A 57,671-nucleotide genomic window follows, 5' to 3' on the forward strand; every position below is an offset into this window, starting at 1 on the left:
AACTTCCGCCCCATCACAACACCCTCCAACAATCAGGCGTTGCAACAATCCCCTGAATCTGCCCACCCGATCCGGGACGAGATCCTCCCCACCCCGGCGACAACCAACAGAACTCGGCCAACGTCCCGGGACGCGTAGGAGGCGAACAAACCACCCCCACGGATACGTCAGACGAGCCGGATATCCCATGACCTTGTCCCTTCTCCCGTGAAGATTCGGCGGGAGAAGGGACAATTCGGCGGGAGAACCCGTCAAATGGCGCCGGTGGGCGGGGAGCAGCCGGTGGTGGTGGCGGGTGTGGCTACGGCTGGGAGTGCGCGGGGGTGGCTGCGGTTGGGGTTGCGCAGGCCGGCTGGGAGTGCGCGGGGGTGGCTGCGGTTGGGGTTGCGCAGGCCGGCCGGGGTTGCGTGGGGCGGCTACGGTTGGGGTTTCGCGGGGGCGGGGCCGTAGGGGAAGAGCTTCTGCGGATCGTAGGTCGCGCGGATCTCGGCGAGGCGGGTGAACGTGTCGGCCGGCCAGGACGCCTGGTAGGAACCAGGTACGGCGAAGGCGCCGGCGAAGTTGACCGTGGCCTCGGCGGAGATCCAGGGACCCAGCTTGGTCAGGACGCCGTCGGCCGTTGCCGGCAGCACCTGTTCGAACAGGCCTGGATCGGGTACGCCGATCATCGTCAGTGTGCCGGCCCCACCACGGCCGCCGACCGCGCTGCTGTCCGGCACGTCGCGCTGCGTCGCTCCACCGAGATGCCGGAGCTCGATCGCGACCAGGGGCAGCTGCCGGTCCGGACCGGCAGCGTCGAGGAACGCCTCGACGAAGCCCGAGCCGAACTCGGTCAGCATCACACCGCGATCCCACGACGCGGTCGGGTCCTTCGGGTCGTTGTGGATGAGTGCGATGTCACTGGCCGGCATCTCGCCGACGGCGTCGATCAGCGTCGTACCGGCGTCCCGGATCGGCTGGAACAGTCGCTTGCCCTCGGCAACATCACCGACGAAGGCGAAGCGGACACTGAGAACGGTCTTGCCGCGGAGCGGTTCGGGGATGAAGTCGAGCGGAGGCAGCCGGAGGACCACCACGGACGAATTCGCTGCCTCGGGCAACGTCTTGGTCCAGTCGGCCCACGCGGTCAGTACTGGAGCGATGTGCTCGGCATCGAAGAACACCGATCCGCCGTACAGCGTGGTCAGCTCGACCAGACCGAAGTCCATCGACGTGACGATGCCGAATCCGCCCTTGCCGCCGCGCAGTGCCCAGAACAGGTCGGGATGCTCGGTCGCCGTTGCCGTCACGACCTCGCCCGACGCGGTGACCACGCGGAAGCCGCGGGCCCAGTCGGACGAGAAGCCGTAGGTCCGCGCCAGCGGGCCGAGGCCACCGCCGAGCGTGTAGCCGATGCAGCCGACCACGTCGGACGCGCCGGTGATCGGGGCGAGTCCGTGCTCGGCAGCGGCCGTGACGACATCGGCCCAGACACAGCCCGCGTTGATCTGCGCCACCTTCTCGTCCGGGTCGACAGTCACGCCGGCCAGCCGGGACGTGGTCACCAGGATGCCGTCGGTGACGGGAATCGGTACCCCGTGCCCGGTCGCCAGTACGCGGACCGGCGTACCGGTCTCGGCTGCGGCCCGAACCACTGCGACGGCGTCGGCCTCACTGGTGATGCCGACCGCTACGTCCGGACCGTGCACCACCGCCGTGTTGAACCCGGCCAGTTCCTCGGTGAAGCCTTCATCCCCCGGCTCCAGAACCGGTCCGGTTACCTCGGCCCGAAGCCGCTCGGCCAATCCACCCATGATGTCCTCCCCAAAGTCGCCCACCGGCGTCAGTTTTCCTGCCGCGAGGGTCATCAGGGGGGACCCGACTCGACGGTAATGCCTCCGGACTGAAAACCTGTGCCAGCGGTTGGCGATCCCAACCGTACAAGGCAGGGTGAGACACGGAGGCGGTCGATGTTCAAGCGTATCGCAGTAGTGAACCGGGGCGAGGCCGCGATGCGGCTGATCAACGCGGTTCGTGAGGTGAACGCCGAAGGTAGGGAGCAGATCGAGACCGTTGCCCTGTTCACGGATGGTGAGCGGACGGCGACGTTCGTCCGCGAGGCCGACCTGACCTACCCGCTCGGCCCGGCGTCCGCGCGTCCGTACCTCGACCTGGCCGTGCTGGAGCGTGCGCTGCGGGAGACCAAGGCCGATGCGGCCTGGGTCGGCTGGGGGTTCGTGGCCGAGGACCCGGCGTTCGCGGAGCTGTGTGAGCGGATCGGCGTCACGTTCATCGGGCCGTCGCCGGAGGCGATGCGCAAGCTGGGCGACAAGATCGGGTCCAAGCTGATCGCCGAGGAGGTCGGCGTACCGGTCGCGCCATGGAGCCGTGGGCCGGTCGAGTCGCTGGAGGCGGCCTTGCAGGCGGCCGGGACGATCGGCTACCCATTGATGCTCAAGGCAACGGCCGGCGGCGGTGGCCGCGGCATCCGGGTGGTCCGGTCCGCGGACGAGCTGACCGACGCGTACGCGCGGACCAGTGACGAGGCCGCCCGTGCCTTCGGCAGCGGCGTGGTCTTCCTGGAGCGTCTCGTCACCGGAGCCCGGCACGTCGAGGTGCAGGTCATCGCCGACGGCCAAGGGACCGCGTGGGCGCTTGGCGTCCGGGACTGCTCGGTGCAGCGCCGCAACCAGAAGGTCATCGAGGAGTCCGCTTCCCCGCTGCTGTCGGCGTCGCAGGTCGACGACCTGAAGGCGTCGGCCGAGCGGCTGGCCCTGGCGGTCGGTTACCGCGGCGCGGCGACCGTCGAGTTCCTGTATCACCCAGGTGAGAAGACCTTCGCGTTCCTCGAGGTGAACACCCGGCTCCAGGTCGAGCACCCGATCACTGAGCTGACCACCGGGATGGACCTGGTGAAGGCCCAGCTGCACGTCGCGAACGGCGGCCGGCTGGAGGGCACGAAGCCGGCCGAGAGCGGTCACGCCGTCGAGGCCCGGCTGAACGCCGAGGACCCGGACCGTGACTTCGCGCCGTCGCCGGGGCGGATCGCCGTCCTCGACCTGCCCGCTGGGCCCGGCATCCGGGTGGACACCGGTGTGAGCGCGGGCGACAGCATCCCGGCCGACTTCGACTCGATGATCGCGAAGATCATCGGCTACGGCCGGACCCGCGAGGAGGCGCTGGCGCGGCTGCGCCGGGCGGTCGGCGCGACCACGGTCCTGATCGAGGGCGGCGCGACCAACAAGAGCTTCATCCTCGACCTGCTCGACCAGCCCGAGGTGATCGACGGCAGCGCCGACACCGGCTGGATCGACCGGGTCCGCGGCGAGGGCCGGCTGGTGTCGCACCGCCACTCCGGGGTCGCGCTGGTCGCGGCCGCGATCGAGGGGTACGAGGACGCCGAGCAGGTCGAGCGGACGCGGTTGCTGGAGACCGCGCACGGCGGCCGGCCGCAGGTGCAGCACGAGGTGGGCCGGGCGATCGACCTCAAGCTGCGCGGCGCGAGCTACCGGGTGACCGTGGCGCGGATCGGGCCGGACCGGTTCCGGGTCGGCGTCGGCACCGGCAACGACCACCTCAAGGTCGTCGACGCCGAGCTGGAGCGGCTGGACGACTACACGAGCCGGCTCGTCGTCGGCGGGCAGCGGTTCCGGCTGGTGACCGCGACGCACGGCCCGGTTCACCTGGTCGAGGTGGACGGTGTGACGCATCGCGTCAGCCGGGACGAGGGCGGCGTACTGCGTTCTCCCGCGCCGGCGCTCGTGGTCGCGACGCCGGTGCAGAGCGGTGCCGAGGTCGAGGCCGGTGCGCCGGTGCTCGTGCTGGAGAGCATGAAGATGGAGACGGTGCTGTACGCGCCGTTCAAGGCGACCGTGAAGGAGTTGGTGGTCGCCACCGGCAGCCAGGTGGAGACCGGCGCGCCGCTGCTTCGGCTGGAGCCGGTGGCCGACGACGCCGGTGCCGAGGAGGCCGCTCCGGCGGAGAACGGCGTACAGCTGGACCTGCCGAACGGGACGGGGGAGAAGTCCGCGGCCGAGCGGGTCGAGCGGGGACTGGACGACCTGCGCAGCATGCTGCTCGGGTTCGACATCGACCCGCAGGACGAAGGCGGAACCCTGGCCGGTTACCTGGCCGCGCGGTCGGAGCTTCCGGAGGCGCCGGTCGTCGCCGAGATCGAGCTGCTGAAGGTGTTCGCGGACTTCGCCGAGCTGAGCCGAAACCGGCCGGCCGGGGCGGATACCACGATCGAGAACCGGGTACACAGCCCGCGCGAGCACTTCCACACCTACTTGCAGAGCCTCGACCCCGACCGGGGTGGTCTGCCGGCCGAGTTCCGCGCCCGGCTGACCCGGGTGCTCGGTCACTACGGCGTGAGCGATCTGGAGCGCAGCACCGAGCTGGAAGAGGCGGTGTTCCGGATCTTCCTGGCGCAGCAGCGCTCGAGTCCCGACGTCGTGCTGGTGACATCGGTGCTGCAGCGCTGGATCGCCGAGCCGCGCCCGGAGGCGCCGCTGGACGAGTCGGCGCACGACCTGCTGGACCGGCTGGTGCTGGCGACGCAGCTGCGCTTCCCGGTGGTCGGCGATCTGGCCCGGAGCGTGCGGTTCCGGTGGTTCGACCAGCCGCTGGTCGACGCCGAGCGGGCCTCGATCCTGGCCGGGGTCGGTGACGAGGTCGCGGATCTCACCGCGCACCCGGAGGCGCCGGACCGGCAGGAGCGTGTCGACGCCCTGGCCGCTATCCCCGAGCCGATCGTCCGGTTCCTGGCGCAGCGGCTGGAGCGCGGCTGGGGTGAGCGCGAGCCGATGCTCGAGGTGCTGATCCGCCGGCACTACCGCGAGTACGAACTGCACGACCTGCGCGAGTTCGCCGTCGACGGGCGGCCGTTCGCGACCGCCGACTACACGATCGACGACCGGCCCAGCCACCTGGTCACCACGGTCGGCACGGTGGCCGAGGTCGCCGACCCGGACAGCGGGCTGGCCCGGGCGCTGACCGCCCAGATCGACGCCCGCCCGGCCGGGCACGAGGCCGTGGTCGAGCTCTACCTCTACGGCCCGGACCTGGCGGACTCGCAGCAGGAGGCGTCCGACCGGTTCCGCCGGATCGTCGCCGACCTGCCGATCGCCCAGCGGGTACGCCGGTTCTCGGTCGCGATCGCGCCCGGTCAGGATCGGCCGGTCTCGTATTTCACCTACCGTCCGGCCGGTGGCTCGGTGACCGAGGACGACAACGTCCGCGGCGTCCACCCGATGGTCGGCCGGCGGCTGAACCTGTGGCGGCTGCGCGACTTCCGGATCACCCGGCTGGAAGGGCCCGAGGACGTCCTGCTCTACTACTGCGTCGCGCGCGACAACGAGGCCGACCAGCGCCTGGTCGCGCTGGCCCAGGTGCGCCAGTTCGCCGTGGTCCGCGACGAGGACGGGCAGGTGACCTCGCTGCCGCACGCGGAGCGGGCGATCGCGAACTGCCTGGAGGCGATCCGCCGGGCCCGCACCGATCGGGGCGCGGCCGGGGCGAAGCTCGACATGAACCACGTCTGGGTGCACATCTGGCCGGTGGTCGACGCCCAGGTCGACGAGGTCACCGCCCTGCAGCGCAACATCGCCCCGCTGACCGCGGGGGCCGGGATCGAGGAGGTCCTCGTCCAGGGCCGGGTCGCGGCCCCGGACGGCAGCATCAACCCGGTCGCGGCGCGGTTCTACTACCAGCCCGGTGCAGGTGTCGTCACCTCGGTCGAGCTACCGCCGACCGGACGGCTGATGCCGCTCGACGACTACGCCCAGAAGGTGCAGCGGTCGCGCCGCCGCAACACCATCTACCCGTACGAGGTCAGCGGCATGGTCGCCGGTGCGGGCGGCTCCTTCGTCGAGTACGACCTCGACGACACCGGCGCCCTGGTCCCGGTCGACCGCCCCCGCGGCCTGAACAAGGCCGGCATCATCCTCGGCGTCGTCAGTACGCCGACCTCGCGGCACCCCGAAGGCATCACCCGGGTCGCGCTCAGTGGCGACCCGACGAAGGCGCTCGGCGCGGTCGCGGAGCGGGAGTGTGCCAGGATCATCGCGGCCCTCGACCTGGCCGAGCGGATGCGGGTGCCGGTCGAGTGGTACTCACTGTCCGCCGGCGCCCGGATCTCGATGGACTCCGGCACCGAGAACATGGACTGGGTCGCCAAGGCGCTGAAGCGGATCGTCGAATTCACCCAGGACGGCGGTGAGATCAACGTCGTCGTGGCCGGCATCAACGTCGGCGCGCAGCCGTACTGGAACGCCGAGGCGACGATGCTGATGCACACCAAGGGCATCCTGGTGATGACCCCGGACAGCGCGATGGTCCTGACCGGCAAACAAACGCTGGACTTCGCCGGTGGCGTCTCTGCCGAGGACAACTTCGGCATCGGCGGCTACGACCGGGTGATGGGCCCGAACGGCGAGGCGCAGTACTGGGCGCCCGACCTCAAGGGCGCCCGGGACGTGCTGATGGCGCACTACGACCACTCGTACGTCGTCCCCGGGGAGAGCGGTCCGCGCCGGGCCGAGACGTCGGACCCGGTCGACCGCGATGTCACGACGTACCCGCACAGCGTGCCGGACAGCGACTTCAAGACGGTCGGCGAGATCTTCTCCGCGGCGACGAACCCGGACCGCAAGAAGGCGTTCGACATCCGTACGCTGATGCGGTCCGTCACCGACCTGGACCACCCGGTGCTCGAGCGCTGGGCGGGGATGGCCGACGCGGACACCGCGGTGGTGCAGGACGCGCGGCTCGGCGGGTTCCCGGTCTGCCTGGTCGGGATCGAGTCCAAGACGGTCCCGCGGCGTGGTTTCCCACCGGCCGACGGCCCGGACACCTACACCGCCGGCACGCTGTTCCCGCGGTCGTCGAAGAAGGTGGCGCGCGCGATCAACGCGGCCAGCGGCAACCGCCCGCTCGTCGTACTGGCGAATCTGTCCGGTTTCGACGGCTCGCCCGACTCGATGCGGAACCTGCAGCTCGAGTACGGCGCCGAGATCGGCCGGGCGATCGTGAACTTCGAGGGACCGATCGTTTTCTGCGTCGTGTCGCGCTATCACGGCGGCGCGTTCGTCGTGTTCTCGAAGGCACTGAACCCGTCGATGACCGTGCTCGCGGTGGAGGGTTCGTACGCCTCGGTGATCGGTGGCGCGCCGGCGGCGGCGGTCGTGTTCGCCGGTGAGGTCGACGCCCGGACCGCGGCCGACGTGCGCGTTTCTTCGCTGGCTGAGCGAGTTCGGGACGCGAGCGGCGCCGAGCGGGCCGCGCTCGCGACCGAGCTGGCCGAGGTGCGAACCGCCGTCCGGGCTGAGAAGCTCGGCGAGGTGGCGGCCGGGTTCGATCGGGTGCACGACATCCGGCGTGCGGTCGAGGTCGGGTCGGTGGATGCGGTGATCAGCGCGCGGGAACTGCGGCCAAAGTTGATCGAGGCAATCATCTCCGGGGTATCGGGAGTTTGATCGCTGGCTTAGCCTGGAGGTATGCGTACCGAGAGGGGCGGTCGCAACAAGGCTCGTTCGTTGATCACTTTCATCGGGGTCAGCGTGCTGTCGGGCGCGCTGGCGGCGGGGCTGGCGATTCCGTTCGCCGGCTTCGCCGGGCGTGGCTCCCAAGCGGTGGTCGAGTCCGTGCACAACCTGCCGCGGGAGCTCGACGTCGATCCGGTGGCCATCCGCAGCCGGATCCTGGCCGCGGACGGGACGCTGATCGCCACCCTGTACGAGCAGAACCGCGTGCCGGTGCCGCTGTCCGACATCAGCCCGATCATGCGGACCGCGATCGTGGCGATCGAGGACTCCCGGTTCTACGACCACGGCGCCCTGGACCTGAAGGGCACCCTGCGGGCGATGATCCGCAACCAGACCGAGGGTGAGGTACAGCAGGGCGGCTCGAGCATCACCCAGCAGTACGTGAAGCTCAGCCTGGTCGAGAAGGCCAAGACCGCTGCCGAACGCGCCGACGCGACCGCGGTCACCTACCAGCGCAAGCTGACCGAGCTGCGCTACGCGATCGCGATCGAGGACCAGCTGTCCAAGGACGAGATCCTCGAGCGGTACCTGAACCTGGTGAACTTCGGCGACGGCTCGTACGGCGTCCAGGCTGCCGCCCAGCACTACTTCCGGACCTCAGCCGCCAAGCTCAACCTGCCGCAGGCCGCGCTGCTGGCGGGCCTGGTCAAGAACCCGACCGGCTACGACCCGACCAACGACCTGGCCCGGTCGACGGCCCGGCGGGACGTGGTGATCCGGCGGATGCTCGAGCTCGGCGTGATCTCGCTGCACCAGGCCAACCAGGCGCTGAAGACGCCGGTGATCGACCTGGCCCGGGTCGAACCGGTGCCGAACGGCTGCGCCAACTCGCGCTACCCGTTCTACTGTGACTACGTCGTCTCGAAGCTGCTGGAGAACCCGGCGCTCGGGGCGACCGTGAAGGACCGCGACCACTACCTGAAGACCGGCGGACTGATCATCCGGACCTCGATCGACCCGCGGATCCAGACGGCCGCGCAGGCGTCGATCACCGAGCACAGCAAACGCACCGACACCGCGATCGCGGCGATCACGATGGTCGAGCCGGGCACCGGCGTGGTGAAGGCGATGGTGCAGAGCAAGCCGTACGGCAACGGCCGCAACCACACGAACTACAACTACAACGTCGAGAAGTCCTACGCCGGCGGGTTCGGCGGGTTCCAGAACGGCTCGACGATGAAGGCGTTCACGATCGCGGCAGCCCTGCAGAAGGGCTTCGCGATGGACTACCGGATCAACTCACCGGAGCAGATCGATCTGAGCGGGAAGAAGTTCACGACCTGCACGGGCTGGACCCGGGACCGGGACTACCGGCCGAAGAACTCGACGCACAGCGGTGACCTGACCATGGTCGACGCGGCCCGGTTCTCGACCAACACCTACTTCCTGCAACTGTCCCAGCGGACCGGGCTGTGCCCGATCGCGCGGATCGCGTCCCGGCTCGGGATGTACAACGCGCAGACCGGCGGGCCGCTCGACCAGGTCGTGTCGATGACGCTGGGGGTCGGCTACGTGACGCCGTTGATGCTGTCGAACGCCTACGCGACCTTCGCGGCCCGCGGCAAGTACTGCAAGCCGCTGGTCGTCGTGGCCGTGCGGGACAACGGCGGCCGGCCGATCGACAGTCCGGGCGTCGAGTGCAAGCAAGCCATTCCCCGCGCTGTCGCGGACGGGGTCAACCGGGTGCTCAGTGCCGTGATGATGCCCGGCGGGACCGGTGGCCGGTTGCGGTTCGGCACCCGGGACATGGGCGGCAAGACCGGCACCATCCAGCAGAACCTGGCCGTCTGGTTCTCCGGCTACACCCCGAACCTGGCCGCGGCCGCGGTGGTCGCCGACGCGAGCCTCCCGTACACGAACCTGATGTTCCGGCACACCCTGGACGGCGTGGACATCGCCGATCCGACCGGCTCGGGTACGGCTGGACCGCTGTGGGAGACCGCGATGCAGGGCGCGCTGGACGGCATGCCGGTGAAGCGTTTCGTCGCCCCACCGGCCAAGATGATCCAGGGCCCGGCCTCGGCCAGTTCCGGCCAACCGAACCAGAACCAGAACCAGCCGAACCAGAACCGGGGGAACCAGAACCGGCCGACCCCGAACCAGCCGCGCTGACAGGGTCCATCAATCGCTTCAGTGGCACACCTCGCCATCGGTCTTCATCGTGGGCGCCACGTCGATCGACGGGTTCTGGTCGAAGAAGCCGAACGGCTTGAGCCAGAAGGCGATCGTGTCGACCGGCATCACCGGCCAGTCCTCGACCCGGGTGACGTGGTGGATGCCGAACACGTACCAGAGCACGATGTCGGTGTTCTCCAGCAGTTCGTCGTCCGCGATCCACCGCGTCATCCCGTCGTCGACCGTCGACTGGGTCGGGTAGTCGCCGCACGGCCAGCGCTCCTCGTCGTGCTGCCGGGTCACCCAGACCGTGTGCCCGATCACCGGGGCGCGCAGGTACTGCGGCGTCTCCGGGTCCATCAACGGCGGGATCGACGCGCTCGGGACGAGCTTGTACGCCGGGTTCGTGCCGACGGCGTTGACCCGGTTCGGGTTGACCACCTTCCAGGATCGTTGGGTCGCCCACTTGAAGTCGCGGGCGGCCTCGGACTCGGAGCGGATCGGCGTCGCCTCGGTGACGACCGCGAGTCCGTAGGGGTTCTCGGCCGAGACCGGCAGCGCCCGGGAGTCGACCTCCTGCACGGTGTTCCCGTCACCGTCCACGTCGAGATCGAGCCGCGCGACCAGGAAGTGCTGGTGGAACGGCGCATACGTTTGCTTGTCGACCAAGGTCCCGGTCGGTGGCGGCGTACCGTCCGCCGCGAACGGCGTGGTCACCATCAGCCCGGTCGCGCGGACCTCGCACTCGATGTTCCCGTCCTGGTAGAAACGCCAAGAGATCAGGTATTCGTAGTTCGCCACGGTCGCGTGACACGACACGACCATCCGGCGCATCCGCCGTACCTCGGCGCCGGTCGTGTGGTCGACGTGCTTCCAGAGGACGCCGTTGTCCTCCTCGTGCAGGCAGATCGCGTTCTTGATCGGATACGGCTCGCCGTGCGTGTCATGCAGTACGGCGTCCAGGTACACGATCTCGCCGAGACAGTCGCAGCCGAGCTCGAGCGAGGTCGTCATGAACCCGAGACCCCATTCACCGATGTCGAACGCCGTACGCCGGTAGTGGTCGAACGACGTGTCGCGGTAGGGGACCACCATCTCGGTGAACGACATCCGGTACGCGATGTCGCGGGTCGTGCCGTGGTCGTCGTACGTGACCTGATAGATGACCGGACCCTCGCGGTGGTTGAAGCCGAGGCGCATGGTCCAGTTCTGCCACTTCAGCTCGGTGCCGTCGACGGTGAACGAGACGCCCTCCGGCTGGGTGACCTCGAGCGGTTTGAGGTCGGTGCGCAGCTCGCCCGTCCACGGGCCGGGGGCGTACTCCGCGTTGACGTCCGGCTGACCGTGGTTGTGGTCGTTCTCGAGTTCGAGCAGCTCCAGCGTGTTCATGTCGACGACGACCTTCAGGCCGGACACCGGGTGCGCGTACGGGTTGCCGTCGGGGGTCTCGCGGTACCAGATGTCACACCAGCCGAGCCGCCGGTCGCGGTACTTGTCCGGCATCAACGCCTTGCCGTAGGTCCACACCTCGATCAGTACCAGCGACAGGTCGGTGATGCCACGCTCGGCCAGGGCGGCGATCACGTCGGGGTGAGCGCGCATCGCGTCGTCGACCTCGTGGTACTCGTCGACGGTGAAGTTGGGAGTGACGCCGGCGACCTCGGTCCACGAGACGACGCGGTCGCCGGTCAGATCGACCACACCTTCCCAGGTCTGGTTGTCGGCCCGGTTCCACAGGACGGCGAACGCCGTCCGGGGAATCGGATCACCGGGGCGCCAGGCCTTCACCGCGGCCTTGTCGGGCTCGAGCAGCTCGATCGCGGCGAAGCGCCAGGATCCGCCGAGCTCCTCGTCCCGGCGCAGGATCGCCGTGGTGTGCCGGAACTCGTGCTCGTCCAGCGGATCGAGTGGATGCGTCGCCATGGCCTTCTCCTGGTTGGTGGCTGAGCCTAGATTGAGGGAACGGGCACGGGATCGTCCGCCGCGAGGGGGTTGTCATGCCGGACAAGCAGGTCTTCCACAACGTCATCGGCGGCAAGGTCCAGGCCGCGGCGTCGGGCGCGATGATGGACATCGTCAACCCGTCCACCGGCGAGGTCTACGCGTCTGCGCCGAACTCCGACGAGCACGACGTCGACTTGGCCTGCCAGGCCGCGGCGAGCGCGTTCGAGACCTGGCGCTGGTCGACGCCGAGCGAGCGGCAGCACGCCCTGCTGAAGCTGGCCGACCTGATCGAGGACGGCGCTGAGGAACTGATCGCGATCGAGAGCGAGAACACTGGCAAGCCGGTGGCGCTGACCCGCTCCGAGGAGATCCCGCCGATGGTCGACCAGATCCGGTTCTTCGCCGGTGCGGCGCGGGTGCTGGAGGGCAAGTCGTCCGGTGAGTACATGCGCGGATTCACCTCGTCGATCCGGCGTGAACCGATCGGCCCGGTCGCCCAGGTCGCGCCCTGGAACTACCCGATGATGATGTCGGTCTGGAAGTTCGCCCCGGCATTGGCCGCCGGGAACACGGTCGTCCTGAAGCCATCCGACACCACGCCGGCGTCGTCGTACTGGATGGTCGAGCGGATGCAGGAGATCTTTCCGCCCGGCGTCTGCAACCTGGTCTGCGGCGACCGTGACACCGGCGCCGCGCTGACCAGGCACAAGGTCCCGCGGCTGGTCTCGATCACCGGATCGACGCGGGCCGGCATGGCCGTCGCGATGGCGGCCGCGGCCGATGTGAAACGGGCCCATCTCGAGCTCGGCGGCAAGGCGCCGGTGGTGGTCTTCGACGACGCCGACATCACGGCCGCGATCGAGGGCATCTCGGTGGCCGGCCTGTTCAACGGCGGCCAGGACTGTACGGCGGCCACCCGGGTGCTCGTGCAGCAAGGCATCTACGACGAGTTCGTGCAGGAGCTCACCGACGCGGCCCAGCAGACGCGGACCGGCTACGACCCCACCGACGAGGACATCCTGTACGGGCCGATCAACAACGCCAACCAGCTCGGACATGTGTCCGGCCTGGTCGACCGGGCGCCCGACCATGCCCGGGTGACGACCGGTGGCCATCGGATCGGGGAGACCGGCTACTTCTACGAGCCGACGATCGTCGCGGACCTGCGTCAGGACGACGAGCTGATCCGGACCGAGATCTTCGGCCCGGTCCTGACCGTGCAGAAGTTCGCGGACGAGGACGAAGGGCTCCGGATGGCGAACGACACCGAGTACGGCCTGGCCTCCTCGGTGTGGACCACGAATGTCAACACCGCGGCCCGGATGTCCGCCCGGCTCGACTTCGGCTGCGTCTGGGTGAACACGCACATCCCGCTGATCGCCGAGATGCCCCACGGCGGCTTCAAGCACTCGGGCTACGGCAAGGACCTGTCGATGTACGGACTCGAAGACTACACGCGGATCAAGCACGTCATGCTCCATCACGGCTTCGAGGGTTAGTCCACGTCCCGGGCCATCAGGTCGTCCCAGGTCTCCCGGCGTACGACGAGACGCGCGGCGCCCTGGTCTGCGAACACGACCGGGATCCGGCGGTTGCCGTTGTAGTTGTTCGCCATCGTGTAGCAGTAGGCGCCCGTGGCGGGCACGGCCAGCAGATCACCCACGCGCGGATCGGCCAGCGGTACGCCGTCGACCAGGACGTCGCCGCTCTCGCAGTGCCGACCGACCACGGTCACCATCTCCGCGGGACCGTCGAAACGCCCGACGATGCCCGCCTCGAACCGCTGCTCGAACAACGCGACCTCCAGGTTGTCGCCCATCCCGCCGTCCACCGCGACGAACGTGATCACACCCCGCTTCACCGTCGTGACCTGGTAGATCGTGGTCGCCGCCGTACAGACCATGCTGCGTCCAGGCTCGATGATCAGTTGGGCGGAGGCGGGGAGGTGCTGCTTCGCCGCGCCGGTCAGGGCGTCCAGGTACGCCGCTACCGTGGGCGGCTCGTCGGCCCAGGTGTACCGGGCGCCGAGCCCACCGCCCAGGTCGTACACCTCGAACTCGCCGAGCCGGGCGACCGGCGCGACCGACTCGGCGAACGGTTCGACGTCAAGGATCTGTGAACCGACATGGACGTGCAGTCCGCGCATCCGCAGCCGTGGGCTGTGCTCGATCCGCCGGATCAGCCGGGCCGCGTCGGCCGGCGACAGACCGAACTTCGAGCCTTCGTGACCGGTCAGCACATGGCTGTGGGTGTCCGCGGTGACGCCCGGAATGATGCGCACCAGCACGTCCTGCGAGCGGCCGGTCGCTTCCAGCCGGTCCACGTCGTCGGCGTTGTCCACCACGACCAGGCCGATACCGTGCTCGACCGCGAGCGCGATCTCCTCGTCGCTCTTCGCGTTGCCGTGCAGCACGATCAGCGCCGGATCGACACCGGCCTTCAACGCGGTGAGGATCTCGCCGCCGCCCGCGACATCCAGGCCGAGTCCTTCCTCGACCATCACCCGCTGGACCGCCGTACACGGGAAGGCCTTGGACGCGAACACGACGCGGGAGTTCGGCCAGCGGGCGGTCAGTTGGTCGCGGTACTCGCGGGCGCGGGCTCGGAGTGCTTCCTCGGCGACGACGAGGACCGGCGTACCGAAGTCGGTGGCGAGGTCGTCCGCGCGGCAGCCGCCGACCACCAGGGTGCCGTCCGCGTCGAGCCGGCTCCCGGCTGGGAAGAGCGAGAGCAGGTCGCTCATGGCCCTGTCCGGGCCAGCACCTCACGAACCACCTCGAGGCTGGTGCCGGGATGGAGGAACGCGAACCGGCCGATCGTCTCGCCCTCCCACTTGCTCGGCGGGATGAACGCGACCTCGTCCTCGTGGAGTTGCCGCGCCCACTTGTCGTAGTCCTCACCCGACCAGCCCAGCCGCCGGAACAGGACGACGCCGAGGTCGGGCTCCCGGATCAGTTCGAGGTGCGGCGTGGCCTTGATCAGCCCGGCCGTCTCCCGGGCCAGGCGTGCGGCGGTCTCGATCGCCTCGCGGTACGCGTCCACGCCGTACACCGCGAGCGAGAACCACAGCGGCAGACCACGGGCCCGGCGGGTCAGGTGGTAGGCGTAGTCGGTCGGATTCCACTCGCCGTCGGACACATGGATGACATCCAGGTACGACGCGTCCTGGGTGTGCGTCGCCCGCGCGAGCTCGGGATCGCGGTAGATCAGGGCGCAGCAGTCGAACGGGGTGAACAGCCACTTGTGCGGGTCGAGGATGAACGAGTCGGCCTGCTCGATCCCGGCGTACTTCGGCCGGAGTGAGCGCGCGAAGATGCCGGAGCCGCCGTACGCGCCGTCGACGTGGAACCACCAGCCGTGCTCGTGGGCGAGCGCGCCGCAGCCGGCCAGGTCGTCGATGATGCCGGCGTTGGTGGTGCCCGACGTACAGACGAGGGCCGCGATGTTCGACGGATCCGGATCGGCGGCGACCGCGGCGCGGACGGTATCGGCGGTCAGCCGGTGGTCGGGCGTGTCGACGACGAGGGCATCCAGCTCCAGCAGACGCAGTGTGTTGACGATCGAGGAGTGGGCGTCGGTGCCGACGACGACACGCAGGCGGCGATCGGTCCCGAGCCGTTTCTTCGCGGTTTCCCGGGCGACCGCCAGCGAGGAGAGATTGCCGGCCGAGCCGCCGGAGACGAAGCAGCCACCCGCGCCCGGCGGCAGCCCGGCTTCGTCGGCGATCAGCCGGAGCACGGTGTTCTCGGCCGCGATCGCGCCGGCGGCCTCCAGCCAGGAGATGCCCTGGATCGACGCGCAGGACACCAGCATGTCGAACAGCAGGCTCGCCTTCGTCGGCGCCGCCGGGATGAACCCGAGGAAGCGCGGACTGTCGGCCGAGATCACGCTCGGCGCGATGACGGACGAGTAGACCCCGAGCACCTCGTCCGGGTGCCGGGGCGCGTCGCGGATCAGCCCGTCGAGCCGTTCGTACAGCTCGTGCGCGGGCAGCGTGTTGCGGTCGAGCGGCACGGGATCCATCCGCAGCCGGTTCTCGGCGTACGCGAGGACGCTGCGCACCATCTGCTCGGTCGTCTGGTCGACTTCGTGCATGGTCAGGCCTCGGTGGCTTGGCCGGCCAGCTCCTCGGCCCGGCTGCGGGGAACGACCAGGACCGGGACGGGGGAGTGCCGGAGGATCTTGGTCGCCCGGGAGCCGAGGAACACCCGCGCGACCGGCCCGAGGTCGCTGGATCCGACCACCAGGACGTCACCGGGATCCCAGCCGACGTCCTCGATCGCCTCGGCCCAGGTCGGGCCGGACCCGATCACCGTCTCGACGGCGCGCGGATGCTCGGGCAGGTGTTTCACCTGCGCGAGCGTGGCGGCCACGGACTTGTCCAGCTCGGCCCGCCACTCGTCCATCACCAGGTCTTCGGAGTCCGTTCCCAGCCTGGTCGTGTACGCCGGCCGGGACCACACGGCGAACGTCGCGATCCGCAGCGATGCGCCCACGTCAGTGCTGATCGTGGCGGCTGCGAGCACCAGGTCCTCGGCGCTTTCGGTGCCGCCGAAGGCTGCGGTCACCCGCGCCACGGTCTGGTCCACCGGACACCGGAATCCCCGCGTTGCCAGGGCGAGCGAGACATGCGAGCTGTGCAGCAGCCGGTCGGTCACACTGCCGAGCGCGATGTGACCGAACACGCCGGCCGACGACGAACCGAGCACGATCAGCCGGGCATCGTGCTCTTCGGCGATCTCGAGCAGACCAGCCGGCGCCGACCGCGCGCTGTGCCGGATGTACGCCGTCGGCACGTCACCCGGCAGAAAGCTCCGGGCCCGCTCGAGGGCCTGGTCCGCGCCCTGCGCGAGGTAGTCCTGGTACTCGGCGTCCACGCGGGCCATCCCTGGCACCCACGGCGCCGGTACGACGCTGCAGACGATCAGATTGTCGTGCGCCGACCGGGCCAGCATCGCCGCCAGGTGCAGGGATGCCTTGCCCCGCTCGTCGGAGCCGTAGCCGACGATCATCGTCATGGCTGCGGCCCGTCCTCGTCGTGGATCAGCCCGACGTGCTCGTGCCGGCCGAGGTGCGAGTGCTTGAAGCCGTAGAAGAAGTAGAAGATCAAGGCGACCGCGAGCCAGATCAGGAACACCTCGATCGTCACGATGCGCAGGTCCTTGATGATCCAGAGGCAGCCCGCGATCGACAGGATCGGGGTGACCGGATACCCCGGCACCTTGAAGCCGCGCGGCAACTCCGGATGGGTACGGCGCAACACCATCACACCGATCGACACCACCAGGAACGCGACCAGCGTGCCGATGCTGGTCATCTCGGCCAGGAAGTTGATCGGGATCAGCCCGGCCAGCAGGGCGATCACCACTGCGACGATGATCGTGTTCGGCACCGGCGTGTGGGTGCGCGGGTTCACCTTGTGGAACAGCTCCGGAATCATCCCGTCGCGAGCCATCGCGAACAGGATCCGGGTCTGGCCGTAGATCACGATCAGCGTGACGCTGAAGATCGAGATCACCGCGCCGGCGGCCAGCACGCTGGCCGGCCAGGTCGACCCGGTCACCTTCTCCAGGATCGCGGACAGACCGGCCTCCTGGTTCTCGAACTCGCCGGACGGCTGGGCGGCGACCGCGACGAGCGTGACCACGATGTAGAGGCCGGTGACCGTGACGAGCGCGATCAGGATCGCCATCGGCATCGTTCGCCGCGGGTTCTTCACTTCCTCACCGGCCGTGGAGACCGCGTCCAGGCCGATGTAGGAGAAGAAGATGATGCCGGCCGCGGAGGTGATTCCGCTGAGCCCGAACGGGGCGAAGTTCGACAGGTTGTCGGAGTTCCAGCCCTGTAGTCCGAGGACGACGAACAGCAGCAGCACGCCGATCTTGATGCAGACCATCACCGCGTTGGTCTTGGCCGACTCACTCGCGCCGCGGATCAGCAGCAGCGTGCAGAGTGTGACCAGGACGACCGCGGGCAGGTTGAACACGCCACCCTGCTCGGGCGCCTGCGACAGGCTGTCGGGAATCTGGAAGCCGAAGATGTTGTCGAACAGCTCGTTCAGGTACTGCGACCAGCCGACCGCGACGGCGGCAGCGGACACGCCGTACTCCAGCAGCAGGCACGCGGCCACTCCGATCGCCGGCAGCTCGCCGAGCGTCGCGTAGGCATACGAGTACGACGAACCCGAGACGGGGACCGCGCTCGCCAGTTCGGCGTAGCAGATCGCGGTCAGCCCGGCCACCGCACCGGCGATCACGAACGACCAGATCACCGCTGGTCCCGCGACCGGCACGGCCTGCGCGAGGACGAAGAAGATTCCGGTACCGATGGTGGCGCCGATGCCGAACATGGTCAGCTGGAACAACCCGATCGAGCGGACCAGTTCGCTCTGACCGGTGTCCGAGCCGCTCTCCTGCGACATCTCCGGGACCGGCTTGCGGCGGAACAGTTGCTGCAGAGTCATCGCCATGGTGCCTCCCCTCGATGGAGGTGCCCACCCCGTCTCCGCCACCCCTACCTTTCATCGGAGTGTGGCACTCGCGTTCCGCGCAGGGAACAGGTCAGCCCGGCTCGGGACGATCGCTCAGCAAGGGGTGAGCGGGATCCCACCGGGTGCCGTCGCGTTCGTCCTGGCGCTTGCGGGCGATCGCCGACACCGCTTCCAGTACGACGCGATTCGCCAGCGCAGCCGTGATGTCGGCGTGGTCGTACGGCGGGCTCACCTCCACCACGTCCATCCCGACCACGGGCAGCTCGAGGCAGATCCGCCGTACGGCGTCCAGCAACTGACGAGCGGTCAGGCCGCCGGGCTCGGGCGTCCCGGTGCCGGGGGCGTGGCCGGGATCGCAGACGTCGATATCGACGGACAGGAAGACGCCGTCGCAGTCGTCGGTCGCGATCGTGAACGCCTCGGTCAGGCACTCGTCCAGGCCGCGGTGCACGATCTCGGTCATCTCGTAGGACCGCATCCGCTGCTGGGCCATCCAGTCCAGCGTGTCCGGCGGCGGCCAGTACCCGCGCAGCCCGATCTGCAGGAAACGGTCGCCGCGCAGCGCCCCGGACTCGATCAGCCGGCGCATCGGCTGCCCGTGTCCCCACAGCGAGCCGAACTCGATGTCGCCGGTGTCCGCGTGCGCGTCGAAGTGCAGCATCGACACCCGGCCGTGGCCGAGCACGTTCGCGACGCCCTTCGCGTCCGGGAACGCGATCGAGTGATCACCGCCGAGCACGATCGGGATGGCGCCCGAGCGGGTCACCCGCTCGACCGCGGCTTCGAGCGCGGGCAGCGCGACCTCGATGTCGCCCGAGTACATCTCGACGTCGCCGGCGTCGACGACATGCAGGTCGACCAGTCCGTCGGTGCGCAGGGCCAGGCTCGGCCGCGATCCGTCATGGCCGAGATAGTCCCGCATCCGGATCGCCATCGGCCCGAACCGGGCGCCCGGCCGGTGCGAGGTCCCGCCGTCGAACGGCGCCCCGAGGATGACCACCTGCGCATCCGCGTACGACGCCGGGTCGTCCAGATCGCAGATCGGGACTCCGAGAAAGGTGAAGTCCGGGCCGAACTGCTGGCCGTAGCGGCTCATCTCCGGAGTCTCGCACCCCGGCCATCAAGCGTCCAGCCGCGCGCCGATCGCTCCGAACGCCCGCAACGTGTCGATCAGGTACGCCGTGTTCTGCGGGTCCGGCCACGACGAAAGCTTCACGCCGACCGTCCTGGTCGCGCGTTGGACGTAGACCATCTGGCCGTGAATCCCCAAGCAGACAAGGGCTGTCCCGCGTTGGGTCGGCACGAACCAGAACTGGTTGCGATACCACCCACCGGGCAGCACGGCCTCGTTGTCCGTGCCCGCGAACGCGTCCCGCACAGCGAAGGGCGGCTGCCAGGCATCGGTGAGCCACTGGGCCGGCACCACCTGACCACCATCGTCGAGCAGCAGTTGACCGAAGCGGAGGAGATCACGGGCGATCGCCGAGATACCACCGTCGTGCACCGCGGAACCGACCGGATCACAGGTGATGTCGGCGTCCTGCTCGGCGCCCATCGGGATCCACACCAGGCTCGACACGAGGTCCGCCATCCGGGTCCCGGCCGCGCGCTCACACACCCAGCCGAGCATGTCGGTGTCGGCCGAGCGGTACGTGAACGGTCCGCCGTGGTCGGCCGCCGTACCCAGAGTAGCGAGGTAGCGGTACATGCCGACCGGATCGCCGTCGAGGCTGGGCCGCCAGCCCATCGACCGCTCCATCACGCGGACCTCGGCGTCGACGGCCTGGTAAGTCTCGCTGAACGCCACCCCGGTGCGCATGTCCAGGAGATCCCGGACGGTCGCGCCGTCGTACCCGGACCTGGCGACCTCGGGCACGTACGTCGTCACTGGAGCCATGGGATCGAGTACGCCGCGATCGGCGAGGATCCCCGCGACACAGCCGACGATCGACTTCGACACCGACATCAGGAGATGTGGGGTGTGTGCGGTCATCCCGGCGAGGTACTGCTCCTCCACGATCACGCCGTCGTGCAGGACGATCAGCGCGTCGGTCCAGGTGTCCGCGAACACGCCGCCGGCGCGCGTAGTCGATCCGTCGAGGCGGGTGACCGGGGTCGCCTCCACGGTCGGATCGAGCGCGGTGGTGAGTGGGCTGACAGTGGCCGGATCGGCCGGGATCGCGTGCGTCGGCATCAGTTCGCGCATGTGCCGGAAGGCCCAGCGCACGTTCGGCGGGTCCTGCCAGCCGGCCAGGTCGACGAGGGTGTCGTCCGCCGGCGGAAAGCCTGTCATCCGGTCGTCGGTGGCTTCCATGCGACTACCATCGCACCATGCTCTCGCCGGGCACACTGCCGACCCAGGGTGTTTCCCGCGGGGACGGTCCGGTCCGGGCTCTTCCGGCACGTTCTTCCGATGTGCTTTCGACGCCCGTCCGCAGATACGACGGCACGCGCGTACGACGGCACGCGCGCGACCGTGGCCGACGTACTGGCCACTACGCACACGGACGCCTTCGTGATCGCGCGGAACGGTGTGGTGGTCGCCTCGGGTGGCGTGCTGGATCAGCCACAGGCGGTGTTCTCGATCACCAAGTCGATCGTCGGTTGCGTCGCCGGGATCCTCGCCGACCGCGGCGTACTCGATCTCGATGCCTTGGTCACCTTCTATGTTCCGGAGCTGACGGACAGCGGCTATGGCGGTGCCACTGTGCGGCAGGTTGCCGACATGCGGAGTGGGGTGCATTTCGAGGAGGACTACACCGACCCGCGTTCCGACGTACAGCGTCTGGACCGATGGCTGGCCGACAAGCACGCTCTGTACGACTTCCTGCTGACGCTGCGAGCCGAGGCGCCACATGGCAGCCGGTTCCTGTACCGGTCGGCGGAGACCGACGTACTGGGGTGGGTTTGTGAACGTGCGGCCGGACCGCCGATGCCGGACCTGGTGTCGTCGCTGGTGTGGACACCGCTGGGCGCGGAACACGATGGTGAGTTCCTGACCGACGCTGACGGCACAGCTGTGCACGATGGTGGTCTCGCGGTGACAGCTCTCGATCTGTTGCGCTTCGGCTTGATGCTGTCGGACCAGCCGAGGTGGATGCGCCGGGCCTGGGCCGTCGACGCCGAGGCACGCAACGACTTCCTGGCGTCACCGGCCGAGGCGTCCTTTCCCGGTGGCTGGTATCGCGGCCAGTTCTGGTTCCGTCCCGGCCCACACGGCAATGTCCTGCTCTGCTTGGGAATCCACGGCCAGATGCTGTACGTCGGCCGCCGTACCCGCACCGTCTGCGTGAAACTGTCCAGCTGGCCGGACGCCCAACATCCGGCGTACCTCCAAGACACCCTCCGCGCGTTCGACGCCATCGGCGCTCTCACCCCGTGGCGCCGCAGCTCGCTCATCTGAGCCGGTCGAGGACCAGCTCGTGGATCGCATCGAGCAGGGCTACCTCTGCCTCCGAGTGTGCGGTGACCGTGACGGTGGTTCGTGTCTCGGGGCAGACGAGAGCGTATTGGCCGTAGCGGCCGTCCATCCGGTAGATGCCGGCCCGGTCGATCCAGACGCCCAGCCCGTAGCCGAGGGTGAACCGCTCTCCCCAGTCGAGAGCGCTGGTGTCGACGCGTTCGACCGGCATCCGTCGGACATAGGCCGCCGGCAGAACCTGTGCGCCGTTCCACTCACCTTCTTGCAGCAGCAATCTGGCAAAGCGGGCGAGCTCCTCGGTGCGAAGGAAGAGGTCGCTTTCGGCGAACGGATAGCCACGTGGACAGGTGTGCCACGGCGGGTTGTGCAGGTCGAGCGGTGCGAAGAGGCGAGGCAGGAGATAGGACCGCACGTCGGCGCCGGTGACCCGCTCGACGACTCGGCTGACTGCGTAGACGCCCGAACCGGTGTAGGCGAACCGGCTCCCGGGGACCGCGTCGAGCGGCGCGGCGACGATCTCCTGGAGCAGGTCCGTGGCCTCGATCCGCTCGTCGGCGTACCACTCGTGGCTCGTGCCGCTGGTCATGGTCATCAGTTGGCGCAAGGTGACGTCCTCGACCCCGTCCGCGGCGATCGGCCGGAGTTCGGGGAGGTGATCGAGGAGCCTGTCGTCGAGAGTGAGGCGTCCCTCGGCCTCGGCGAGCCCCACCGCGACCGAGGTGAACGTCTTCGCGATGGAGTAGAGGTTGACCCGGTCGTCGGAGCGGACCCGGCGCTCGACCGGCGGCCCGCCTTCGCGGTACAGGTGGATCCCGTACACGCCCAAGCCCCGCGCCCGATCGGCGCGGAGGAAGTCGTCGAGCACATCGTCGCGCACGGTCGAACCGTACCTCTCACCGGCAGCCGACGCGATGACAGGACGTTCCCACGGACCTACTGTGAAGGGACCAGGGGAGGGGTGGGGCGATGAACCCGAAGCTGAACGGAATCGCCGAGATCCGTACGTTCTTCCGGACCAACACCCAGCCGATCTACTGCTTCGGCCCGACCGCGTTCAACCTGCTCGGCATCGACCGCTGGGTGCGCAACTTCCAGTACGTCGTCTACTACGACTCCTGGGACGGCGCCCACCCGCGGGTGTTCGCGCCGAAGAACCAGCCGTACGTCGAGTTCGAGTCGAGCGAACAGATCAACAACTACCTGCTCCGCGATCCCGAGGTGCGGACCCATCTGCAACGGCGCGGCGGTACGCCGATGATCGTGATGGTGTTCTTCGACGAGGAGACCGAGGAGATCTGCCGCGAGCTCGGGTACGAGTTGATCATGCCGTCGGACGAGTTGCGCCGCCGGCTCGACTCGAAGATCGTCACCACCCAGCTCGGCAACGAGGCCGGCGCGCCCTCGGTCCCCAACGTGATCGGCACGGCCTCGTCCTGGAAGGAACTCAAGGAGCTCGCCGCGCTGAACGAGCTCGGCCGCGACCTGGTCGTGCAGACGCCGTACGGCGACTCCGGCAAGACCACGTTCTTCATCGCCGGCAAGAAGGACTGGGAGAAGTACGCCGAGGACATCGTCGGTGAGCAGCTCAAGGTGATGAAGCGGATCGACAACAAGGCGGCCGCGGTCGAGGCCTGCATCACCCGGCACGGCACCATCGTCGGACCGTTCATGACCGACCTGACCGGCTATCCCGAACTCACGCCGTACAAGGGCGGCTGGTGCGGGAACGACCTCTTCCCCGAGGCGCTGACGCCGGTGCAGCGGGCGCTCGCGATCGACCATGTCCAGCGGCTCGGCGAGCGGCTCGCACGGGAGGGCTATCGCGGGTTCCTCGAGATCGACGTACTGGTCGACCTGGTCACCGACGAGGTGTACCTGGGGGAGCTGAACCCGCGGATCTCCGGCGCCTCCTCGATGACGAACGTGACCGCGGGCGCGTATGCCGACGTACCGCTGTTCCTGTTCCATCTGCTCGAGTTCATGGACGCGGACTATGTCGTCGACGTGACCGAGATCAACGATCGCTGGCGTGACCTGGCCGCGGTGGACGTCTGGGCGCAGCTGATCATGAAGGAGCCGGCCGACCGGGTCGAGCGCATCCTCCAGGCGCCCCGGACCGGGACCTGGCACCTCGACGAGGACGGCCGGTTCGAGTTCGTTGGCGTGAGCAACGACTGGCACGACGTCACGCACGAGGACGAGGCCTTCTTCCTCCGCGTCTACGGCCCCGGCGACTACCGCTTCAAGGGCGCCGACCTCGGCATCCTCGTCACCAAGGGCCGGATGCAGAACGCGGAAGGGCTGACCCAGCGGAGCCGCCGCTACATCGCCGGCATCCGCTCCCAATACGTCTCCGAGACCCTGCCCGAGCCGCCGGCCCTGGTGCCGATCGGCTACGTGAAATAGCCGCGGCTACAGGGGTCTGAGGTCCGAGCCGGGGATCCAGGCGACGCGGCCGTCCTTGTCGCAGAAGCGGCCGAGCCACTCGCCGTTGTCGCGGATCCAGACGTCGAGCTCGCCGGTGGTCCACTCGGCCCGCTGGACCGGCTGGGCGGGGTCCACCTTCCGTACGGCGTCGGCCGGTCGCGGGCCGTGAGCGTCGTACTGGACGTCGAGATCACTGGCTATCCGATGGGCCTCCGTCTCGTCGTCGATATCGATCGCACGCCACCCGTTGACCGCACCGTCCCAGACGCCGAATCTGTTCGATCCGTCGTCGGACGGGCGCACCGTGAACCGACCAAGCATGTTTTCAGATTACCGCCTCTTCGAACACATGTTCTAGTCTTGATGTCGGCAGGACATGTGTGTGATGGCGATCAGGGACGCCGGCCGGCCAGCACGCAGAACTCGTTCCCCTCCGGGTCGGCCAGGGTGACCCAGCTCTCCTCGCCGGTCTGGCCGACGTCGGCGTGCCGGGCGCCCAGGTCGAGCAGGCGGCGGATCTCTTCGTCCTGCTCCCGGTCGGTCGGGTTGACGTCGAGGTGGAGCCTGTTCTTGATCGTCTTGCCCTCGGGCACGCGCGCGAAGGTCAACGTCGGTGGCACCGGGCCCAGGCGGTCCTTGCCCTCCGGCACCAGAGGCGAGCCGATGGTGATCACTCCGTCCTCGTCGTTCTGCACCTCGTAGCCGAGGACCGAGCACCAGAACCGGGCGAGACCGCCGGGATCGGCACAGTCGATCGCAAGCTCGGTGAACTTACTGGTCATATCAGGAACTCCCGCTCGGGTACCGCCTCCGCCAAGACCCTAACCGCAGTGTCCGACGGCTTGCTCCACCGCCCGTCGATGCCTGTGGACAACGCTGGCATGAGTTCGAACATGTGTTCTAGTCTGGTGGGGAGGAGGTGCTGCGATGGGCTACAACAATCCGCCGATCAAGTGGTCGGAGCTGGAGCGGAAGCTGTCGGACCGATCCCGGCCGGGCAGCCACGGCGACCGGCCGGTGACGGCCGACGGCGGCGACAGCCCGGCGTGGTCGCAGCACCGCGGGCCGTACGTGCCGCCGAAGGCTCTCACGGTCCGGCCGGAGAATGCGGTGCCGTATGCCGAGCTGCATGTGCATTCGAACTTCTCCTTTCTCGACGGCGCCTCCCAGCCGGAGGACCTGGTCGAGGGCGCGGTCCGGCAGGGGCTGCACGCGCTGGCGCTGACCGATCACGACGGGTTCTACGGCGCGGCCCGGTTCGCCGAGGCTGCGGCGGCGTACAAGTTGCCGACGGTGTTCGGCGCGGAGCTGTCGCTCGGGCTGACCGGCCCGCAGAACGGCGTGGCCGATCCCGAGGGCAGTCACCTGCTGATTCTGGCGGAGGGGCAGGAGGGCTATCACAAGCTGGCCGGCGAGATCACCGAGGGACAGTTGGCCGGTGGTGAGAAGGGCCGCCCGGTCTACGACCTGGAGCGGTTGGCCGACAAGGGCCGCGACCATTGGGTGATCCTGACCGGCTGCCGCAAGGGCCTGGTCCGGCAGGCGCTGGAGCTCGGCGGGCATGCCGACGGTCCGGCCGCCGCGGGCCGCGAGCTGGACCGGCTGACCGGGTTGTTCGGGAAGGACCGGGTGGTGGTCGAGCTGATCGACCACCACCTGCCCGCCGACACCAGCCGGAACCGGATCCTGGCCGGCCTGGCCGCCGACCGCGGCCTCCCGATAGTTGCCACGAACAACGTTCACTACGCCGCCCCGGCACAGCACAGACTGGCCGCCGCGCTGGCCGCCGTCCGGGCCCGGCGCGACCTGGACACGATGGACGGCTGGCTGCCGCCGAGCGGGATGGCGTTCCTGCGGTCGGGCGCGGAGATGACGGCCCGGTTCCGCCGGTACGACGGGGCCGTGGCGCGCTCGGTGACACTGGCCGACCAGCTGGCCTTCGACCTGGCCCGGGCGAAGCCGAAGCTGCCGTTGCGCGATGTGCCGGACGGGGAGACCCCGATGTCGTGGCTGCGGCATCTGACCTTGAAGGGCGCCGGGCTGCGGTACGGCACGCCCACCGAGCGGCCCGACGCGTACGAGCGGCTGGAGCGTGAGCTGGCCGTCATCGACGAGAAGGGCTTCCCGGGATACTTCCTGATCGTCGAGGACATCGTCCGGTTCGCGCACACCAACGGCATCCTCTGCCAGGGCCGGGGATCGGCGGCGAACTCGGCGGTCTGTTACGCGCTCGGGATCACGGCCGTGGACAGCATCCTCTACAAGCTGCCGTTCGAGCGGTTCCTCGCCACGACCCGGACCGAGGAGCCGGACATCGACGTCGACTTCGACTCCGACCGCCGCGAGGAGGTGATCCAGTACGTCTACGGCAAGTACGGCCGCCACAACGCCGCCCAGGTGGCGAACGTGATCTCCTACCGCCCGAAGTCCGCGGTCCGGGACATGGCCAAGGCGCTGGGGTATTCGGTCGGCCAGCAGGACGCGTGGTCGAAGCAGGTCGACGGGTGGAGTCCGGAGATCACCTCGACCGAGCACGACATCCCGCCGCAGGTGGTGTCGATGGCGAGCGAGCTGCTGAAGTTCCCCCGGCACCTGGGGATCCACTCCGGCGGGATGGTGCTGACCGAGCGCCCGGTGGGGGAGGTGGTGCCGATCGAGCACGCCCGGATGGAGGACCGCACGGTGCTCCAGTGGGACAAGGACGACTGTGCCTGGATGGGGCTGGTGAAGTTCGACCTGCTCGGGCTCGGCATGCTGGCCGCATTGCAGTACTGCATGGAGATGGTTCGCGAGCAGGTGGAGGAGTCGTGGCTGCTGCACACGATCCCGAAGGAGGAGGCCGGAGTCTACGACCAGCTCTGCCGGGCGGATTCGGTCGGGGTGTTCCAGGTCGAGTCGCGGGCCCAGATGGCGACCCTGCCACGGCTGAAACCGCGGCGGTTCTACGACCTGGTCACCGAGATCGCGCTGATCCGGCCCGGCCCGATCCAGGGTGGCGCGGTCCATCCGTACATCCGCCGCCGGACCGGGGAGGAGCCGATCACCTACCTGCACCCGAAGCTGCGGCCGGTGCTGGAGCGGACCATGGGGGTGCCGCTGTTCCAGGAGCAGCTGATGCAGATGGCGATGGCGGTCGGCGAGATCGACGGTGACGAGGCCGACCTGTTGCGCCGGGCGATGGGGTCCAAGCGCGGCATCGAGAAGATCTCGTCGCTGAAGGAGAAGCTGTACGCCGGGATGGCGCGCAACGGGATCACCGGCGACCTGGCCGACGAGATCTACGCCAAGATCGAAGCCTTCGCGAACTTCGGCTTCGCCGAGTCGCACTCGATCAGCTTCGCCCTGCTCGTCTACTCCAGCACGTGGCTGCGGCTGCACTACCCGGCCGCGTTCCTCGCGGCGCTGTTGCGGGCCCAGCCGATGGGGTTCTATTCACCGCAGTCTCTGGTCGCCGACGCCCGCCGCCACGGCGTGGAGGTACGGCGGCCACACCTGCATCTGTCCGGAGTCGACGCCGGGCTCGAGGTGTTGGTGGACGGCCAGGAGCTGTCCGGGCCGACCGGGTCGCCGGAGTGCCTGAAGGATCCGCAGCCGCTGGTGGGTCCGTTCGACCCCAAGGCGCCGTACGACACCACCCTGCATCGCCGTGATGGTGCGTTCGCGGTCCGGCTCGGGCTGTCGGAGGTGCGCACGATCGGGGACAAGGGCGCGAAGCTGATCGTCGAGGAGCGGGAGCGCGGTGGGCCGTTCACCGAGATGGCCGACCTCGTCCGCCGGACCGGGATCACCGCCGCGCAGGTCGAGGCGCTCGCGACCGCGGGGGCCTTCGACTGCTTCGGCCTCGATCGGCGGCAGGCCTTGTGGCAGGCCGGCCGGGCAGCCGAGGAGCGGCCCGGGCAGCTGGCCGGGATCACCGCGGCCGGCCCGCCGCCGACGCTGCCCGGGATGAGCGACATCGAGGCCGACATGGCCGACCTGTGGTCCACCTCGATCACCACCACCAGCCACCCGATGCAGCGCGTCCGCGAGCAGCTCCGTGCCGAGGGCATCCTGTCCGCGGCCCAGCTCCGTGAGGTCCCGAACGGCGCCCGTGTCCGCGTCGCCGGGGTGGTCACCCACCGGCAGCGCCCGGCCACCGCCTCCGGCGTCACCTTCATGAACCTCGAGGACGAGACCGGCATGGCCAACATCGTGATCACCGTCGGCTGCTGGCACCGCCACGCCGCCGTCGCCCGCAACGCCGGCGCCCTCATCATCCGCGGCCGCGTCGAACGCGCCGGCGATGTCACCAACCTCTCCGCCGACCACCTCCAACGCCTCCCTCTAGCCGCCCGCACCCCATCCCGCGACTTCCGCTAGCCGGCCATCGAGGAAGGGTGGCGGCGGGATCCGCCGGATCGCGCTCCGCGAAGGCGCCGTTCCCCAATCACTCAGCTTTCTGGCAGGTCTTCCACCAGGCGGTGGTGCGCCGCAGCTGTCTGAGGGCTGGGTTGGGGGTTAGGACACCCGGTCGGGGGCTGGGACATGGCACGGACTGTCCCAGGTCCCCAGCTCCTGTCCCAGGTCCCCGCGCTTCTCCTGTCTCAGGTCCCCGCGCTTCTCCCGTCCCAGGTCTCCAGTTCCTGTCTAAGCTCCCGCGCTCCTCCTGGCTTAGGTCCCGCGGTTTGCTTACGTGGGTGGGCCGGCGGTTAGGCGGGTGCGGATGTCTCGCATGCGGGCGGGCGAGTGGTGGGGCATTTCCCAGCGGGTTTCGAGCCACCAGGTGGCGCCTGCGTCTGACCAGGGTTTGACGAGGGCGGAGGCGGCGGCCGGGTCGTCGGCGGGGGTCTCGCCCTCGGCGATCACGTCCAGGTCGGGCGAGCCGCCCTCGGCGGTCAGCCACGCGCGGAGCCTGCGGAGGTCGTCGGGTGTGTCCTGGCCCGGTGGGTACTGCGGCAGTACGCCGTCGCAGCGCAAGACGCGCCGCATCGACTTCGGTCGCGGCCAGGCGCCGACCACCCAGATCGGGATCCGTTCCTGCACCGGCCGACCCACCTGCGCGAGATCGTCGCGGGCGCACTCGTAGTCGTAGTGCTCGCCGTGATAGCTGGACCGTCCCGCCCACAGCTCACGGATCAGGTCGATGCCCTCGTCCATCATCGCCGCCCGAGTCCGCAGCTCCAGCTCCTCACCGGTGAGCGGCAGATCCGTCTCGATCGCACCGACCCCGACCGCTAAGGTCGCCCGGCCGGCCGAGATCTGATCCAGTGTCACGACCTGGCTGGCAACCTTCCACGGCCGCCGCCATGGCAGCGGCGTCAGCATCGTGCCGAGCCGGATCCGCTCCGTCCGGGCCGCGATCGCCGTCAGCAGCCCCCACGCATCGACGCCGTACGCCGCCTCCCAGACGAACACGCCGTCCCACCCGGCCTCCTCGGCGAGCACTGCCTGCTCGAGCTGCTCGACCGCCGTCCCACCCGGAAGGATCACTCCGTATCTCATCCCTCTTTCCTACCGGCCTCTACCGACACAACGGCGTACGGTCGGCTGAGAGGAGGTGCGATGACTGTCGACGTGCTGACCGAGATCGTGATCGATCGGCCGGTGCGTGTCGTCGCGGAGTACGTCGCGGATCCGACTCATGCGCCGAAGTGGTACGCGAACATCGAGTCGGTCCGGTGGCGGACCAGGCCGCCGGTCGTGGTCGGATCGCGGCTGGATTTCGTCGCGCACTTCCTGGGGCGCAGGCTCGCCTACACCTACGAGATCACCGAGCTGATTCCGTACCAGCGGCTGGTCATGCGGACCGCGGAGGGACCGTTTCCGATGGAGACCAGCTACGAGTGGTCACCCGTGGTCGGTGCCGCTACCCGGATGACACTACGCAACCATGGCGAGCCCTCGGGATTCGCCGGCGTCGCCGCCCCGATCATGGCGGCCGCGATGCGCCGCGCCAACACCAAGGACCTCGCCCGCCTCAAGTCCCTCCTCGAATCCCCCTGACTCTCACCCGACGGTCACGTGTGGCGTGACGAGCTCCAACAGCCGCTGGTGGGCTTCGGGGGTGGCGGCGGCGATGAGGCCGGGGCCGGTGTGGAGGGGATCGCCGTGGAAGTCGGTGACGGTGCCGCCGGCCGCTCGGCAGAGGATGATGCCTGCGGTGTAGTGGACGCTGTCGCGAAGCGAGCCGTCGGTGATGTAGCCGGCCTGTCGGCCGACGGCGACCCACGCGAGGGCAAGAGTCGTCGAGAAGACGCGGAGCGCGAAGGCCTCGCGGAGCTTCTCGTCGGTCAGGAGCTGCGCGCCGAGGAAGTGCGCGCCGTTCGGTGCATCGATGTCGATGTCGACCATGCGCGAGGTCGCGGAGGGTACGGCGGGGGTGTCGACACCGTCACGGCGGATGAAGACCGCGGTCCCGTCGGTCCAGAAGATCTCACCGCTGAGCGGCTGAGCGACCGCAGCCACGTCCCCGGCCGGGCTCCGCAGCGCGACGTTCACGGAGAACATCGGGTTCTGGGCGGCGAAGTTGAGGGTGCCGCAGAGCGGGTCCACCAGCCACGTGCGCTCCGCCTCACCGCTGGCGCCGTACTCCTCACCGATCACGGCGTCGTCGGGACGATCGGCGCGGATGACCCCGAGAATGGCCCGCTCCGCCTCGAGATCAGCCTCGGTGGCGAAGTCCGTCGAGGACTTGGCATACCGCTCCAGCACACCCCCGAACTTCTCCCGCACCACATCCGCCCCCGCCGCAGCCGCCCTGATCGCCACCTCGGCATCACCCAGTTCGCTCATGAAGCCATCCAACACGGTGCCGGCTGTATCACTGCGGACGGGCGGGTCTCCTAAAGGCATGGGGAAATCTCTTTCGCTTGATGGTCCTGCGACTGCCGGTCGGACTGGAGCTGAAGTCCCGGGCGCAGCACTTGAAGGGCCAACTGGCCCGTGAGGGAGAAGAGGGGGGCGAGCCTGATGAGAGAGCTGGGGCGCTGCAGATCAGCACGCCGTACGCCGAACGTGCGCAGACTCTCGTGGCAGCACCGGATGTGGTGCTGTCCGCTCGCGCGGGGTTCACACCGGTCGCACTCGCCGAGCTTGGGTTCGTGCTCAAGCCGACCGCTGCCGACCGGTTGTCGCAGTCGACGCAGACCGTCCTGAAACAGCGCGGCAACGAGCTCGAGCTCGTTGCCGGGCATCCGGAGAAGCGCGAAAGCGAGCTGGCGAACTATCGGTACCCGTGATGGAGGAGACACCATGCCGTTGACGTCGTACGGCGTACTGGTCGGCCGAGCGGTCGACGCACGCCGGGAAAGTGGGCCGGACACGCCGCACTACCAGGTCCGGCTGGAGGATCCAGACGGGGTGAACTACCGGATCGCGGTGAACGTGAAGTCGCAGGAGTACCCGTCGGAGTTGCTCTTCCGGGTCGACGAGGACTTCCGGCACCCGGTCACCGCGCAGCTGTCCGGTCTCGCGCCGGGGTGGCACCGGCTCGACGCGGGGCCGGCCGGGGTGAACCTGGACTACGTGCGGCAGACGCTGTTCGATCGCACGCTGCTGCGGCCGCTGCCCGCCGATGTGGCGGGACCGGGCAACGATCTGGCCGATCTGCTCGACGACCAGGTGCAGCGGGCGATCCGGGAGCCGGCCGCGATCGTGTACGCGTTCGGCGAGCGGTGGGGGCCGGAGGACGGCGTACCGGACAAGATCTTCGGCTTCAATCCCGGCAACGGGGTGCACGACATCCACATGAACCAGGGGAACGTCGGCACGTTCCGCAAGGACGACGGGGTCTGGCAGGACGGTGCGGTGATCATCGCGCTGCCGGATCAGCAGCGCTGGGTGGGCATCTTCCTGGCGTTCCAGAGCCAGTCGTGGCACACCGACGACAAGACCGGTCACACCCTGGTCGATGGGCCGATCGACGAGTTCGGGGCCGAGGCGGTCCGGATCGTTGCCGCGCTGATCAACCCGGTCGGTCCCGCGCCCGAAGCCGAGACGGTCACGCTGCTGAACGCCTCACCCGATCCGGTCGACCTCAGCGGCTGGCATCTGGTCGATCGCGCCCTGCACGTCGGCCCGGTCCCGGCCGGCGTCCTCGATCCCGGCGCGACGCTCCTCGTGCACCTGCCGCCGACCGTCCAGCTGGGCAACAAGGGCGGCGAGATCACCCTGCTCGACAACGCCGGTCTCAAGGTCCACGGCGTCGCCTACACCGCGGGCCAGGCCGAGGCCTCCGGCTGGACGGTCGTCTTCTGACCCCGGCAGCTGATCACATGCTGGCAAGCGCTTGCCAGGCAGGTATGGATGTCTGACAAACTGTCGGCCCATGAGCCTGCCTCTGGTGATCAATGACAACGGCGCGTGGTGCTGGTTCCAGGACGAGCGGGCGGTGGTGGATCCGGCCGGCCAGGTGCTGGTCGTCGGGTCTATGGCGGCACCGGAAGGTCCTGGCGGAGCTGAGCGGGCCGGCAACGTCGAGTTGACCGTCGTCGACCTGCAGTCCGGGTCGAGTGAGGTCGTCGTACTGCATGAGCGGTTCGAGGCGGACGACCACGATGTGCCGGCGTTGTGGCGTCGTCCGGACGGCCGATGGCTGGCGGTGTACACGAAGCACAAGACCGACGACCTGACGCGGTGGCGGGTGAGTGAACCGGGTGACCCACGGTCGTGGGGGCCGGAGCGGACGTTCGACTGGAGCGAGTTCACCGGCGGTCGCGGGGTCACGTACTCGAACCTGCACCAGCTGGACGGACGGCTGTACTGCTTCGCGCGAGCGGTCAACGACGACCCGTGCGCCCTGGTCTCCGACGACGACGGCGATACCTGGGCCTACGCGGGCAAGCTGTTCACCCGGCCGAAGGTCGGTTACGTCAACGGCTACACGCGCTACGTCTCCACGCACTCCCGCGTCGACCTGGTGACGACCGACCATCATCCGCGCGACTACGACAACTCGATCTACCACGGCTACCTCGAAGCCGGCGCGCTGCACCGAACCGACGGAACCGTGGTCGACCCGGTCGCATTCGACGGTGAGGCGCCGTCGCAGGTGGAGCTGACCACGGTGCTCGCGGCTGGGTCGAAGTGGGACGGCGAGCCGATGACGCATTGCTGGACGATCGACATCCGGCGCGGATCCGACGGGTCGCTGGCGGCTGTCCTGCTGGCTCGCCACGACACTCCGGAGAACCCTGCGGACGCGTTCGCGCGGCAGCATCCGGTGCCGGATCACCGCTTCTTCTACGGTCGTCTCGCCCCCGGCGGCAGATGGCAGGTGCATCCACTGGCTAAGGCCGGACCAGGTCTGCTGCCACATGAGAACGACTACACCGGCCTGGTCGCCATCGATCCCTACGACCTGGACTCGCTCTACGTCTCCACGCCGATCGATCCCCGCGACGGAACCCCGCTGGCACATCACGAGATCTTCCACGCCCGTACGGCGGACGCCGGCGCGACCTGGGCGTGGACACCGGTGACGGCGGACTCCGCGGCCGACAACCTCCGCCCGATCGTCGCGCCCGGTGATCCCACCCGGATCCCGCTGCTCTGGTTCCGCGGCGACATGACCGCGTCCCAGCACTACGACTGCGAGGTCGTCCTCCTGGATACTCCGCGACAGAGATAGTACCAAGCGGTACCATCACGTCCATGGATGTTCCGGTACGGCGGTTGTGGGTGGCGGTGCTGGCGGGGTACCTCGCGTTCGGGGCGACGTTGCAGGCGTTGCCGTCGTACGTGCCGGAGAAGTTCGGCGGGGGCGCGCTGGCGAGTGGGACCGCGGTGGGGATCGCGTTCCTGGCGACGGCTTGTGCGCGGCCGTTCGCCGGGTGGCTGGCGGATGCAGGGTGGTCGCGTCCCGTCGTACTGAGTGGCGGACTGCTGGCGGCTGTTGGTGGCTTCGGGCAACTGGTGGCGCCGGATCTGGCGGTGTTGCTGGCGGCTCGGCTGGTGATGGGAGCGGGGGAGGCGGCGCTGTTCTCGGGTGCGTTGCCCTGGGTGCTGGCCGGGACCCGGCTGTCACAGCGCGGGCGGTTGGCGGGATGGTTCGGACTGTCGATGTGGGGTGGGCTGGCGGTTGGGCCGGTGCTCGCGTCGCTGGTGGGGGACCGCCGGGTCTGGTGGGTCGTCGTCGGCCTCGCTGTGTTGTCGGCGATCCTGGTGTCGACGACGCGCTCCGATCCTCGCCGGGCCGAGCCGCTGGTCCGGATCCGGCGGGTCCGCGATCTGCTGCCGGCCGGCGTACCGTTGCCAGGAGCAACCATCGGGCTGGCGGCGTACTGCTACGGCACGGTCGCGGCGTTGCTGGTGCTGCGCTTGCGGGCCGACGGCATCGCGGTCGACCATGTCGCGCTCACGGTGTTCGCGGCGGCCTTCCTGGTGGTGCGGCTCGCGGGCAGTCCGCTGGTCGATCGGTACGGCGGTCGCACGGTGGCCCTGTCAACCGTCTCGCTCGAGATCATCGCCCTGGTCGGTCTTGCGGTCGCTCGCGGTCCGGTGAGTGCGGTGGTGTTCATTGTGTTGGCGGGCTGCGGCATGGCACTGGTCTATCCGGCTTGTGTGTCGATGACCCTCGATCGGGTGCGGGGATTGCGTTCCGGGCTGTCGATGGGAGTCATGACGTCGTTCTGGGATCTCGGTGTGATGGTGGCAGGCCCGGTGGGTGGTCTGGTCGCGGAGTGGCTCGGGTTCCCGGCGGCGTTCTTCCTCGCTGCTGGTTCGGCGGCGGCGTGCGCGCTCGTGTGCCTGGCGTCCCTCAGGCCGCGTCGAGCAGTGTCTCGACGATGACGCAGGCCTCCGCGCCGAGACCCGGGTCCCGATCGACAGCGCTGATCAGGGTCGCGCCCTCCAGCACGATGACCAATTGGCGGGCCGTGGTCTCGGGATCGCGCGCACCGGCGTCGCTGAGCAGTCGGCGGAACAGGTCGCGGTAGAAGGCGAGGTGGTCCTGGGCGAGTCGCCGCGGCGCGCCGTCCTGGCCGCGGTCCTCGGTGGCCGCGTTCATCATCGCGCAGCCGCGGAACCCGGCTTCGGCGTACCAGCTCGCGATCAGGTCGAAGACGGCCAGGATCTTCTCCCGGCCGGTGCCGGCCTGTTCGACCGCGTGGTTCTGCCAGGCGCGGACCCGGCGGGTGCGGTCGGTCAGCACTGCCTCGACCAGACCGTCCTTGGAGCCGAAGTTCCTGTAGACGGTGAGTTTCGACGCGCCGGCCGCCTCGACGATCTCGTTGATCCCGGCCGCGTGGATGCCGCGGCGGGTGAACACCTCCGCCGCCGCCTTGAGGATCCGCGCCTTCGTCGCCTCGGGATCCAGTCGCTGTCCGGCCTTGACCGGCATACCGCACCACCTCCTGCCGACCAGAATACCGATCGGTGTTATCTCCGGCTGGCGCAAGATAAGAACGATCGGTACTATCAGGCGCATGATCAATGGCTGGACAGCGGCAGGATTCGAGGATGTGGCCGGGGTGTTCGAGCGGAACTTCGCCGACCGCGGCGAGCTGGGCGCGGCCTTCGCGGCGTACCAGCACGGGCAATTGGTGGTCGACCTGTGGGGCGGGACGGCCGACCGCGACACCGGCCGGGCCTGGGATCGCGACACGATCCAGCTGATGTTCTCCGGGACGAAGGGCCTCGCGTCCGCAGGCGTCCTGCTGCTGGTGCAACGCGGTCAGGTGTCGCTCGACGATCCGCTCAGCCGCTACTGGCCGGAGTTCGCTGCCGAGGGCAAAGATGCCATCACGATCGCCGAGGTGCTGTCCCATCAGGCCCGCCTGCCCTGGGTCGAGGCCGGGTACGCCGATCTCCTCGACCACGACGTGATGAGCGCGCACCTCGCCGCGCAGGCGCCGGCTTCGGATCCGCGGGCCGCGTTCATGTACCACGCGATCACGTGGGGCTGGCTGGTCGACGAGCTGGTACGACGCGTGGACGGCCGGACCGTGAGCCGGTTCTTCGCCGAGGAGTTCGCCGTACCGCTCGGGTTGGAGGCGTGGATCGGGCTGCCCGAAGAGCTCCAGTGGCGGGCGGCCACGATGGTCGCGCCGGAAGGTGTCCTCGTCGACGGACCGTGGACGGAGCTGAATCGGCCCAATCCGTTGTGGGTGCCGGGTGCGGAGAAGATCTGGAACAGCGTCGAGTACGGCAGTGCCGGCCTGGCCGCGGTCGGTGGTTTCGCGACGGCGCGTGGGATGGCGCGGTTCTACGCGTCACTCCTAGGCGAGGTGGACGGCGTGCGCGTCCTGACATCGGAGACGGTCGAGCTCGGGCGGCGGGAGATCCGGCGCGGGATCGAGCCGACGTGGGGGAGCGAGATCGCCTACAGCGCGGGCTTCGAGCTCCAGACGCCGGACGCCCGGCTCGGCGCCCCCGCCGACACCTTCGGCCACGCCGGAGCGGGCGGCTCCCGGCACGCCGCGTGGCCGAGCCGGGAGACCGCCTACTCCTATCTGATGAACGAGGTGCGCGTCGGTCCCGACGACCGTTCGCTCACCCTGCTGTCGGCACTCAGCCGAGGTAGTCGCGCCACGGCCCGGTGATCGCGAGCGTGATGCCGGGCGTCTGGATGTTGACGAAGAGCACCTTGCCGTCCGCGGAGAACGTCGGGCCGGTGAACTCGGAGTCGTTCAGCATGTTCCGGGCGATCGCGTACGTCGGGCCGCCCGGGGTCGCGCTGAGGACGTGGCTGGCGGCGTTGCCGTCCTCGGCGAGGATCAGCGAACCCCACGGGGTGACGGTGACGTTGTCCGGGCCGTCGAAGTTGAGGTCCTGGTACTTCGAGTCCAGCGAGAGCGCGGCAGCGTTCTCCGGGAAGTAGGTGACCAGCTGGATGGTCCGGGCGTCGTAGTTGTAGAACCAGACCATCCCGTCGTGCGGTACGGCGTCGGCCGGCAGGTCGGCGGTGCCGCCCTCGGCGAACGAGTTCACGACGTACACGCCCTCGCGGGTGCCGTAGACGCCCTCGAACTTCTTGCCTCGGGTGATCTGGCCGTCGGTGAACTGCTTGCGGACCGACACCGTGGCACCGTCCCGGTCGGGCACCGGCACCCAGGCGACCCGGAACGGCCGGAGCAGCTGGGCCGAGGTCAGGTACGCGACGTCCGGGATCGGCTTGCCGTCGTCGCCGAGGATGGCCAGCGCCTCGAGGGTGCCGAAGTCCTTGTCCTGCAGGTCCTTCCAGCTGCGCGAGCTGAGCTTGTAGCCGCGCGGCGCGGACCAGCGGTAGAAGGTGCCGTTCGGGCCGGAGGCGTCCTCGGACAGGTAGATGTGGGTGCGGTCCTCGTCGATCGCGAGCGCCTCGTGGGCGTAGCGGCCGAGGGCCTTCAGTGGCACCGGGTTCGCGGTCTTGCCGTCGGCCCAGACCTCGAAGACGTAGCCGTGGTCCTTCAGCCGGGTGGTCCCGTTGGCCTTGTTCTCGGTCTCCTCACACGTCATCCAGGTGCCCCACGGCGTCGGGCCGCCGGCGCAGTTGGTGATGGTGCCGGAGATGCCGACCCACTCGCCGAGGTTGTTGCCGTCGCGGTCCACCGAGATGACCGTGCAGCCACCGGCCGAGCCGACGCCGGAGTCGTAGACAGTGCCCTCGACCTGCGGCACGCCGAGCGGGTCGTTGGCGCCGATCTCGTGGTTCTGGATCAGCGTGTAGGTGTTGTGCCGGCTGCCGTTGAAGACCGCGGTGCCGTCGTGCAGCGTCGGCGTCGGCTGGCCGCTCGTCAGCTTGGTCTGGCCGGCCTGGGTGACGATCCGGTACTTGAACCCGGCGGGCAGCGCGAGGACACCCTTCGGGTCGTCCAGCAGCGGCGGGAACGGGCGGTGCTCCGGGAACGGCCCGTGGTGCGGCGAGGGGGCGGCTTCGGCGAGGGACGGTACGGCGCCGACGGTGGCGAAACCGACCCCTGCGCCGGCGGCGGCGGCACCTCGTAGGACGGAACGTCGTGCAACTGACATGGCTTGCTCCTTGATGCGTGATGTGAGCGCGATCCTGCCGTCGGCGGACTGACTCCCGGCAAACAGCACCTGAACAACAGGGCATGCAACGAACAGCTTCGGTACGGCGTCTACTGTGGGAGGTGATCATGATGCACAGAGTGAGCGTAATGATGGCAGCTGCCGCCGCTACTGTCCTGTTGGTTGCGTGCGGCAACGAGTCGCCGGAAGCAGGAGGGGGACCGTCGATGACGCCCAGCAGTGCGCAGACGCCCGGGCCGACGCCACGACCAACGGATCCGCCGACACTGCCGGCGGATCCGGTCGAGCAGGCGAAGGCCGCGCTGGCAGGCCACCTCGGCGTCGATCGGACTCAGGTGACCGTGGTCAGCTCGGACGAGGTCACCTGGCGCGACGGCAGCCTCGGCTGCCCGGAGCACGGCATGTTCTACACCCAGGCCCTGATCCCCGGCACTCGCACCATCCTCGAGGTGGCCGGCAAGCAGTACCACTACCACTCCGGCGGCCACCGCGCCCCGTTCCTCTGCGAGAACCCTCAGCCCCCCGTCGGCGGCTGAGAGTCGGTCGGCTCGGTGCTCGTAGGCCCGCCGAGGATCGGCCGGAGCCGTCGCAGGGCCTGGTTGGTGAACAGACCGGCCAACGCCCCCATCGTGACCAGGACCGTGACGCCCGCCGTCGACGTGGTCTCGTCGCCGATGCTGATCAGCCCGGTGTTGACCGCGACCACCACCACGGCGCCCAGCAGTGCGGCCCACACCGGGAACAGCACGTACCACCAGACCTGACCATTCTTGAGCCGGTCGTAGCGGGCGTACTGGGCGAACGCCAGCCCTTGCTGAACGACGCTGCCGACCGCACCCGCCGCCGCGCCGACAATCAGCAGGCTCATGTTCAGCGTGAGCGGGATGTCCAGCCCCCACCAGCGCAGCGACCGCGTCGCGACCGTGCCGACCGGCGCCGCCTCCTGCGCGGCGACCAGTCGTTCGGCCAGTCCGTACGACGCGACCAGCCAGACGAAGGCGATCAGTCCCTCGAGCGCGTTCACCGTTCCGGTCAGTCGCCGCAGCGCCGGTGTCATCGCAGACGTGGCGGGTTTGTCGCGCCGTCGCGCCTTGGCCGGCTTGGTGGGCCGGACGGTGTCCGCGGTCTGCGCGGACGTCAGATCCATGGTGGCCACTGTGATCTCCCCCGAGAAGTTGCTCTTACTGACCGGAGTCGCGAGCACCGGCTCCAGATACGGCCGGAAATTCCCGGAAAGGGATGTATCAGCAGCGCGCGTCCCTGACTCCGCACAAATGTGGGGGGAAGCCTTCGAGTTGTTCCAGGGGGGAGCACAACCGGGGGCGCTGCAGGGGGAGGGCTGACGCGGTGCGGGAGGAAATCCGGTGGTCAGGCCGGCTGTCCGCACCGCGTCAGTGCAGTTTCCAGCTGTCAGGCGAGTGAGGCCAGTGCGTCGCCGGCGCGCAGTACGCCGCCTACGCCGGGCTCCGGCTGAGTCATCGCGAAGGCCAGCAACGCGTCAGCGGCCTGCTTGGCGTTCTCACCCGTCACCGACATCCGTCCCGCAATCAGTGCCGCGACCAGCGGTGTCGCGAACGACGTACCGCTCCAGCGGGCCATCCCGGTGAAGTCGCGCAACTGGCCCGCGTTCGGCGGCTCAGTGCACTCGTAGGTGCCGGTCAGGTACGCGTTGACCAGGTCCACGCCCGGGGCATAGACGTCGACCCAGCCACCGAAGTTGCTGAACGACGCACGATCCCGCCCGTTGACAGCCAGCGCTCCGACGCCCACGGTCTCGGGGAACGCGGCCGGCCAGAAGTAGTCCCGGGTGCCTTCGTTCCCGGCCGCGGCGACCAGGGCCAAGCCGTTGACGCGATTCAGCCGGGTCTGGATGAACACGTCCAGACCAAGGGCCGGCAGATCGAAGCGCGTCCGCGTGCCGGCCGACAAACTGATGATGTCCGGCCCCAGATCGAGCACCTCGTCGAGGGCCTGGGCCAGATCGAACTCCCACATCGCTCCCGCGGCGGTGAAATAGCTCTTCACCACGATCTCGACATTGCGCGCGATCGCCCGCATCACACCGGCGATGAAGGTGCCGTGACCCGCGTACGGGCGGATCCGCCCGGCTCCGTCGAACGCGTTCTCCGGATCGCCGGTCACCCCGTTCAGCCAGTACGCCCCCGGCGCGTCGGACCAACCGACGTCCAGGACGACGACCTTCACGCCACGCCCGTCCGCCGCGCCGGCGGACAGGAACGGCGTCGGCAGCACCGGGTCCGGCGGAATGCCGGGCGGCACCTCCTCGGGCTCGGTCGCCGGACACGGGCTGACGCTCGGACACACGTAGAACAAGTGCTCCGGCGTGACCACGCCGCGGCCGAGGCGCAGATCGGCGTACTTGATGAACCGCAAGGTGATCGATGGGTCTTCCGGTGCGTCCGGTGGCGGCTTGTCCGGCAGTTGCAGCCGGGTGACGCCACCGATGCCGCCCTCGGCCGGAGTGCCGCCGCCGAAGAGTTCGACGACCCGGGTGAGGTCTTCGTCGCGCACCAGGACGGTCCCGGCGCGGCACAGATAGTCGACGCCGTCCGGTTGTTTGTCCCAGTCCGCCGGATGGACCTCGACCTCGCGGCCGAATGCTTCGAGAATCAAGCTGATCTGGGCGACGTACTTTCGCTCGTACGTTTGACTTCCCCCGTTGCCGTTCCCATCCTGGGCCATTTCCTGCCTTCCCCCTGAATCGATGAAATGGTGCAACCGGCCGTTATCATTTCAGAGTGCCGACGGCCGGGGGGAGTGTCGAGACGGCGGTTGCACCGGAATCTCTGCTGCCGCTGGCACTGTCACGCCCCCACGACGCGATCGCGGCGGCGCGATCGCTGCTGTCCGATGATCCGTCGGCAGCAGTCGCATCCGTGGCCCACCAGGCCGCCGGCATCGGTTCGCGGCAGCTCGGCGACATCACCACGGCGATCCGCGAGCTCCGGATCGCGCTGCGGCTCGCCGAGCGATCCGGTCGGCCCGATCGCGAGGCGGACGTGCTGGCCACGCTCGGCGCGACCCTCGGCCGGGCCGGCCGGAGCCGGGAGGCGTTGACCAACCTCGACCGGGCCGTCGACCTCAGCCGGGGTGCGCTGAGCGGGCGCGTGTTGTTGCGGCGGGCCGACGTACTGCTCGTGCTGGGGCGGCATCGCGAGGCCTTCGACGATCTGCGGTCGGCGATCACGCGCTTGCGTCGCTCCGGCGATCAGGTCTGGGAGGCGCGGTCGCGGAACTACCGCGGCTTCATCCAGCTGGCCCTGGGCGGGACCAAGCGAGCGGACGCGGACTTCGCGGTCGCCGAGCGCCTGTACGCCGCCACCGGCCAGGAGTTCGAGTACGCCGAGGCCCGCCAGAACCGGGGACTGGTCGCGTTCGCGCGGGGTGACCTGCCGGCGGCGCTGAGGTATCTGGACGAAGCCGGACGGCGCTTCGCGGCGGTCGGCGTGGCGTGGCCGGATCTCGCCATCGACCGGTGCGGCGTACTGCTCGCGGCCGGCCTCAGCACCGAAGCGCTGGCCGAGATGGATCAGGCGATCGTGCAGATGGAAGCCGAAGGCGGTACGGCGACGAAGCGCGGCGAGCTGTGGTTCGCGGCGGCGACCGCTGCGCTTGCGACCGGTGACTTGGATGCCGCGCGGGAGCGAGCCGATCGGGCTCGGCGGCTGTTCTCCGCGCAAGGCCGCGAGTGGTGGTCGGTGCGCTCGTCGATGGTTCAGCTCGAGGCTCGCTACCAGTCAGGTGAGACCGGTCCGCGATTGCAGCGTCGGGTGAATGAAGTGGCCCGCCGCCTCGATGCGTTCGGTGCCTCGGAGGCGTCGGCCGCGCATCTGCTGGCCGGTCGGCTCGCGCTGGCCGAGGGACGTGCGCGGATCGCGGATCATCAGCTGGAGTTGGCCGCGCGCCGCAGTAAGGACGCGCCGCCACTCGCTCGCAGCGCGGCCTGGCTCGGCAAGGCGTTGCGCTCCGAGGCTCGCGCGGATGTCCGCGGCATGCTGACCGCTTGTGCGCGCGGCCTCGACGCCCTGGACGAGCATCGGCTGACAATGGGTGCCACCGAGCTGCGCGCGCTGGCGACCGGTCATGGTGCGGAGTTGGCGGAGTTGGCGTTGCGCGACGCATTGCGGCGTGACGATGCGAGCAGCCTGCTGGTCTGGGGCGAACGATGGCGAGCCACGGCGCTCACGGTTCCGCCGGTGCGACCGCCGGACGACGAGCACTTGATCGCCGACCTCGCCGCTTTGCGCGACGTCGTACGGCGGCTGGATCTCGAGGGCCGCACAGTCGCGTTGGACCGCGAGCGGCGACGGCTCGAGAAGGCTGTTCGCGAGCGGACTCACCGGGCGCACGGCCAGCCGTTGCGTGGGTCCACGCCGCGCTTCGATCTCGACGAGCTGGTCGGGGCGCTGGGCGAGACGGTGCTGGTCGAGTTGATCGAGGTCGACGACGTACTGCATGCCGTCGTGGTCCGGGACGGTAAGGTCAGCCGGCACGCCGTCGGGCCGGTGTCCACGGCGGCGGTCGAGGTCGAGCGTTCGCGGTTCCGGTTGCGGTGGCTGGCGCACGGCCGGTCGCAGCGTGGTCCCTCGCTGGACGTACTCGGGTCCCGGCTCGGCGATGCGATCCTCGGGTCCGCGCAGGAGTTGCTCGGTGACCGGCCGGCGGTGATGGTGCCGCCGGGCCGGCTCCAGGCGCTGCCGTGGGGACTGTTGCCATCGCTGGCCGATCGTCCGGTCAACGTGGTCCCTTCGGCCGCGACCTGGTTGCGGGCTCGCCGGCTGCGGCCGCCGTCCGATCGACGCGTGGTGCTCGTGCTCGGCCCTGGGCTCTCGGCGGGCAAGGCTGAGGTGATGCGGCTGGCCGAGTGCTATCCGGACGCGACAGTGCTGGCGAACGGCGATGCGACCGCCGAGAAGGTGCTGCATGCGCTCGACGGAGCGTGGATCGCGCACATCGCCGCGCACGGCACGTTCCGGTCGGACAGCCCGCTGTTCTCGTCGCTGCGGCTGGATGACGGGCCGTTGACCGTGTACGACTTCGAGCGGCTGCGGCGAGCGCCGTACCGGCTGGTGTTGTCCAGTTGCGATTCCGGACTGGCGAAGCCCGTCGGTGCCGATGAGCTGCTCGGGCTGAGCAGCAGTCTGATCCCCCTGGGAGCGGCCGGGATTCTGGCCAGCGTCGTACCGGTGAACGATCCGGCGACCGTGCCGTTGATGACCGCGCTGCACGACAATCTGCAAGCCGGTCAGTCGCTCGCCGCTGCGTTCGCCATGGCCCGGACCGCGGCCGCGGACGACCCGGTGGCGGTTGCCGCCGGGCGGTCGTTCGTCGCGCTCGGGGCCTGAGCATCATGTATCAACGCGCGCCGGATCTGCTCCGTAAGGTAAGCGATCCGGCGTGGAAAGGGGGATGACATGCGGGACGACCCGACTGTCGTCGCTTTGGTCACCCGGGCCAGGGACGGCGACAAGGATGCCTGGGACGAACTCGTGGAGCGCTACGCACCACTCGTCTGGTCTGTCTGCCGCCGCTACCGGCTGGCAGCCGCGGACTCCGACGACGTGGGGCAGAGCGTCTGGCTGCGGCTGGTCGAGCACCTGCCAGGACTGCGGGAACCCGCGGCCCTGCCGGGCTGGATCGCCACTACGACCCAGCGCGAGTGCTACCGGCTGCTGCGCGCGACGAGCCGGGTCGAGCCCGTTGACCCGGCCGAGTCGACCGACGTCGTCGAAGAGGCGATCGCGGAGGAGGAAGTGCTCCGGCAGGAACGCCGGGCGGTGATCCGGGCCGCGTTCCGCGAGCTGTCGCAACGCTGCCAGGCGCTGCTGGCCCTGCTCACGCAGGACCCGCCGGCGGCGTACGACGAGATCAGCCGGCAACTGCACGTCCCGATCGGCAGCATCGGCCCGAACCGGGCCCGGTGCCTGGACCGGTTACGCCGTACCCCCGCGCTGGCGCTGCTGGTCGCCGGGGGACCTGACGAGAACTCGAGGAGGTGAGCGCGTGATGGATCTCGACTGGAACGACGACGAGTTGCTCGATGCCCTGCGGGACGCATTGACCACTGCCGACGAAGTGCCGCGGACGTTCGTCGAGGCCGGCAAGGCCGCTTTCGTCTGGCGCACCATCGACGCCGAACTGGCCGCGCTCACCTACGACTCGGCCTGGGAGTCCCTGGCGCCGGCCGCGGTCCGGTCGGAGAGCGCGACGCTGCGGTCGCTGACGTTCGCCTCGGACGGCTGGACGATCGAGATCGAGCTGACCCCGGACGCGGTCCTCGGCCAGCTCGACCCGCCGGAAGCCGGCTCGGTCAGCGCGCGTGGTGACGGCGGCAAGTTCGCCGCTGCCGACATCGACGAGCTGGGTTTCTTCACCCTGCGCCCGGTGCCGACCGCGCCCTACCGGCTGCTCTGCACGACCGAGTCCGGTACGACGATCCTGACCGGCTGGATCACGCCGTAGCGGGTCAGGCCGAGGTTTCGCGACCGGGCTGGTCGAGCTCGACGTGCGGGCGGGACTGCCAGAGCGCCCACTCGGCGCTGACGTCTCCCGCCGTCCGGAGAAGCACCGGCAGGTGGTCGTGCAGGAGCTTCTCCGTGGACGTCTCCGCGGCGTGGACGGTGACATTCATCGCGGCGCGCACTGTGCCGGTGCCGTCCCGGACCGGGGCCGCCACCGAACGGACTCCGGGCGCCAGCTCCTCGTCGGCCAGAGCCCAGCCGCGGGCGCGAATCTCGGTGAGCTCGTCGCACAGCTGCGCCGCGGTCCGTCCGATGTACGGCGGGAGTCCGGCCCGGCTCGGCTGCGCGAGGACGCCGGCCAGGTCGTCGGGGGAGAGGGCCGCGAGCAGGACCTTGCCCTGTGAGGTCTGGGCGGCGGGGAAGCGGGTGCCGATGTCGACCCGGAGCGCAATGATCTTCGGCACCGATACGCGCGCGACATAGACGATGTCGGAGCCGTCGAGCTGGGCCATCGAGGACGACTCGCCGGTCCGGCCGACGAGGGCTTCCAGATGCGGCTTCGCGATGTCCCACAGGCCGAGGGATCCGACGTACGCCATGCCGAGGGTCAGCACCTTCGGCGTTAGCTGGAAGGAGCCGTCGACCGTGCGGACGAAGCCGAGCTCCTCCAGCGTCAGCAGCAGCCGGCGCGCGGTCGGCCGGGCCAGGCCGGCCGCGGCCGCCACCTCGGACAGCGACATGGTGCGGTGGTCCGCGTCGAAGCAGGCGAGCACGTCCAGCCCGCGAGCCAAGGACTCGACAAAGTCTGGGCCAGCGCCACGTCCTGCCATCGGTTCCTTGCCTCCACGTCGTCCGGCGAACAGGTCCGTCCGAGCCTACGACCCCGGCTCGCCGAAGATCGTGCCGCGGGCTTCGCGGGTCGAGTCGGACTTGTACTCGGTGTACTGGTACGGGTTGTCGAACACCTCGCCCTTCGGCAGCTCCGGGTTCATCCCGCTCGCCCAGGCTTCCTCGCCGAGCGACGAGCGCAGGTAATCGACCGTCGCCTCGACACCGCGGCGTACGGCGGGCAGGTCGCAACCAACCAGTTGGTTGGCGAACTTCACCACCCGGCCGCCGACGATCACGGTGTGCACGTCACCCCGCTGGGCCTGGAAAGCCACGTGACCGTAGGGATTGACGAGCGGGAACGAGACCGGCGACGAGTCGTTCTTGATCAGTACGACGTCCGCCGTCTTCCCGGGCTCGAGACTGCCGAGGTCGTCCCGGCCGAGCGCCTTCGCGCCGCCGCGGGTGGCCCAGTCGACGACATGCTCGGCCCGCAGATGGCTGTGGGTCACCGTGGCGCCCTTCATGTGGGCCTCGAGGTGCTCGCGGGCCCGATCGGCGCCGAGCGTCGTCCGCATGGCGCTGAACAGATCACCGCTCCACCACACGCTGGTGTCCATCGACAGCGAGACCGGGATGCCGTACCGGCGGACCTGCCAGGTGGGCGGGTAGCCCTGGCCGGCGCTCTGCTCGGACTCGGTGGAGACCGAGACCGATCCGCCGGTGGCTGCGATCCGCTGGTAGGAGTCGGTGGCCAGCGTCGCGGCGTGCACGTAGATGTTCTGCGGTGTCATGAAGCCGTTCTCGTGCATCAACCGGATGCCGTCGTCGTTGGTCGCACCCCACACGCCGGCATGGGTGGTCACGCCGAGCCCGAGCTCACGCGCCACCTCGAAGGCGGCCCGCTCCGGGAACGCCGGATCACCGGTGACGTCGAAGGCGAGCTGGAGCCCGATGGCGGAATCGTCCCGCATCCGGGTCAGGAACGCCTTGACGGCCGGATCGGCGGTCCACTCCCACGGCCCGGCCTGAATGTTGCCGTAGGCAAGGACGAATCGCCCGGGTACGGCGCGCAACGCGTCGACGGCCGCCTCGGCATGGCCGACGCTCTGCAGCCCGTGGGACCAGTCGACCGTGGTGGTGACCCCGGCCTCGAGCGACTCCCAGGCCGACGTCAGGTTGCCGGCGTAGATGTCCTCCGGCCGGAACGTCTTGCCGTGCTCGAGGTAGTACCAGACGAAGTACTGCGTCAGCGTCCAGTCGGCGCCGTACGCCCGCATCGCGGTCTGCCACATGTGCCGATGGGTGTCGATCATGCCGGGCATCACGATGCCGCCGGTCGCGTCGATCTCCTGAGTGCCCTCGGGTACGCCGACATCCCGGCCGACGGCCGCGATCTGCTGGTCGACGATCAGCACGTCGCCGTCGGTGACGACCGTGTGGTCGTCGTCCATGGTCAGCACGGTCCCCCCGCGCAGCAGCACCGGCCGGCCCGCCACCGGTGTCTCGGCTGTGGTCATGTTCCCCTCCAGAAGAATGCCCGGACACACGTCCGTATGACGGTCAAACGGGCGATACGGTCACTATCGAAGCGTCGGCGTGCACTGTCAAGGGTTCGCATCGAGTGGTTGACAGAGGCTCGGAGGCCGATCGAGACTGAGGCGATCAGAGTGTGCGGACAAGTGTCCGTAATAGCCGCGGGAGGTTGGTGCGTGAACGGTCCACTTTCCGGCTTGCTGGTCGCCGACTTCTCCCGGATCCTGGCCGGTCCGTACGCGACCATGCTGCTGGCCGACCTGGGCGCCGACGTGGTTAAGGTCGAGGCGCCCGGCGGCGACGACACCCGGTCCTGGCAGCCACCGGTCCGCGACGGCATCTCGACGTACTACCTCGCGGTGAACCGGAACAAGCGGTCGATCGCACTCGACCTGAAGGACCCGGGCGACCAGGCCACCGCGCGGGAGCTGGCCCGGCGCGCGGACGTCCTGGTCGAGAACTTCCGGCCCAACGGGCTGGCCCGGTTCGGGCTGGACTACGAGACCGTTGCCGCCGGCAATCCAGGGCTGATCTATGCCTCGATCAGCGGCTTCGGGTCCGGCCCCAAGGGTGCGGAGCTGCCCGGGTACGACCTGATCGTGCAGGCGATCTCCGGGCTGATGAGCCTCACCGGCTCACCGGACGGCGAGCCGTACCGGGCCGGGATCTCGGTCTTCGACGTGATGGCCGGCCTGCACGCCACGATCGGTGTGCTGTCCGCGCTCAACGCCCGGCACGAGACCGGACGCGGTCAGCACGTAGAGGTCAACCTGCTGTCGTCGGCGCTATCCGGTCTGGTCAACCAGTCGAGCGCGTACGTCGCGGGTGGCGTCGTACCGCTGCGGATGGGGAACAGCCATCCCAGCCTGTTCCCGTACGAGCCGTTGCCCTGTTCCGACGGCGAGCTGATCATCACGGCCGGGAACAACGGCCAGTTCCGCAAGCTGGTCGAGGTCCTCGGCGTGCCGGAGCTGGCGGACGACCCGCGCTTCGACCGGAACGAGAAGCGCACCGCGAACCGCGAGGAGCTGCGGCCGCTGCTGGTCGAGCGGCTGGAGACCCGGACCCGGATGGAGTGGTTCCGCGACATCATCGCCGCCGGCGTGCCGTGCGGCCCGATCAACACCGTCGACGGCGGCGTGGCCTTCGCCGAGGACATCGGTCTCGACCCGGTGGTCACGGTGGGATCGATCCCGACCGTGCGCAACCCGATCACGTTCTCTGACGACGCGGCGTCGTACCGGCTGCCGCCGCCGGAGCTGGACGAACACGGCGCCGAACTCCGCCGCTGGCTGAAGGAGCGTGTCGAATGACCTTCCCGACCTCACTTGGTACGTCGACCGCCGACGAAATCCGTCTGCTCGGGCAGGACCTCACGGCCGACCTGATGGGCAAGGTCGGCTTCGGTGAGCTGGCGTTCTGGCTGGTTGCCCTGCGCCGGCCGACTCCGTCCGAGACCCGCGTGTTCGAGGCGGTGCTGGTCGCCCTTGCCGATCACGGATTCACGCCGACGGCCATCGCGGCCCGGCTCACCTATCTCTCCGCCCCGGACTCACTGCAAGGCGCCCTTGCCGCCGGTCTGCTCGGCGGTGGCTCCCGCTTCCTCGGGGTGACCGAGGACTCTGGCATGTATCTCGATGAGGCCCTCCAAGGGCGCGACGTGCCGACTGACGATGCGGGGTGGGACGAGCTCGCACTGGAGGTTGTCACTGCAACGCGGGAGGCCGGCAAGTATGTCCCCGGCCTCGGGCATCCGGTGCACAAGGTCCAGGATCCGCGGACCCCGGTCCTGATCGCGATCGCCGAGGAGGAAGGTCTGCGCGGTCCACACCTGCGCCTCTTCGAGGCCATCGGCAGGGTGCACGAGCAGGTGCTCGGCCGCAGGCTCCCGCTGAACGGAGCCGGGGTGTGCGGAGCCGCGCTGGCCGATCTCGGCCTGCCGGTCGAGCTGTTGCGCGGATTCGCCTTGCTGGCCAGGGCTGCCGGGCTGCTCGGTCAGCTCGCCGAGGAACGCCGCCGGCCGATCGGCATGGACGCCTACCTCACCGTCGACCGCAACGCCGTCTACGTCGATCCCGCTAGCTGAAGGAGCACCACATGGCCACAGTCGCCGCGGTCATCGCGTCCACGCATCACCCGTTCTACTACCGCGCGAGCACCGCCACCGGAGCCGACCGGCCGCCGTTCGCCGACGAGTGGGTGGCGAAGATCGAGGCGTTCCGTGAGACGCTGACCAAGGCCCGGCCGGACATCCTGGTGATGGTCGGCAGCGACCACTTCCACCAGCTCTGGCTGGACAACATGCCGCAGTTCCTGGTCGGCAAGGCGCCGTACTTCGATGCGAACTGGTACAACGAGGAGCGCGAGTTCGGGCTGCCGCGGATGACGCTGCCGGGGGAGGAGCGGCTGGCCGCGCACATCCTGCGGAACGGGCTGGACGCCGGCTTCGATCTTGCCTTCAGCAACGAACTGCGGATCGACCACAGCATCACCTGCCCGATCATCACGCTCCGCCCGGAGACGGACCTGCCGATCGTGCCGATCTACACCAACATCTTCGCGCCACCGTTGCCCCGGCCGGGGCGGTTCGTCGAGCTCGGCCGGACGATCCGGCGGCTGGTGGAGTCGTGGCCGATCGACGCGCGGGTCGCGATCATCGGCACCGGGCACCTGTCACTGGAGCTCGGCGGGCCGCGGCAGTTCGGCGAGCACGGTCCGGATCCGGAGTTCGACCGCAAAGCCGTCGACTGGATCGCCAGCGGTGACCTCGACGGCTGCCTGGCCGAGGTGACGCTCGACAGCCTGCATCTGCCGGGCAACGCGACCCACGGTTTCATGGACTTCATGCTGATGATGGGCGTGGCCGGCGCGGGTGCGAAGGCGGATCACGTCGACTCGCTCGACCTCTTCCACACCATGGAGGCCTACTTCACCTGGTACCCGAACGGAGTGCCGTCGTGAACGAGCGTAGCGAGTTCACCATCAAGCACAGCGCGGTCCGTGCCTCATCCGCGCCCGGAGCGAAGCGAGGACGTGGATGAGCAAGTACTTGCTGGACAAGTTCCTCTTCACCGTGGACCGGGATCCGGCGCTGGTCGAGCGGTATCGCGACGATCCCGCCGGGACGGTGAGCTGGTGGGAGGCGGAGCTGGCGAACACGATCCTCAACTGCACGACCGACGAGAAGTCGACCTGGCTCGCGTTCACTGACGAGGAGCGCAAGGCCCTGCGCGAGCACGATCATGTCGCGCTGTTCGGGCTCGGCGCACACCCGTTCCTCACGCTCACGTTGTTCATCGCGCTGTTCGAGCGGGACCACGGTCCGCTCGAGTACCAGAAGGCTTACGGCCGCGCGCTGCAGCATCTCACGCTTCCCTATCCAGACGTCGCCACCTAGGAGTTCGCGTGCGAGCCGCAGTCCTGCACACCCACGGCCAACCGCCGTCCCACGCCGACCACCCGGACCCGGTGTCGTCCGACGGGTACTCCGTCGTCCGCGTCACCGCGGCACCCGTCGTACCGCTCGACCTGCTGTGTGCGTCCGGTACGTCGTACTTCGGCCAGCCGGCGGTGCCGTATGTGCCCGGGGTGCAAGGGGTCGGGGTGGTCGAGCAGTCCGAGGTGGTGCCGCCCGGGACGAGGGTGTTCTTCGCGACCTCGGCCGGGATGGCCGCGGGTGACGGCAGTTTCGCCGAGCGATGCGCCGTACCGGATGTCGATCTTGTGGTGCTGGACACGCCGGTCCCGGACACAGAGGTCGCCGCACTCGGGCTGTCCGGGGTGGCGGCCTGGATGGCACTCACCTGGCGGGCTCAGTTCAAGCCGGGGGAGCAGGTGCTCGTGCTCGGGGGCGGCGGGGCGGTCGGCCAGGTCGCGATCGGCGCGGCCCGGCTCCTCGGCGCCGACGGTGTGGTCGCCGTGTGCCGATCGGACGCGGCACGCGACCGGGCCCTGGCCGCCGGCGCCGACGAAGTAGTTGCCTCAGGCCCCGACGTGGACGCGCTCACCACCCGGCTGAGGGACACGACCGATGGTGCTGTCGACGTCGTCATCGACCCTGTCTTCGGCATCCCCGCCACCGCGGCGTCGCGGGTGCTCGCCCCGTACGGCCGCCTGGTCAACCTCGGCGGTTCATCCGGTGACGAGGCGGTGTTCTCCTCATCGGTCCTCCGCAGCCGTACGGCGAGTGTCCTCGGCTACACGAACAACGCCATCACCCCGGAGCAACGCCGCGATGCGCTGACCGCCGTACTGCAACACGCCGCCAACGGAGCCGTCGCTGTCACGCACGAGACCGTCTCGCTCGCCGACATCGCCACCGCCTGGCATCGCCAATCCACCGGCAGCACCGACGGTCGCCTCGTCGTCACCATCTAGCCGAGCGCCGTGACCGCGTCGACGATTCTGGTCCAGAAGGCTTCGCGATCCAGCTCGACAGCGACCTGCGCGTTGGGCGCACGACCGGTGTAGTGGAAGAGGTCGACTGCGGTCGCACCGGACGTCCACTCACCCTTCGTCTCGACGACGACGTTCGCCTCGACGCAGCGCACGATCGCCGGATCGATCACCCGGGCGACGGCGACCGGATCGTGCAACGGCGGCGCCTCGAACCCCCAGAGCTGCCGGTACGTCGAGGCGAAGAACGTCATCCACTCGACGCAGATCCGGGCCAGCGGGGTCCCGATCCGCTCGAAGCGGGCCAGTACGTCGTCCGTCACCAGTGCCTGATGCGTGACGTTGAGACCGCACATGGTGAACGGGACACCCGACCGGACCACCTGGTCCGCCGCCTCGGGGTCGACGAACGCGTTGGCCTCCGCGAGCGGCGCGATGTTGCCGCGGTCCGTCGAGCCGCCCATCCACACGATCTCGGCGATCTTCGGGATCAGCGCAGGCTCCGAGGAGAGCAGCCGGGCGACGTTCGTGAGCGCTCCCGTCGCCACGATGGTGACCGGCGTGGAGTGCTTCCGCAGTACGTCGATCAACACATCCTGGGCAGCTGCCGGCGACTCGGGCACGGTCGGCTCGGTGGCGAAGAGCGGGCCGTCCAGACCGGTCTGCCCGTGGACATCGTCGGCGATGCGCAACCGTCGTACCAGCGGCCTGTCGGCACCTTGGGCGACCGGGACATCCGTCACGCCGGCCAGGGACAGCACTCGGCGGGCGTTCACCGTGCACTTGTCGACTGTCTGATTGCCCGCGACCGTCGTCACCGCGAGCAACTCGACCGCGGGATCGGCTACCGCCAGCAGCAGCGCCATTGCGTCGTCGTGTCCCGGATCGCAGTCGAGCACCAGGGGGATCGCCATGCCAGATCGTACCGGCGCCGACCGGTCGCCGGAGTGGCGTCAGTGCTCGGCAAACCCGCCGGTGGCGACCTATGTTGGGCTGAGGCCGCGTGTCCAGGGCGCGGGCAGGTCACCAGCGGAGCCCAGTATGAGTGAGAAGGATCAGCCGCCGCAGGAGAAGTCCACGCCTGATCAGGGGGACCGGGACAACGGATCGCAGCGGCATCCCCACAAGCCGTGGCGGACCGAGGGGCTGCCCACCGCTCAGGGCAACGGGGACAAGCCGCGGCGGCCGCGGTGGTGGCGGTGGGCGGCCTGGATCGTCGGTGGGTATCTGGTGCTGTTCCTGATCACCACGATGCAGGACCAGATGTCCGGCGGGGAGCAGACCGTCGCGTACACCGACTTCACGGTGCAGGTGCAGAAGCAGAACGTCGCCGAGGTGTTCTCGCGCGGTGACACCATCGAGGGCCGGCTGAAGGCGGCCGTCCCGATCCCGGGCAAGACCGACTCGACGTACACGAAGTTCACCACCGAGCGGCCGACGTTCGCGAACGACGATCTGTTCGGGGCGCTGCAGAAGAGCGGCGCGACGGTCCGGGCGACGCCGGTGGTCCAGCAGCGCGGCGTGCTGTGGAACCTGCTGATCTCGTTGGGCCCGTTCCTGCTGATCGCCCTGTTCTACTTCTGGTTGTTCCGGCGTAGCCGCGCCGCCGGCGGCGGGTTGAGCGGCCTGCTCGGAGGCGGCCAGCAGAAGAAGCCGGTCGACCCCACCAGCGTGCGGGTCACCTTCGCCGATGTCGCCGGCATCGACGAGGTCGAAGACGAGATCACCGAGGTCGTCGACTATCTGAAGGATCCCGACAAGTACCGCCGGCTCGGCGCCCGCGCGCCGAAGGGCGTGCTGCTCCAGGGCGCGCCCGGAACCGGCAAGACCCTGCTGGCCCGCGCGACCGCGGGGGAGGCCGGCGTGCCGTTCTTCTCGGCCAGCGCCTCGGAGTTCATCGAGGTGGTCGTCGGCGTGGGGGCGAGCCGGGTCCGGGACTTGTTCGGCGAGGCGCGCAAGGTCGCGCCGGCGATCATCTTCATCGACGAGATCGACACCATCGGACGGGCCCGCGGCGCTGCCCGGTCGATCGGTGGTCACGACGAGGGCGAGCAGACGCTGAACCAGATCCTGACCGAGATGGACGGCTTCTCCGGCACCGAGGGTGTCGTCACGCTTGCGGCGACGAACCGCGCCGATGTCCTCGATCCGGCCCTGCTCCGGCCCGGCCGGTTCGACCGCACGATCACCGTGCACGCACCGGACCAGAAGGGGCGCGAGGCGATCCTGAAGGTGCACGCGCGCGGGAAGCCGCTCGGGCCGGACGTCGACCTCGGTGCCATGGCCCGGTCCACGCCCGGGATGACCGGCGCCGATCTGGCCAACCTGCTGAACGAGGCCGCGCTGGCCGCCGCCCGCCAAGGCCAGTCCGAGATCGACCAGCGCGATCTGACCGACGCCCTGGAGAAGATCCAGCTCGGTACGGCGCGCAACGTGGTCATGCCCGAGGAGGAGCGACGGCGTACGGCGTTCCACGAAGGAGGTCACGCGCTGCTCGGCATGATCCAGGTCGGCGCGGATCCGGTCCGGAAGGTGTCGATCATCCCGCGTGGCCGGGCACTGGGTGTCACCCTGTCCACGCCGGACATGGACCGCTACGGGTACGACACGGAGTACCTGCGCGGTCGGATCATCGGAGCGCTCGGCGGTATGGCCGCCGAGCAGGAGGTCCTCGGCGTGGTCACCACCGGCGCCGAGAGCGACCTGGAGAGCGCGACCCGGATCGCCCGCTCGATGGTCGGCCGCTGGGGCATGTCGGAGGCCGTCGGCCCGGTCTCCGTCCTGCCGTCCGAGGGTGACCCCCGGATGGCCGGCGCCTCCGACGAGCTGCTCAACACCGTCGACGAGGAGGTACGCCGCCTGATCGACCAGTGCTACCAGGAAGCCAGACGCCTCCTCCGCGAGAACCGCACCCGCCTCGACTCGATCGCCGAGCAACTCCTCAAGCACGAAACCCTCGACGAGGCCGACGCCTACGCCGCCGCCGGCATCCCGCACGACGCCCGCACCTGACGTTTTGTGCGGCCGGCACAGTGGCCGGCCGGAAGTTCGGGTCGCCGGGCCAGGAACGGGACGCCACTGAAAGGCGAATCTAGGTGTACCAGCCGGAACCCCACCCCGGCGACACCGAAAGGAAACTCCGATGATCGCCTTTCTTCTCTTCCCCGTCCTCGTCATCGCCCTCAGTGTCCCGATGGTCGGGCTGCGGCTGCTCGCCAAGCAGCACGGCTGACGTCAGGGTGCGGCAGGCATCAGCACCGAGCCGGCCAGCCAGCGGCAGGCGACGAGCGCCAGCTCGAGTTCCAGGCGCTCGTCGTCCAGCGGCCGGCCGCGTTCCTCCAGCGCCTTGTCGACCCGGTACTTCACGGTGTTCTTGTGCAGATGGATCCGCTCCGCGGTGGCCAGATAGCTGCCCTTCTCGGCCAGGAACACCAGCAACGTCTCGCGCAGCCGGTCGGCGGCCTCGCTATCGGCCGCCAGCGGCCCCAGTGCGTTCCGCACCAGCCGGCGGGTCCCCTCGAGATCGGCGGCCATCATCGCCGCCGTCCGGACCTGCGGATCGGTGAACGTGGTGACCCGGTGCGCGCGTTCGCGCGCCGCCAGCGCGACCTGTTGAGCCCGCAGCGCCTCCAGGTGCGTGACCCGGAACCCGTCCGCGCCGGCCGCGGGTGAGCCGACCGCGATCCAGCGGTCGCCTTCGTCGTCACCGTCAACGGTGATCGCCGGACGGCCGCGGCCGAGCGGGATCCAGCCCCATCCCGTCGATCGGTCCCGCGGCACGAACAGCGGTTGCCCTGAGCAACCAGCCGCCGTGGCGGCCTGCTGCAGCAGGCGTTCGAGCTGGCGGAGGTTCTCGTCGCCACCGGATCCCGACGCACTCCAGAGCACCACCCCGACGTGGTTCTGCCGGAGCCGGTAGCTGAGCGCGCCCTCGGCCGCGGCCAGGTCGACCGGTTCACCGCGGAGCAGCTCCTCGATCATCGCCTTGCGGAGCGTGTTGCGGTTCGCCAGCCAGCGCACCCGCTCCGACTCGTAGGCAGTCACCACCTGTTCGGAGATCCGGTCGATGTAGCGGAACGTCGTGTCGACGATGATCCGGCCGGCGGCGAGCGCGACGGACTGGTCGGCATCTCGCCCGAGTTCGTCGAAGGCCCAGTCCAGTACTTGCTGCTGCCCGAGCCGGTAGGCCCGGACCAGCGCGATCGGCGCGATCCCGCGCTGGGCCAGCCGGCGCGCGTACTCCTCGGCGGCGAACGGGGTGGCGACCTCGTCGACGGCGACGTCGTACCGCAGGATGTGCGCGACCGTCTCGAGGTTGCTCTCGATACTCGCCCCCAGCAGTTCGACGATCAGCTGATCGCCCTGCAGGTCCTCGATCGAGTCGGCCAGGACCTTGTGCAGGGTCTTGGTCAGCGCCGGCAGCTCGGTACCCATCCGAGTGGCGAGTGCCGTCACGCGGGCGACCGCGGCCTCGTGCAGCCTGTCAGCAGTCACGGCATCTCCGTTCTCCCGGTCCGATTGTGCGCCTGGCCGCCGCGGCTGTCAGCCCGCGAGCACGAACCGGCGGCCGAGCTTCGTGTCCCGGGCACAGTGCACGGCGACCCGCGAATTCCTACCGTCGAGGACAACCAGAGCGGAGGAAACCGTGACCAATCTCGACTATCTCCCGTGGCAGCGGCCCGCGGCGTACGACGACCGGCCTGCGATCCGTGACGCACACCATGACCTGACCTACGCCCAGTTCGGCGCCTGGACCGACGCCGTCGCCGAGCAGCTCGCCGGGTACGGCGTCGGGCCGGGCTCGGTTGTCGCGGTGATGCTGCCGAATCGCGTCGAACTGCTGGTGGTGCTGGTCGCCGCCTGGCGCCTAGGTGCCGCCGCGACGCCGATCAACCCGATGTTCACCGCGCACGAGGCCGACTACCAGATCAACGACGCCGACGCCGCCGTCGTGGTCAACGCCGGCCCGGACGCGCCGACCGGTGGGCGCCCGAGCATCTCGGTCGACGATCTGCGTCGGACCCGCCGCGGCGACCGGACCCTGTCCGCACCCGCCACCGAACCCGGCGACGTGGCGCTGCTGATCTACACCAGCGGGTCGACCGGCCGGCCGAAGGGCGTCATGCTCAGCCACAGCAACATCGGCGCGATGGCCGCGATGATGGCCGAGCACCTCAAGATCACCGAGCAGGACCACTGCCTGCTGGTCCTGCCGCTGTTCCACGTGAACGCGATCTGCATCAGCTTCCTCACCCCGATCGCGGTCGGAGGCCGGCTCACCATGCTGCAGCGGTTCCAGCCGGTGGAGTTCCTGGCCGCGATCGCGAAGTACCGGCCGACGTACTTCTCGGCCGTGCCGACCATCTACTCGCACCTGGTCTCACAGCCTTTCGACGTCGTCGCCGACACCTCCTCGATCCGGTTCGCGATCTGCGGCGCGGCGCCCGCCTCGACGGAACTGCTCGCCGCGACCGAGGAGCGCTTCGGGATCGGACTGGTCGAGGGCTACGGCCTGACCGAGGGCACCTGCGCGTCGACCGCCAACCCGGTCGACGGCCGGCGCCAGGCGGGAACCGTCGGTGTGGCACTGCCCGGACAGCGGGTGGCGATCATGGCGCCGGACGGCACGCTGGTGCCGACGGGGGAGCGCGGCGAGGTCGTGATCCAGGGCGCCAACGTGATGCAGGGCTACCTGAACCGGCCGGAGGCGACCGCCGACGCGCTCGGCGACGGCTGGCTGCACACCGGCGACGTCGGCATCCTCGACCAGGACGGGTATCTGCGGATCGTCGACCGGATCAAGGACATGATCATCCGCGGTGGCGAGAACATCTACCCCAAGGAGATCGAGACCGTCCTGCACGGTCACAGCGCCGTCCTCGAGGCCGCGGTCGTGGGCGCGCCCCATCCGGTGTACGGCGAAGTCCCGGTCGCCGTGGTCGCGCCGTACCCGGACCGGATCATCGAGGTGGACGAACTGCTCGAGCTCTGCCGGACGAAGCTCACCAAGATCAAGGTCCCGGTCGCGATTCACGTGGTCGAGGCGATCCCGAAGAACCCGGTCGGCAAACCCGACAAACCCGCCATCCGCAAGTCCCTCCACCACTGAAGGAGCGTCACGATGGGATTCAGCAAACCCTCGGTTCCCCCGGTGGAACCGGACAAGGTCTACGACCTGCCGTACCTGGAGCGGATCAGGATCCTGTCCCGCTACTGGGCCGAGAACGGCTTCGGCTCACCGAAGATCTTCCACGTCATCTACATCGTCAAGCTGCTGTTCTTCTACATCGCCGGCGGTTACCTGGTCGGCACTCTCACCTCGGGCTTCAACCCGTTCCACCCGGGCGGATTCTGGACCGAGCCGGTGCTCTACCAGAAGTTCATCCTGTGGACCGTGCTGCTCGAGGCGCTCGGCGTGGCCGGGTCCTGGGGTCCGCTGGCCGGGCACTTCAAGCCGTTCACCGGCGGCTGGCGCACGTACGGCCGGGTGGACACGATCCGCGAACCACCGTGGCCCGGCAAGGTGCCGCTGACCGACGGGGACCGCCGTACGCCGGTGGATG

Annotated in this window: 44 protein-coding genes and 1 pseudogene (1 of these 45 running past the window's edge); 24 read left to right on the forward strand and 21 right to left on the reverse strand. The window is 69.4% G+C overall.

What is annotated here, in order from left to right; translation table 11 throughout:
• Positions 1–416: 416 nt before the first annotated feature.
• A complete protein-coding gene (locus ACXC9Q_RS27960) occupies positions 417–1,817 on the reverse strand; it encodes an FAD-binding oxidoreductase (RefSeq protein ID WP_457059604.1) in 1,401 nt (466 codons plus the stop codon).
• Between the two features lie 132 nt (positions 1,818–1,949).
• Between ACXC9Q_RS27960 and ACXC9Q_RS27965 the strand changes: the two genes are divergently transcribed.
• Entirely contained in the window at positions 1,950–7,454 is a 5,505-nt protein-coding gene (locus ACXC9Q_RS27965; protein WP_457059605.1) for an ATP-binding protein, read from the forward strand.
• A 21-nt stretch (positions 7,455–7,475) separates the two neighbouring features.
• The gene (locus ACXC9Q_RS27970; protein WP_457059606.1) at positions 7,476–9,635 is read left to right on the forward strand and encodes a transglycosylase domain-containing protein; all 2,160 of its coding nucleotides are present in this window, start codon (positions 7,476–7,478) and stop codon (positions 9,633–9,635) included.
• Positions 9,636–9,653: 18 nt separating this feature from the next.
• Here the strand turns inward: ACXC9Q_RS27970 and ACXC9Q_RS27975 are convergent.
• A pseudogene (locus ACXC9Q_RS27975) lies at positions 9,654–11,567 on the reverse strand (primary-amine oxidase); the annotation flags it as partial.
• A 68-nt stretch (positions 11,568–11,635) separates the two neighbouring features.
• Between ACXC9Q_RS27975 and ACXC9Q_RS27980 the strand changes: the two are divergent.
• Complete coding sequence (locus tag ACXC9Q_RS27980) at positions 11,636–13,081, forward strand: gamma-aminobutyraldehyde dehydrogenase (protein ID WP_457059607.1); 1,446 nt, start codon at positions 11,636–11,638, stop codon at positions 13,079–13,081.
• On the opposite strand, the gene lysA is transcribed toward ACXC9Q_RS27980, so the two are convergent.
• The 6 genes from lysA to ACXC9Q_RS28010 all read right to left on the reverse strand — a co-directional run bounded on the left by lysA (position 13,078) and on the right by ACXC9Q_RS28010 (position 20,386).
• Positions 13,078–14,325: a diaminopimelate decarboxylase gene (lysA, locus tag ACXC9Q_RS27985; protein ID WP_457059608.1), complete on the reverse strand. Its 1,248-nt coding sequence runs from the start codon at positions 14,323–14,325 to the stop codon at positions 13,078–13,080. The two genes, ACXC9Q_RS27980 and lysA, sit on opposite strands and share 4 nt — an antisense overlap.
• The gene (locus ACXC9Q_RS27990) at positions 14,322–15,677 is read right to left on the reverse strand and encodes a pyridoxal phosphate-dependent decarboxylase family protein (RefSeq protein WP_457059609.1); all 1,356 of its coding nucleotides are present in this window, start codon (positions 15,675–15,677) and stop codon (positions 14,322–14,324) included. The genes lysA and ACXC9Q_RS27990 overlap by 4 nt, the downstream gene beginning before the upstream one ends.
• 2 nt (positions 15,678–15,679) lie before the next feature.
• Complete coding sequence (locus tag ACXC9Q_RS27995) at positions 15,680–16,600, reverse strand: universal stress protein (RefSeq protein WP_457059610.1); 921 nt, start codon at positions 16,598–16,600, stop codon at positions 15,680–15,682.
• Positions 16,597–18,051: an amino acid permease gene (locus ACXC9Q_RS28000; protein WP_457059611.1), complete on the reverse strand. Its 1,455-nt coding sequence runs from the start codon at positions 18,049–18,051 to the stop codon at positions 16,597–16,599. Before ACXC9Q_RS28000 ends, ACXC9Q_RS27995 begins: the two co-directional genes overlap by 4 nt.
• A gap of 91 nt (positions 18,052–18,142) precedes the next feature.
• The gene (gene speB / locus ACXC9Q_RS28005; RefSeq protein ID WP_457059612.1) at positions 18,143–19,168 is read right to left on the reverse strand and encodes an agmatinase; all 1,026 of its coding nucleotides are present in this window, start codon (positions 19,166–19,168) and stop codon (positions 18,143–18,145) included.
• 24 nt (positions 19,169–19,192) lie between these two features.
• Positions 19,193–20,386: a serine hydrolase domain-containing protein gene (locus ACXC9Q_RS28010; RefSeq protein WP_457059613.1), complete on the reverse strand. Its 1,194-nt coding sequence runs from the start codon at positions 20,384–20,386 to the stop codon at positions 19,193–19,195.
• Positions 20,387–20,485: 99 nt separating this feature from the next.
• On the opposite strand from ACXC9Q_RS28010, the gene ACXC9Q_RS28015 reads away from it, so the two are divergent.
• Positions 20,486–21,475: a serine hydrolase domain-containing protein gene (locus tag ACXC9Q_RS28015; protein ID WP_457059614.1), complete on the forward strand. Its 990-nt coding sequence runs from the start codon at positions 20,486–20,488 to the stop codon at positions 21,473–21,475.
• On the opposite strand, the gene ACXC9Q_RS28020 is transcribed toward ACXC9Q_RS28015, so the two are convergent.
• Positions 21,468–22,370 (reverse strand): serine hydrolase domain-containing protein, encoded by a 903-nt coding sequence (locus ACXC9Q_RS28020; RefSeq protein WP_457059615.1) that lies wholly within the window; start codon positions 22,368–22,370, stop codon positions 21,468–21,470. The genes ACXC9Q_RS28015 and ACXC9Q_RS28020 overlap by 8 nt on opposite strands.
• A gap of 89 nt (positions 22,371–22,459) precedes the next feature.
• On the opposite strand from ACXC9Q_RS28020, the gene ACXC9Q_RS28025 reads away from it, so the two are divergent.
• On the forward strand, positions 22,460–23,899 hold the full coding sequence (locus ACXC9Q_RS28025) for a biotin carboxylase (protein WP_457059616.1): 1,440 nt from the start codon (positions 22,460–22,462) through the stop codon (positions 23,897–23,899).
• A gap of 6 nt (positions 23,900–23,905) precedes the next feature.
• Here ACXC9Q_RS28025 and ACXC9Q_RS28030 read toward each other — a convergent pair whose 3' ends face one another.
• Together ACXC9Q_RS28030 and ACXC9Q_RS28035 are read right to left on the reverse strand one after the other, a co-directional pair.
• Positions 23,906–24,241, reverse strand: a complete 336-nt coding sequence (locus tag ACXC9Q_RS28030) for a hypothetical protein (protein WP_328520190.1) — start codon at positions 24,239–24,241, stop codon at positions 23,906–23,908.
• 71 nt (positions 24,242–24,312) lie between these two features.
• Positions 24,313–24,702, reverse strand: a complete 390-nt coding sequence (locus ACXC9Q_RS28035; RefSeq protein ID WP_457059617.1) for a VOC family protein — start codon at positions 24,700–24,702, stop codon at positions 24,313–24,315.
• A gap of 145 nt (positions 24,703–24,847) precedes the next feature.
• On the opposite strand from ACXC9Q_RS28035, the gene ACXC9Q_RS28040 reads away from it, so the two are divergent.
• On the forward strand, positions 24,848–28,279 hold the full coding sequence (locus ACXC9Q_RS28040; protein WP_457059618.1) for an error-prone DNA polymerase: 3,432 nt from the start codon (positions 24,848–24,850) through the stop codon (positions 28,277–28,279).
• A 309-nt stretch (positions 28,280–28,588) separates the two neighbouring features.
• Here the strand turns inward: ACXC9Q_RS28040 and ACXC9Q_RS28045 are convergent, their stop codons facing one another.
• Positions 28,589–29,401 carry an LLM class flavin-dependent oxidoreductase gene (locus ACXC9Q_RS28045; protein ID WP_457059619.1) on the reverse strand — a complete coding sequence of 271 codons (813 nt, stop codon included), beginning with the start codon at positions 29,399–29,401 and terminating at the stop codon, positions 28,589–28,591.
• A 60-nt stretch (positions 29,402–29,461) separates the two neighbouring features.
• Between ACXC9Q_RS28045 and ACXC9Q_RS28050 the strand changes: the two genes are divergently transcribed.
• The gene (locus ACXC9Q_RS28050; RefSeq protein ID WP_457059620.1) at positions 29,462–29,902 is read left to right on the forward strand and encodes an SRPBCC family protein; all 441 of its coding nucleotides are present in this window, start codon (positions 29,462–29,464) and stop codon (positions 29,900–29,902) included.
• Between the two features lie 3 nt (positions 29,903–29,905).
• On the opposite strand, the gene ACXC9Q_RS28055 is transcribed toward ACXC9Q_RS28050, so the two are convergent.
• Positions 29,906–30,691 carry an inositol monophosphatase family protein gene (locus ACXC9Q_RS28055; RefSeq protein WP_457059621.1) on the reverse strand — a complete coding sequence of 262 codons (786 nt, stop codon included), beginning with the start codon at positions 30,689–30,691 and terminating at the stop codon, positions 29,906–29,908.
• A gap of 80 nt (positions 30,692–30,771) precedes the next feature.
• Here ACXC9Q_RS28055 and ACXC9Q_RS28060 point away from each other — a divergent pair, with 80 nt between their 5' ends.
• From ACXC9Q_RS28060 to ACXC9Q_RS28075, 4 genes are all read left to right on the forward strand, one after another.
• Entirely contained in the window at positions 30,772–31,137 is a 366-nt protein-coding gene (locus ACXC9Q_RS28060; protein WP_457059622.1) for a hypothetical protein, read from the forward strand.
• A gap of 13 nt (positions 31,138–31,150) precedes the next feature.
• Complete coding sequence (locus ACXC9Q_RS28065; protein WP_457059623.1) at positions 31,151–32,155, forward strand: DUF2278 family protein; 1,005 nt, start codon at positions 31,151–31,153, stop codon at positions 32,153–32,155.
• A 70-nt stretch (positions 32,156–32,225) separates the two neighbouring features.
• On the forward strand, positions 32,226–33,527 hold the full coding sequence (locus ACXC9Q_RS28070; RefSeq protein ID WP_457059624.1) for a BNR-4 repeat-containing protein: 1,302 nt from the start codon (positions 32,226–32,228) through the stop codon (positions 33,525–33,527).
• Between the two features lie 23 nt (positions 33,528–33,550).
• Positions 33,551–34,687, forward strand: coding sequence for an MFS transporter (locus tag ACXC9Q_RS28075; RefSeq protein ID WP_457059625.1), 1,137 nt, complete (start codon positions 33,551–33,553; stop codon positions 34,685–34,687).
• Here the strand turns inward: ACXC9Q_RS28075 and ACXC9Q_RS28080 are convergent.
• A complete protein-coding gene (locus ACXC9Q_RS28080) occupies positions 34,656–35,237 on the reverse strand; it encodes a TetR/AcrR family transcriptional regulator (protein WP_457059626.1) in 582 nt (193 codons plus the stop codon). The two genes, ACXC9Q_RS28075 and ACXC9Q_RS28080, sit on opposite strands and share 32 nt — an antisense overlap.
• 85 nt (positions 35,238–35,322) lie before the next feature.
• On the opposite strand from ACXC9Q_RS28080, the gene ACXC9Q_RS28085 reads away from it, so the two are divergent.
• Positions 35,323–36,438, forward strand: a complete 1,116-nt coding sequence (locus ACXC9Q_RS28085) for a serine hydrolase domain-containing protein (RefSeq protein WP_457059627.1) — start codon at positions 35,323–35,325, stop codon at positions 36,436–36,438.
• On the opposite strand, the gene ACXC9Q_RS28090 is transcribed toward ACXC9Q_RS28085, so the two are convergent.
• Positions 36,407–37,846, reverse strand: coding sequence for an alkaline phosphatase PhoX (locus ACXC9Q_RS28090; protein ID WP_457059628.1), 1,440 nt, complete (start codon positions 37,844–37,846; stop codon positions 36,407–36,409). The two genes, ACXC9Q_RS28085 and ACXC9Q_RS28090, sit on opposite strands and share 32 nt — an antisense overlap.
• Before the next feature lie 227 nt (positions 37,847–38,073).
• Between ACXC9Q_RS28090 and ACXC9Q_RS28095 the strand changes: the two genes are divergently transcribed.
• On the forward strand, positions 38,074–38,403 hold the full coding sequence (locus ACXC9Q_RS28095) for a hypothetical protein (RefSeq protein ID WP_457059629.1): 330 nt from the start codon (positions 38,074–38,076) through the stop codon (positions 38,401–38,403).
• Here the strand turns inward: ACXC9Q_RS28095 and ACXC9Q_RS28100 are convergent.
• Positions 38,382–39,014: a hypothetical protein gene (locus tag ACXC9Q_RS28100; RefSeq protein WP_457059630.1), complete on the reverse strand. Its 633-nt coding sequence runs from the start codon at positions 39,012–39,014 to the stop codon at positions 38,382–38,384. The genes ACXC9Q_RS28095 and ACXC9Q_RS28100 overlap by 22 nt on opposite strands.
• A 263-nt stretch (positions 39,015–39,277) precedes the next feature.
• Positions 39,278–40,570 (reverse strand): S8 family peptidase, encoded by a 1,293-nt coding sequence (locus tag ACXC9Q_RS28105; RefSeq protein ID WP_457059631.1) that lies wholly within the window; start codon positions 40,568–40,570, stop codon positions 39,278–39,280.
• A gap of 56 nt (positions 40,571–40,626) precedes the next feature.
• On the opposite strand from ACXC9Q_RS28105, the gene ACXC9Q_RS28110 reads away from it, so the two are divergent.
• The 3 genes from ACXC9Q_RS28110 to ACXC9Q_RS28120 all read left to right on the forward strand — a co-directional run bounded on the left by ACXC9Q_RS28110 (position 40,627) and on the right by ACXC9Q_RS28120 (position 44,350).
• Entirely contained in the window at positions 40,627–43,233 is a 2,607-nt protein-coding gene (locus ACXC9Q_RS28110; protein WP_457059632.1) for a CHAT domain-containing protein, read from the forward strand.
• 69 nt (positions 43,234–43,302) lie between these two features.
• Entirely contained in the window at positions 43,303–43,887 is a 585-nt protein-coding gene (locus ACXC9Q_RS28115) for an RNA polymerase sigma factor (protein ID WP_457059633.1), read from the forward strand.
• A gap of 7 nt (positions 43,888–43,894) precedes the next feature.
• On the forward strand, positions 43,895–44,350 hold the full coding sequence (locus ACXC9Q_RS28120; protein ID WP_457059634.1) for a hypothetical protein: 456 nt from the start codon (positions 43,895–43,897) through the stop codon (positions 44,348–44,350).
• Positions 44,351–44,354: 4 nt separating this feature from the next.
• Here the strand turns inward: ACXC9Q_RS28120 and ACXC9Q_RS28125 are convergent, their stop codons facing one another.
• Positions 44,355–45,140, reverse strand: a complete 786-nt coding sequence (locus ACXC9Q_RS28125) for an IclR family transcriptional regulator domain-containing protein (RefSeq protein ID WP_457059635.1) — start codon at positions 45,138–45,140, stop codon at positions 44,355–44,357.
• A gap of 84 nt (positions 45,141–45,224) precedes the next feature.
• Complete coding sequence (locus tag ACXC9Q_RS28130; RefSeq protein ID WP_457059636.1) at positions 45,225–46,697, reverse strand: amidohydrolase family protein; 1,473 nt, start codon at positions 46,695–46,697, stop codon at positions 45,225–45,227.
• A 192-nt stretch (positions 46,698–46,889) separates the two neighbouring features.
• Here ACXC9Q_RS28130 and ACXC9Q_RS28135 point away from each other — a divergent pair, with 192 nt between their 5' ends.
• From ACXC9Q_RS28135 to ACXC9Q_RS28155, 5 genes are all read left to right on the forward strand, one after another.
• Positions 46,890–48,026 carry a CaiB/BaiF CoA transferase family protein gene (locus tag ACXC9Q_RS28135; RefSeq protein WP_457059637.1) on the forward strand — a complete coding sequence of 379 codons (1,137 nt, stop codon included), beginning with the start codon at positions 46,890–46,892 and terminating at the stop codon, positions 48,024–48,026.
• On the forward strand, positions 48,023–48,799 hold the full coding sequence (locus ACXC9Q_RS28140) for a citryl-CoA lyase (RefSeq protein WP_457059638.1): 777 nt from the start codon (positions 48,023–48,025) through the stop codon (positions 48,797–48,799). Before ACXC9Q_RS28135 ends, ACXC9Q_RS28140 begins: the two co-directional genes overlap by 4 nt.
• 11 nt (positions 48,800–48,810) lie before the next feature.
• Positions 48,811–49,674 (forward strand): DODA-type extradiol aromatic ring-opening family dioxygenase, encoded by an 864-nt coding sequence (locus ACXC9Q_RS28145; RefSeq protein WP_457059639.1) that lies wholly within the window; start codon positions 48,811–48,813, stop codon positions 49,672–49,674.
• Between the two features lie 76 nt (positions 49,675–49,750).
• A complete protein-coding gene (locus tag ACXC9Q_RS28150) occupies positions 49,751–50,110 on the forward strand; it encodes a hypothetical protein (RefSeq protein ID WP_457059640.1) in 360 nt (119 codons plus the stop codon).
• Between the two features lie 8 nt (positions 50,111–50,118).
• Positions 50,119–51,090, forward strand: a complete 972-nt coding sequence (locus ACXC9Q_RS28155) for a zinc-binding dehydrogenase (protein ID WP_457059641.1) — start codon at positions 50,119–50,121, stop codon at positions 51,088–51,090.
• Here ACXC9Q_RS28155 and ACXC9Q_RS28160 read toward each other — a convergent pair.
• Positions 51,087–52,022, reverse strand: coding sequence for a nucleoside hydrolase (locus tag ACXC9Q_RS28160; RefSeq protein WP_457059642.1), 936 nt, complete (start codon positions 52,020–52,022; stop codon positions 51,087–51,089). The genes ACXC9Q_RS28155 and ACXC9Q_RS28160 overlap by 4 nt on opposite strands.
• A 127-nt stretch (positions 52,023–52,149) precedes the next feature.
• On the opposite strand from ACXC9Q_RS28160, the gene ftsH reads away from it, so the two are divergent.
• On the forward strand, positions 52,150–54,120 hold the full coding sequence (gene ftsH / locus ACXC9Q_RS28165) for an ATP-dependent zinc metalloprotease FtsH (protein ID WP_457059643.1): 1,971 nt from the start codon (positions 52,150–52,152) through the stop codon (positions 54,118–54,120).
• 222 nt (positions 54,121–54,342) lie between these two features.
• Here ftsH and ACXC9Q_RS28170 read toward each other — a convergent pair whose 3' ends face one another.
• A complete protein-coding gene (locus tag ACXC9Q_RS28170; RefSeq protein ID WP_457059644.1) occupies positions 54,343–55,602 on the reverse strand; it encodes a PucR family transcriptional regulator in 1,260 nt (419 codons plus the stop codon).
• Between the two features lie 151 nt (positions 55,603–55,753).
• Here ACXC9Q_RS28170 and ACXC9Q_RS28175 point away from each other — a divergent pair, with 151 nt between their 5' ends.
• On the forward strand, positions 55,754–57,217 hold the full coding sequence (locus ACXC9Q_RS28175) for a class I adenylate-forming enzyme family protein (RefSeq protein WP_457059645.1): 1,464 nt from the start codon (positions 55,754–55,756) through the stop codon (positions 57,215–57,217).
• Positions 57,218–57,229: 12 nt separating this feature from the next.
• Positions 57,230–57,671 carry the 5' end (the start) of a DUF3556 domain-containing protein gene (locus tag ACXC9Q_RS28180; protein WP_457059646.1) on the forward strand. 1,421 nt of this gene lie beyond the right edge of the window, so the window shows 442 of its 1,863 coding nt (coding positions 1–442); it begins with the start codon at positions 57,230–57,232; the stop codon falls past the right edge of the window.

Source organism: Kribbella sp. CWNU-51, assembly GCF_054073265.1.

Excerpts from the sequence above, each read along its gene's own strand:
- ACXC9Q_RS28050 (WP_457059620.1), top strand. The coding sequence starts at position 29,462 with ATGACTGTCGACGTGCTGACCGAGATCGTGATCGATCGGCCGGTGCGT.
- ACXC9Q_RS28035 (WP_457059617.1), bottom strand. The coding sequence starts at position 24,702 with ATGACCAGTAAGTTCACCGAGCTTGCGATCGACTGTGCCGATCCCGGC.
- ACXC9Q_RS28145 (WP_457059639.1), top strand. The coding sequence starts at position 48,811 with ATGGCCACAGTCGCCGCGGTCATCGCGTCCACGCATCACCCGTTCTAC.
- ACXC9Q_RS28140 (WP_457059638.1), top strand. The coding sequence starts at position 48,023 with ATGACCTTCCCGACCTCACTTGGTACGTCGACCGCCGACGAAATCCGT.
- ftsH (WP_457059643.1), top strand. The coding sequence starts at position 52,150 with ATGAGTGAGAAGGATCAGCCGCCGCAGGAGAAGTCCACGCCTGATCAG.
- ACXC9Q_RS28115 (WP_457059633.1), top strand. The coding sequence starts at position 43,303 with ATGCGGGACGACCCGACTGTCGTCGCTTTGGTCACCCGGGCCAGGGAC.
- ACXC9Q_RS28045 (WP_457059619.1), bottom strand. The coding sequence starts at position 29,401 with ATGAGATACGGAGTGATCCTTCCGGGTGGGACGGCGGTCGAGCAGCTC.
- ACXC9Q_RS27965 (WP_457059605.1), top strand. The coding sequence starts at position 1,950 with ATGTTCAAGCGTATCGCAGTAGTGAACCGGGGCGAGGCCGCGATGCGG.
- ACXC9Q_RS28075 (WP_457059625.1), top strand. The coding sequence starts at position 33,551 with ATGGATGTTCCGGTACGGCGGTTGTGGGTGGCGGTGCTGGCGGGGTAC.
- ACXC9Q_RS28055 (WP_457059621.1), bottom strand. The coding sequence starts at position 30,691 with ATGAGCGAACTGGGTGATGCCGAGGTGGCGATCAGGGCGGCTGCGGCG.
- ACXC9Q_RS28060 (WP_457059622.1), top strand. The coding sequence starts at position 30,772 with ATGGTCCTGCGACTGCCGGTCGGACTGGAGCTGAAGTCCCGGGCGCAG.
- ACXC9Q_RS28100 (WP_457059630.1), bottom strand. The coding sequence starts at position 39,014 with ATGGATCTGACGTCCGCGCAGACCGCGGACACCGTCCGGCCCACCAAG.
- speB (WP_457059612.1), bottom strand. The coding sequence starts at position 19,168 with ATGAGCCGCTACGGCCAGCAGTTCGGCCCGGACTTCACCTTTCTCGGA.
- ACXC9Q_RS28040 (WP_457059618.1), top strand. The coding sequence starts at position 24,848 with ATGGGCTACAACAATCCGCCGATCAAGTGGTCGGAGCTGGAGCGGAAG.
- ACXC9Q_RS28130 (WP_457059636.1), bottom strand. The coding sequence starts at position 46,697 with ATGACCACAGCCGAGACACCGGTGGCGGGCCGGCCGGTGCTGCTGCGC.
- ACXC9Q_RS28065 (WP_457059623.1), top strand. The coding sequence starts at position 31,151 with ATGCCGTTGACGTCGTACGGCGTACTGGTCGGCCGAGCGGTCGACGCA.
- ACXC9Q_RS28000 (WP_457059611.1), bottom strand. The coding sequence starts at position 18,051 with ATGGCGATGACTCTGCAGCAACTGTTCCGCCGCAAGCCGGTCCCGGAG.
- ACXC9Q_RS28105 (WP_457059631.1), bottom strand. The coding sequence starts at position 40,570 with ATGGCCCAGGATGGGAACGGCAACGGGGGAAGTCAAACGTACGAGCGA.
- ACXC9Q_RS28150 (WP_457059640.1), top strand. The coding sequence starts at position 49,751 with ATGAGCAAGTACTTGCTGGACAAGTTCCTCTTCACCGTGGACCGGGAT.
- ACXC9Q_RS28070 (WP_457059624.1), top strand. The coding sequence starts at position 32,226 with ATGAGCCTGCCTCTGGTGATCAATGACAACGGCGCGTGGTGCTGGTTC.
- ACXC9Q_RS28080 (WP_457059626.1), bottom strand. The coding sequence starts at position 35,237 with ATGCCGGTCAAGGCCGGACAGCGACTGGATCCCGAGGCGACGAAGGCG.
- ACXC9Q_RS27995 (WP_457059610.1), bottom strand. The coding sequence starts at position 16,600 with ATGACGATGATCGTCGGCTACGGCTCCGACGAGCGGGGCAAGGCATCC.
- ACXC9Q_RS28160 (WP_457059642.1), bottom strand. The coding sequence starts at position 52,022 with ATGGCGATCCCCCTGGTGCTCGACTGCGATCCGGGACACGACGACGCA.
- ACXC9Q_RS28030 (WP_328520190.1), bottom strand. The coding sequence starts at position 24,241 with ATGCTTGGTCGGTTCACGGTGCGCCCGTCCGACGACGGATCGAACAGA.
- ACXC9Q_RS28090 (WP_457059628.1), bottom strand. The coding sequence starts at position 37,846 with ATGTCAGTTGCACGACGTTCCGTCCTACGAGGTGCCGCCGCCGCCGGC.
- ACXC9Q_RS28025 (WP_457059616.1), top strand. The coding sequence starts at position 22,460 with ATGAACCCGAAGCTGAACGGAATCGCCGAGATCCGTACGTTCTTCCGG.
- ACXC9Q_RS27970 (WP_457059606.1), top strand. The coding sequence starts at position 7,476 with ATGCGTACCGAGAGGGGCGGTCGCAACAAGGCTCGTTCGTTGATCACT.
- lysA (WP_457059608.1), bottom strand. The coding sequence starts at position 14,325 with ATGAGCGACCTGCTCTCGCTCTTCCCAGCCGGGAGCCGGCTCGACGCG.
- ACXC9Q_RS28120 (WP_457059634.1), top strand. The coding sequence starts at position 43,895 with ATGGATCTCGACTGGAACGACGACGAGTTGCTCGATGCCCTGCGGGAC.
- ACXC9Q_RS28010 (WP_457059613.1), bottom strand. The coding sequence starts at position 20,386 with ATGGAAGCCACCGACGACCGGATGACAGGCTTTCCGCCGGCGGACGAC.
- ACXC9Q_RS27990 (WP_457059609.1), bottom strand. The coding sequence starts at position 15,677 with ATGCACGAAGTCGACCAGACGACCGAGCAGATGGTGCGCAGCGTCCTC.
- ACXC9Q_RS28085 (WP_457059627.1), top strand. The coding sequence starts at position 35,323 with ATGATCAATGGCTGGACAGCGGCAGGATTCGAGGATGTGGCCGGGGTG.
- ACXC9Q_RS28095 (WP_457059629.1), top strand. The coding sequence starts at position 38,074 with ATGACGCCCAGCAGTGCGCAGACGCCCGGGCCGACGCCACGACCAACG.
- ACXC9Q_RS27980 (WP_457059607.1), top strand. The coding sequence starts at position 11,636 with ATGCCGGACAAGCAGGTCTTCCACAACGTCATCGGCGGCAAGGTCCAG.
- ACXC9Q_RS28015 (WP_457059614.1), top strand. The coding sequence starts at position 20,486 with ATGTGCTTTCGACGCCCGTCCGCAGATACGACGGCACGCGCGTACGAC.